We start from the raw sequence: 56,272 nt of genomic DNA, 5'->3' as shown, positions 1-56,272 counted from the left end.
ATGCTGCCGAGCAGCGGGCCGCCGCCGAAGGAGACGACCTTCGCGGGGATGCCGCGGCGCTCCAGCTCCTCGGCCGCGAGGATCGCGAGCTCGGGGCGCTTCTGGACGACGAGGCGGCAGGGCAGCACGATCTGCAGGCCCGCCGCAGTGCCGGGGGTGCGCGAGACCTGGCGGGAGCGGTCGACCTTGGCGGTCGCCGGGTTCGGCACGACGGTGCAGCGCTCGCCCGAGACGCCGAAGCCGGCGACGAGCTCGCCCGCGACGGGGTGCGAGATCGCGATGACGTGGTCGGCGCGGCGGTAGAGCGTCTTGGCGAGCCCGAGCTGCACCTTCTGGGTCCTCGAGAAGCCCGGGATGCCGAGCGAGACGAGGTTGCGCTCGCTCACGATGGTCTTCGGGCGGTCCGCCTTCGCGGTCATCTCGGCCGAGGCCAGGAGCACGATGTTCGGGTAGCCCTGCAGGGCGACCGCGACGTCGGGGGTGCGGCGGCGGAACAGCTCCTTGAGCATCCGCGCCTTGCCGACGTGGCCCTTGCCCTCGCCGATACGGTGCAGCACCGCGCCCTCGGGGAGGTACTCGTCGGTGCCCTTCACCGAGGTGGTGACGACGTCGACGTGGTGGCCCTGCTCGAGGAGCCAGCCCATCCAGGTGCGGGCGACGAACTCGGCCCCGCCGCCGTGCAGCGACGTGACGACGAACATGATCCGCATGCGCGGTCCCTTCTCCTGCGCCGCGCTCATCGCACGACCTCCGCGCCGAGGCCGCGGGTGTTGAGCGCCGAGAGGCGGCGCACCTCGGGCATGGCCGCGTCGATGGTGGCGCGCACGCCGCCGTCGCCCGGCTCCGCGAGGATGCGGTCGATCACCGGGAGGACGCGGTCGGCGAAGCCGGGGACCGGCTCGACGCACAGCTGCGGCAGGCCGATGAGGCGCATGATGCCCTCGACCTTGCCCTGGGTGGCGAGGGTGATCGCGGGGACGCCGAGCGAGAGCGACATGATCGCGAGGTGCATGCGGCCGGTGACGGTCAGCAGGGCGTCCTCGGCGAGGCCGCGGATCTCGGCGGGCATGAGCACGCGGTCGACGACGGTGACGCCCTCGGATCCCACGCGCTCGGCGACCGCGCGGACGGCCACCTTGTCGTCGCCGATGGGGCGGGAGACGTGCGGGAGGAGCACGACGTGCACGCCGGCGGCGCGGAGGCGGTCGACGATGCGCTCGTACTCCGGCACCTGGTCGACCATGCCGGCGACGAGGGCGCTCGCGTTCACGAGCGCGAAGGGGACGCCCTCGGGCAGTCCCAGCCCCTCGCGGAAGCTGCGGTCGCGGGTGCGCGCCGAGAAGACGATGTCCGTGACCTCCTCGACGCGCTGCACGCCGATGCTCCGGGCGCGCTCCGCCGAGAGCGGATCGCGGAGCATCGGGACGACGCCGGCGCGGGAGGCGGCGATCAGGGAGCGGCGGGCGGCGAGGCGGGCCGCCGCGTTCCAGGAGAAGCCGAGGATGCGCGTGGGCACCCCTGCCTCGGCGGCCGCCTGCGCGAGCAGGGAGCGGCGGACCGAGCCGCGGAGGCTGTACTTGCCGTCCATCATGTCGGCGCCGACGACCGAGACCGAGCGGGCGCGGCGGATCAGCGCGGCGTAGGCGCGGAGGTCGGCGGCGTGCGCGTCGCCCACTCCGTAGACCAGGTGCGGGAGCTCGACGACCTCGACCCGGTCGGCCTGCTCCTCGGGGATCACGACGTCGCCGGCGTAGCGCTGGACGACCACGACAGGACCGGTGGTGTTCTCGAGGAACGCCTCCAGCATCGCCTGGTCGCCGATGTTGCCGCTGCCGGGAGCGGCGATCACGAGGTGCGACTCGGGCTCGGGTCGGAGGTCCGCGAGGGCGGCGCGGAGCACCGCCGCGTCGCGGCGGGCGGGCAGGCGGGTCGTCGTGACGAAGTCCTTCTTCCAGGACTTGACGACGCCGAGCTTGAGTTTCATCGATCTCTTTCGGTGGGGGGAACGGCGGCGGGAGGCCGCTCGGAGTCGGGGGTGCCGGCCGTGACGGCTCCGTCGACCAGCGCGCTGTCACCGGTGGGGCTGGTGGCGTCGACCGTGGCCGGGGCGGGAGCGGCGGCCGGGCGGCTGCGGCGGAAGTGGCGGCGCAGGTCGGCGAGGCCGAGGATCTGGCGGCGGAACGCGGGGAGGATCAGCATCCAGAGCCCGACCCCGACCAGGACGGCGGCACCGCCCACGAGGAGGCGGAGGACGGGCTGGTCGGCGGCGATCCAGACGGTGGAGAAGAAGGAGCCGACCGTGATCGAGCCGAACGCGATGCCGCTGCGGAGGCCGTTGGTGAACATCTCGCGGGCGGGGGCGTCGGAGGTGCGGCCGATCCAGATCAGCGCGATCGGCCAGGTGAGGGCGAGCGAGCCGGCGTACGCGACCGCGACGCCCGTCACTCCCCAGTTGGAGCCGAGCAGGATCAGGACGACCATCAGCGGGCGGGTCGCCAGGCTGTACCAGACGCTCTGGCGCACGAGGCCCTTGGAGAGGAACACCCACCAGGAGCAGTAGGCCGTGGCCTGGAAGAACCCGGCCACGAGCAGGATCTGGAAGATCGGTACCGAGGCGAGCCAGCGCTCCCCCAGCAGGATCCGGATGACCGAGTCGGACTGGGAGCCGAGGACGGCGAGCACGAGGCCCATCACCGTCAGCATCGCCGACTGGCCGAAGAGGATGAACGTGCGGAACCGCTCGCGCTCGTCCTGCAGCTTGGAGAGCACGGGCAGGGCGACGCGCTGCGCCGGGGCGTTGAGCTGCTGCAGCGGCAGCATCATCAGCTGGAACGCGCGGTTGTAGAGGCCCAGGTCGACCGGACCGAAGCGCGCGCCGATGATGACGGAGTCGACGTTCTTGCTCGCGTAGGTCAGCGCCTGGGTCGCGAAGACGCCGCCTCCGTAGCGGAGGAAGTGGCCCATCGCCTCGCCGCGGCGGTAGCGGCCGGGGCGCCAGCCCGTGATGAAGACCAGCATCAGCACGCCGATGAGCGGCTGCACGACCTGGCTCGCGGCCAGCGCCCAGTAGCCGGCGCCGCCGAGCGCCATCAGCACCCCGACCACGAGGCCCAGCACCTGGCCGACGATGTCGACCAGGGTGAGCTTCACGAAGCGGAGGTGCCGGGCGAGGTCGGCGCGGAACTGCGTCGAGATCCCGTTGAGGAGGAACGTCGAGGAGAGCACGACGGTCAGCAGCTGGAGCCGGTCGTCGCCGTAGAGGGCGGCGATCGGCCACGAGGCCGCGATGACCAGCAGGGTGAGGGTGAGGCCGATGCCCGCGTTCATCCAGAACAGGTTGCTCTTCTGGCCCGGCGTGATCTCCTTCGCCTGGATGGCGGCGGAGGAGAGGCCGAAGTCGCGGAAGATCTCGCCGATGCCGATGATCGCCGTGACCATCGCGAGCAGGCCGTAGTCGGCCGGCGCGAGCAGGCGCGCGAGGACGACGATGCTGCCCAGCTGGACGGCGATGCGGATCGCCTGCCCGCCGATCGTGACGGCGGCGCCGCGGCTCGCGGAGCGGCCGAGGCTCGGAGACGGCTTCTGCGTGGTCCCGGTCATCGGGTCGAGCCCTTCTTGGTGGCGATCGCGCCCTCGTAGGCCTTCTTGAGCTGGAGTCCGAGCACGTCCCAGTCGCGACCGGAGAGGGCGGGGAGCCCCTCCGGCGGACGGGTGCGCGTGCGCTCGAGCGCGGAGGTGATCAGCTCGGGCGTGAGATCGCCGTCGTACTCGATCACCCAGTCGCTGCCGACCTCCTCGGCCAGGGCCGTGTTGGTGGGCGTGCGCGGCACCAGGATCGGCCGGCCGAGCGAGAGGGCGACCAGGATCGAGCCGGAGTTGTGCATCTCGCGGTAGGGCAGGACGATCAGCTCGGCCCGGCCGATCTCGTCGACCATCTCGGCGTCGTCGACCCGGCGGAGCGTGGTGCGCACCCGTGTGTCGCGGGCGGCCCGCTCCTCGACCAGCTCGCGCTGGCCCGTGCTGGGGCTGCCGACCACGTGCAGGGAGAGGGAGTCGTCCTCCACGCCGCGGAACACGTCGATCAGCTCGACGACGCCCTTGTACGGGCGGATGATGCCGAAGTAGAGGACGCGGCCGTGCTCGCGCTCGGGCAGCGGGTGCTGGGCGAACTGGTCGCGGTAGTGCCCGTGCAGCACGGTGACGGCGGGCGCCCGGCCGGGAGTGACGGTCGTGGGGTTCAGGCGGACGAACAGGTCGGTCGCGCGGTCGATCCGGGCCAGCGAGCGGCGCTCGGCGGCGGGACCGAGCTCGTGCGGGTGCAGGTTGTGCACCGTGCGCACGAGCGGGATGCGCTGGAGTGCGAGGCGCACGAGCAGCACGTCGAGGGCGCGGCGGCGGAGGAAGCGGTGCAGCGGGCTGCGGCCGCGGATCATCAGCTCGGGCCAGTGCACGTGCAGCACGTCGTAGTCGGCGAGCAGGGCGCTGCGCCAGGAGAAGAACAGCAGCTCGACGCCGGGCGCGAGGCCGTCGACGATCGAGTCGACGTACTGCGTGGTCGAGTCCGGCGGCGCGAGCGACTGCTGGACGACGAGCTCGGCCGGCGACGAGTCGTTCCTGCGGGAGCGGCGGCTCACCGGTCGCCCCGCATCCCGACGGCCATCGGCGCGTCGAAGATCCGCGCCCCGAGGGGCTGGCGCATCCGGATGCCCTTCGAGAAGTCGGGGACGTGCACCGGGTTCAGGCAGATGATGACGAGGAAGCCCAGGAGCAGGTGGCTGGGGCGGACCGCGTCGATGGCGTTGTAGCCGGCGAGGCAGACCATGAAGCCGAGCAGGCCGGCCGCGGGGCCGACGTCGCGACGGCTGAGCGTGGCGCCGAACATCGCGGCCACCATGATCACGAAGAACAGCAGGCCGGGGATGCCGACGCTGATCAGCAGCTGCAGGAACGAGTTCTCGATGACCACGTCCGAGAACCGCCTGCCGCTGATGCCGGACGTCGCCGCTCCGGAGCCGAGCCAGTGCGTGAGCTCGGCCGCCTTCAGCGACACGGTCACCGCGAGGTCGCGGGCGCCGGCCGAGATGGAGGCGTCGAGGTTGTTGTTGCGGGCGGTGACGGGCTCGAAGTTCAGGACTCCGACGCCCGCGATGAGGCCGGCGATCAGGATCGAGCCGGGCCGGAGCAGCGAGCGGTCCGGGTTGAGGAAGCCGACGGCGACGAGCGCGACGACGACCGCGACGGCGATGGCCGCCATCGGTCCGCGCGAGACGGTCGCGACGACACCGCCCGAGGCCAGGATGCCCAGCAGCAGGTCCGACTTGCGGGAGCCCTGGAGCCAGGAGCCGAAGGCGAGCCCGGCGCCCACGGTGAGGAAGGTGCCGGCGAGCAGCGGGTGGCCGAAGGTGATCTCGGCGCGGTAGAGCGACCAGTGCTGGTCCTGCTCGTAGCCGAGGGCGCCGTAGACGGCGCCGAGGATCGGGGAGCTCTGCGCGACCAGCTCGAGGGCGGCGTAGAGGGCGAGCAGCCCGGAGAGGATCACCCACGTCTTGCGCAGCAGCACGGCCTCGCGCTGGGCGTCGAAGACGAGCATCGGCACGCCCACGCAGATCGCGAAGCTGAACAGCCACGAGACGCCCTCGCTCGCGAAGGAGCTGCGCACCGTCGCCACGGCGGACCAGAGCATGAGGGCGATGAACGCGAGGATCACCACGGCCCGCCACGGGGAGAGCACGAGCTCGCGGGTCCACGCCTTGACGGGGGCGCGCCACAGCTCGGGAGCGAGCCCGCGCCGGATCGCCCAGATCACGAGGATGACGGCCCAGAGCGTCATGCGGAACGTCAGGGTCGAGGGGGTGAGCGGCGTCGGGACGAGCGCGAAGAACGCGAGCGCCATCGCCGGCAACCAGTGCGCGGGGACCCGCATCAGCACGTAGGCGCCGACGATGCCGCCGACTCCGGCGGCGATCACCAGGAGGCCGGTGGCCGGCTCCCGGGTCGAGAAGATGTACCCCATCCCGAGGACGATCACCAGGGCGACCGAGAAGAGCGCGCCGACGAGGAGTCGTCGCGGGAGGATGTCGATCACGTCAGGGAGTCCTTCTGGCGTCGGAGCGGAGTGGTGGAGGAGGGGGCGGGCGGTGCGGCGCTCACGGGAGTGGTCCCGTCGGCCTCGATGAGGATCGCGATGCCCTCGCGAGCCGCCTCTCGGCGGCTGGGACGCCTGCGATGCCGTGCCCTCCTCCTCCACTGCTCGACCCTGGCGCCGACCCCCGGGGAGGAGGGGTCGCGTCGGTCCTGCCGCGGATCAGGCGGGGCCCTCCTGGAGCCAGCGGCGGAAGGTCTGAACCATGTCGTTGTTCGTGAAGGGGGGCACGACGTGACCGAACTGGCCCCCGTCACCGGAGTGATACGCGATGGTCGTCTCTCGCGCGACGGGCTGAGCGAGGCGGCGCAGCCGTCCGCCGTGGAGCTCGGCCGGCACGAGAGTGTCGGCCGAACCGGCGGTGATCCGCAGGCGCGTGCCCGTCCAGAGGGACTGCGGCAGGCGCGACGGGTTGCCCGCGCGCAGTGCGTTCACGTTGCCGCCGTACGCAGCGAGGACGCGGCCGGGGTCGCGCGCTTCGGTGTCCTCGATGTTGTAGACGCCGCTGGCGTGGTAGGCGCCGTAGATGTTCGGGACCAGACGGTTCGCATAGGCCCAGCAGAGCAGAGCGCCGCCGCCGGAATTCGAACGGAGGAAGCTCGCGCGGATCGACCACTGGCTCGTCACCCACTCGACGGCAGCCTTCTGAGCGGCGAGTGCGGGGGCGCTCGTGTAAGCGCTGCTGCCGCTGTACTGCGGGCAGATGCTGACGAATCCCTGGTCCACGAGCTTTTCGGCAGAGTTCTTGTAGGCGCCGGAGAGCGCCTTCCAGTCGCTCCCGCTCGCGTGGTAGTACCAGACGACCGGCACCGAGAGGTTCTTGCCCGGCACAGCGCTGTGCGGCACGAAGAGGCGCGCGGGATCGTTGCCGATCTTCACGTCGATGACCTCGTACGGCTTGCCGCCGGACTCTGAGCGGACGGTGTCGAGGCGCGAGACCTCGCCCGGGAGCCTCGGGATCACGCTGTAGTTCGGCGCGGCGAGCGCCGGGGTCGCCACCAGCGCGGAGGCGGTCGCGGCGGCTCCGACAGCGGAGGCGGCGAGCAGGAGGCGGCGCGAGAGGCCGCGCGGGGTGTCAGTCATATCGAGAATCCTTCGGAGCTTTCGCCATCAGTGTCGAGTCGGCCGACCATTCCGAATTCGACGCACATGAAGTGACGTCCGGCCCCCCAACCCATTCGAGAGTGTACGGGCCGCGGATGACGCGTGGATGTCGTTCTCATCACGTCTGGTCGCTCGGGCGGGGATCAGCGGGAGGAGGGGAAGAGTCGGCGGGAGAGGCCCGAGGACTTCTCGGCCGTCTCGTGCACCACGAAGGGCACGGCGGAATCGGAGGAGACGACCCGCCTCGCCGCGGCGAGTTCGAGCGTCTCGCGGGAGAGGCCCTCGATGTCGACGGTGACCGCGAGGCCGGAGTCGGCCAGGCGCGTGGCGATCTGCACCTGGTGGTCGTCGACGTGCTCGCCGAACGAGGCGCGGCGCGGGACCAGGATCGGCACCCGGCCCTGCTCGATGGCGCTGAGCGCGGTGCCCACTCCCCCGTGGGCGATGACGACGTCGGCCGCCTTCATCGCGGCGTTGAGCTCGTCGTGCGGCACGGAGTGGCGGCCGTCGATCCCGAGCCCGGAGACGTCGTTCGCTCCGGTCTGCCAGAGCACCTCCACGCCCTCGAGCAGCGGCGCGAGCGCGGCGAAGAAGCGGGGGAACGGGTAGCCGTCCTGCGTGCCGACCGAGACCACGGCACGGCGGATCGGCTGCGGGACGACGTCCTCGACGCGGTAGGTGTCGAAGATCGAGCCGCCGAAGCTCCAGCGGTCGTCGGCCCAGGAGCGGTACTGCGTGTAGGTCGAGACGGCGGGGACCCGGGCGAGGATCCGACCGGTCATCGACGGGCCGAGCACGCGGGCGGCGCTCTCGATGTAGTGCGCGGGGATGCCGCGCGAGGCCGCGAGCGGCAGGAAGGAGAGGGCGGGGCTGGCGCCGGTGCTGAAGACGGCGTCGAAGGACCCGCGGGCCAGCAGGGAGCGGCCGATCATCGCGTTGCGGAGCACCGGCACCACGGCGCGGGGCGGCGGATCGGCGAGGTGGGTCACGCGCCGGTCGGCGAGGAGGGTGCGGCTGAGGGCGCTGTCGACGGTCGCCCAGTGCTGCTCCTCCGGGTCGACTCCGAGGAGCCCCGAGAGGGCGAACATCTCCTTGAGATGTCCGCCGCCGGAGCAGACGAAGAGATACGAAGCCATACGCGCCTTCACTGGTGATGATCGAGATAACAGGCGTGTGGATGATCGATCGTCCGCCGAGAACGACCCCCCGGTCCCTGGTGCAGAAGTCGCCCGATCATAGCAGGGAGGGTCTCCGAGGGGTACTTCTCTGAGAGAACTGTTCACCTCGCCGGAAAGCGATAGGGGCTCATTCGACAGGCGATATCCGCTCACTTCTCCGGAGGGTGGAGAGCGATATCCGCTCGATTCGGGGATGATCGGGAACGCCCATCGAGCGCTCGATACCGGACTGGCCGATTCCCGTCGATCACCTGCACCGCACGGTCGGCGCGCGTAGCGTCGGACCACCGGCGCAGAGGCCGGTCGACCCAGGAGGAGCGCCATGAGCGACAACGAGCAGAACAGCCCCGTGATGGACGGAGCCGAGGACGCCAGCAACGACGAGAAGCTCGGCGGCCTGATCGACCAGGTCGAGCACGACCACGGAGCCGAGGGCGCCGGCGCGATGGCCGACGCGCTCCGCGACCGCGCCGACGAGACCGACACCGAGATCACCGAGGAGTCGGACGCGTCCGGCCCGGTCGAGGACAGCGGCACCGCCCAGGTCTGAGCGACGGGGCCCGGAGGACGACTCCGGGCCCCGCTCCCTGATCGCTGGGGAGAGCGGTGGGCCCTCCGGATCGCTCGTCAGAGCGGCCCGGCGAGCGCCGCCTTATGTGCACCGGATCGGCCCGGCGAGCGCCGCTCCACCCCCAAAGCTGTGTTTGACGGTGCGGGAGCCGCCGGACACCATGGCCGCATGTCCTCTCTCGACGAGCTGCGCGCCACCGCGCATCCGATCCGCCTCCGCCTGCTGTCCCTGGTGACGGGAGCGGCGATGAGCGCCGCGGAGGCCGCCCGCGAGCTGCAGCTGTCGCAGGCGACGGCGAGCTACCACTTCCGCGTGCTGGAGCGCGCCGGGCTCGTGGCCGTCGTCGAGACCGTGCGCCTGCGGGGCGGCGAGGCGAAGAGGTACCGGCACGAGGCCTCCGGAAGGCCCTTCAACGTGACCGCGTCAGTGGACGCCGGGCCGGAGGAGGAGCGGGACCTGCACCTCGAGGCCCTGATCGAGGAGCTCCGGCGGCGCTCGTCGAGCCGGGCGGACGGTCCTCAGCTCTCGACGGACGCGGAGCTCTGGGTCGACCCCGAGGTCTGGCGGCGGGTGGTGCGGCACGTCGGGGAGGCGTCCGCGCTGCTGCACGCGGCGGCCCGGCCGCCGAGGACCCCCGGGACCGCGCCGGTGTCGATGACGACCGCCATGTTCCCGCTCCGCCGGCCGTGACCCGCGACGGGCGCGGGCCGCTCGCGCACGGTCCTCTCGCGCACGGCCCCTTCCGCTGGCTCCTCGCCGCCCGCACGACCGGGGTCCTCGGCAACGCCGTCGCTCCGATCGCCCTGGCCTTCGCCGTGCTGGACCTGACGGGCTCGCCGACGGACCTCGGACTCGTCGTCGCCGCGCGCTCCCTCGCCAACGTCGCCGTCCTGCTGCTCGGCGGCGTCCTCGCCGACCGGCTCCCCCGCTCCGTGATCCTCGTCGGCACCTCGCTCGCGGCGGCGGCCACTCAGGCCGCGGTCGCCGTGACGGTGATCAAAGGGACAGCGACCGTCGCGGCCCTGGTCGTGCTCAGCGTGCTCAACGGCGCCGTCGCGGCGATGAGCCTGCCCGCCGCGGCCGCCCTCGGCCCCGAGACGGTGCCGGTCGGCGAGCTCCGCCCGGCCAACGCCCTGCTCCGCCTGGGCCTGAACGCCGGGAGCATCGTCGGCGCCTCGGGCGGGGCCGCGCTCGTCGCACTGGTGGGTCCCGGGTGGGGGCTGGCGGTCGACGCCGCGGGCTTCGCCCTGGCCGCGGTCCTCTACTCCCATATGCGGCTGCCGCGGACGGTCCGCTCGGGCCCGGGCGCCTCCGTCCTCGCCGACCTCCGCGAGGGGTGGCGGGAGTTCACGAGCCGGCGCTGGGTGTGGATCGTCGTGGCGCAGTTCACCGCCGTCAACGCCGCGTTCGTCGGCGCGACCACGGTCCTCGGCCCGGTCGTCGCCGACCGGTCCTTCGGCCGAGCGGCATGGGACTCGTGATCGCCGCGCAGACCGTCGGCCTGGTGATCGGGGCCGTGATCGCGCTGCGCTGGCGGCCCCGCCGGGCGCTCGGGGCGGGCGTCGCCCTCATGGCGGTGACGGCCGTCCCGGTCGCCGCCCTCGGGATCCTCCCGGCGCTCCCCGCCCTCCTCCTCGCCTTCGCCCTCGGCGGAGTCGCGCTCGAGATCTTCGCCATCGCCTGGGACCAGTCGCTGCAGACCCACGTCCCCCGCGAGGCGCTCGCCCGGGTCTACTCCTACGACATGGTCGGCTCCTTCCTCGCCGTGCCGCTCGGGGAGGCGCTCGTGGGCCCGCTCGCCGACCTCGTCGGGCTCGACCGCACCCTGCTCGGCTGCGCCGCGCTCGTCCTCGTCGCCTCGCTCCTCGCGGCCTCCAGCAGGAGCGTCCGCGGGGTGGGCACGGACCGTCCGCGGCCGGAGACGCTCTAACACGTCCCGGGAGGTGCGGGTGAGGGGGCGAGCGGTCGGAGGTGCCGGAGGATCGCGGCCGCGACCGCCCCGGGGGCCTCGCGCTGCACGAAGTGGCCGACGCCGTCGAGCTCGATCAGCTCCCGGCCTGCGGAGAAGTACCGGCCGTTCGCCCGTGCGAGGGCGGGCGTCTCGCAGCCGTCGGCCGTCCCGAGGAGGAAGGTCGTCGGCGCGTCGAGGCGCGGCCAGGCGTCGAGGGCCTCCTGCGCGGCGCGGTACACGGCCCGGCCGGGCGCCTCCCCGGCGCCGTGCCGGTAGTAGTCGACGACCGTGTCGGCGAAGCCGCTGGTCGCCGTCGCCGCGAGGACCTCCTTCAGGGCCTCCGGCGGGAGGGAGCCCGGAGGCGACCACTCCCGCCAGGCCCAGCGGACGAGCTGCGCCGGGTCGCCCCGGAACGCCTCCGCTCCCGCGGCCGTGCAGAGCCAGTAGCGGGACCAGGCCGCGGCGGCGTCGTCGAGGACCTCGCCGCCGCTCAGCTCGCTCGACGGTCCGTACGCGGTGGCGAGGGTGACCAGTGCGCCGACCCGCTCGGGCGCGAGCGCCGCGACGGCGTGAGCGCTCCGTGCTCCCCAGTCGTGGCCGACGAGCACGACAGGCCCGAGGTCGAGCGCCTCGAGGAGATCGAGCAGGTCGGTGGCCAGCGCGGCCACCTGCCCGGACCGCGCCCCGGGGTCGACGACCCGGGTCCGCCCGACCCCGCGCAGGAAGGGGCGCACCACCCGGAGCCCGGGGGGAAGCAGCTCCAGGACGCCGTCCCAGGTGGCGGGGACGTCGGGGAAGCCGTGCACGAGCACGAGCGGAGTGCCGTCCTCCGGTCCCTCGTCGAGGTAGTGGACGTCGGTGAAGCGCGTGGACAGGACGCGCGCACCCGTCCCCTCCTGCTCCGGCCCGTCCGAACGGGAGTGCCGCGGCCCGCTCACGGGCGGTAGAGGGCGTCGACGGGGACCTCGCGGCTCGAGCCGTCCCGGGTGGTGATCGTGACCTAGTCCCTTCCCGGAGGTGTGCGGACGGAGTGCGCTCCCGCGTCAGTCGGCGAAGATGGCGCCGACCGGCTCGCGCTTCTCGGCCTGGAAGCGGTCCTCGGCGCGGCCGAGAGCCCAGTAGGCCGAGAGCGAGAGCGCCCGGCGCTCCACGCCCCACTCGTCCTGCAGGAGGGCGCGCAGCTGCTTCATCGCCGTGCGCTCGCCGTGCGCGAAGACCTCGAGCACGCCCTCGGGCCTCGGCTCGGCCCGGACGGCCGCGACCAGCGCCCGGCCGGCCTCGAGACCGCCGCGGTGCAGCCAGCGCACCTCCACTCCGGCCGGAGCGGGAAGATCGAGCTCGTCGGCGGCCGAGTCGACCTCGATCAGGACCAGGCCGCGCGCGCGCGCGGACATCCCCTCGAGGGCGGAGGCGATCGCCGGCAGAGCGGAGTCGTCGCCGAGCAGCAGGTGCACGGCCTCGAGGTCGGCGCTCGGCGACCAGGCGCCGCCGGGCGCGGAGAGCGCGATCCGGTCGCCGGGAGCCGCGGCGAGCGCCCACGGTCCCGCCACCCCTTCGTCGCCGTGCACGACGAAGTCGACGGCGATCGAGCGCCGCTCGAGGTCGACCGAGCGGACGGTGTAGGTGCGGCGCACGGGCAGCTGCTCGGGGGCGACGCTCGCCCGGAGCGCGTCGAGGTCGAAGGGCGGCTGGAGGTCGGAGCCGCGCGGCGAGAGCAGGAGCTTCACGTAGCGGTCGGTCGCGGCGAGGCGCTCGGGGTCGGACTCGGCGAGGAACGCGTCGAGCCCGTCGCCGCCGAGGTGCACGCGGACCAGGTGACCGGTGAGGCGCTCGGTCCGCAGCACGGTGAGCACGTGCTGGCTGCGGGCGCGGCGCGGGCGGTCGGGGGACGGGGCGGCGTCGGTCATCCGTCCAGCATGCCCGGTCGTGCTCGGTGCGGGCCGAGTGCGGGCCGCTCGCGGGCGGGCGCGCGTCGAGGGGTCAGGAACGGTCGCTTCGGGAGGGAGGAAGGAGCCGTTCGTGACGCATCGGAGCAGGCCGCGGCGAGGCCGGGACGTCGCGGCGGCGCCGAGCGCGAGGCGGCGGCGCGGGCGCGCGTACGGACGAACGGGCGCCGAGGGGTCACGAACGGTTGCTTCCGACGGGTCGAGGGGACCGTTCTCGACGCATCGGAGCGGGCCGGGGGCACGGCCGGGACATCCGGCGCCGAGCGCGAGGCGGCGGCACGGGCGGGCGTGCGGACGAGCGGGCACCGAGGGGTCACGAACGGTCGCTTCGGGAGGGCGGAAGGAGCCGTTCGTGACGCATCGGAGCAGGCCGAGGCGAGGCCGGGACGTCGCGGCGGGGATCCGCGCGAGGCGGCGGCGCGGGCGGGCGCTGATCCGTCGCTCACGGCCCGCGGAGGAGCGCAGGACGGGCCGTCCGCGACGGATCGGAGCGGGCCGGGCGCGCCTGGGCGCCGCATGCGGAGCGAGCGCGGGCCTGCCGGACGGCGCCGGGCGTCGATCCGTCACGAACGGCCCGTGCGGGAGGACGGAACGGGCCGTCAGCGACCGATCGGAGCGGGCGGCCGGAGGCCGGGCCGACGGAGCGGAGCGGACAGCAGCGCCCGTCGGCGGAGCGGGCGGCGCCGCGGCCGGTCAGCGACGGGTGGGAGCGGGCCGCCGGAGGCCCGGACCGACGGAGCGGAGCGGACAGCAGCGCACGCGGGCGGGGCGGGCGGCGCCGCGGCCGGTCAGCGACGGCTGGGAGCGGGCGGCCGGAGGCCCCGGCCGACGGAGGGGAGCGGACAGCAGCGCACGTCGGCGGAGCGGGTGGCGCCCCGGCCGACGGCCCGGCGGACGGCCCGGCGGGCGGCCGGTGGCGCGAGGTGCGCTCGCGCCGGGCGCGGCGGCGGAGGCGCGCCTACTCTCGCGGGATGACTGCGACGGCTCCGCGACTCCGGCACGACCGACTGGTCGCCCCCGACGTGCTGCGCGGAGTGGCGGTGGCTGCCATGCTCGTCGCGCACGCGATGCCGCTCGTGCCGAGGGCGCGCACGGGAGTGGTCGGGTTCCTGGCGTGGAACGTCAACGATCTCGCGTCGCCGCTGTTCGCGCTGGTGATGGGGATGTCGGCGGCCCTGGTGCTCGCGCGGCCCGGTGCCTCGCCCGGGCGGGTGCTGCTGCGGAACGCGATCCGCGGCGCGGTGCTCGTGGCGCTCGGCGTCTGGCTCGAGACCTGGGGCAGCTGGATCGCGATCGTGCTGCAGTACCTCGGCGTCGTGCTCGTGCTCGGCACGCCGCTGCTGCTCCTCCGCTCCCGGATCATCGCCGCGCTGGCCGCTGTGCTCGCGCTCGCCGCCGGGCCCGCGAACGCCGCGGTCGCCGCCGCCGCATCTGGCTCTCCGCTCGCCCTCTGGCTCTTCACCGGGCCGAGCTACCGCGCGACCAACCTGCTCCCCTTCTTCCTCCTCGGAGCCCTGCTGCTGCGGCACGGCGCGCAGCGGGACCGGCTGCTGCCGGTGCTCGCGGCGGTCGCGGTCGTCGCGTATCCGGTGCGGCCGCTGGTCGCGCTCCTGCTCGGCGTGAAGTCCCCCTCCGGCAGCCTCCCGGACACCCTGCACGACCTCGGGCTCGTGCTCCTGGCCTACGTCGCGGTGGTGCTGCTGACCACCTCGCGCTCCACCGCTGTCCAGCGGCTGCTGGTGCCGCTCCGGGCGATCGGCACGCTCGCGCTCTCGGTCTACGTGCTGCAGGTGGCGCTCGTCGCAGCGCTCGCGCGGGCGGGCCTCGGCTACTCCGCCGACACTCCGCTCGCCGCTCTCGCCCTCGTGCTCGGTTTGTGCACGGCCGCCGTGCTGTGGTGGCGGTTCCTCGGTGCCGGCCCCGTCGAGCGGCTGACGGCGCGGCTCACCGGGCTCGTGCCGCGCTGCGCCGCCCGGCCGCCCGGCTGGGTCCGCGGCGAGGACCTGAGCCCGCTGCGGTCCCCGGCGAGCTCGCCTGAGCTCGCGTCGGGCCGCGGCGACCTCGGCTGAGCCCCCGACGCCCGACGGCCCGCAGACGGGCGCAGGCCGCCGGGCGTCCCCTCCCTCAGCGCGCGAGCGCCGACGCCTCCTTCGCGAGGGCCGGGCCGTGCGCCGCGAGCACCAGGTCGCGCACCGCGGTGGCCGGGAGCGACGCGGCTCCGGCCGGCAGCAGGTCCGCGTCCGAGGCCAGCACGAGCGGAGTGTCCGCCGACGAGGACGGCAGCCTCCCGTGCGTGCCGCGCACGAGCGACGCGTCCAGCGGCACCAGGTTCATCGCGTAGCGCAGCCCCAGCGCCTTCTTGGCGAGGTTGCCCGCCGCCTTCGCCTTCACCAGCGGGTCGGCCGGGTCGAAGAAGAGCTCGGCCGGGTCGTAGCCGGGCTTGCGGTGGATGTCGACGCCGCGGGCGAAGTCGGGCGCGCGGTCGTCGTCGAGCCAGTAGTAGTAGGTGAACCACGCCCCCGGCCGGGCGACCACGACGAACTCGCCCGAGCGCTCGTGGTCGAGGCCGTAGCGGGCCTGCGCCTCCCGGTCGAGCACCTCGTCGACGCCGTCGAGCCCCTCGAGGATCGAGCGCACCCGCGGCAGGTCCGCCTTGTCCTGCACGTAGACGTGGGCGACCTGGTGGTCGGCGACGGCGAACGCGCGCGACGTCCACGGGTCCAGCTGCTCCCGGCCGTCCTGCACGTAGACCTCGAGCAGGCCCTCGCGGCGGAGCGCCCGGTTCACGTCGACCGGGGTGTCGGCGTCGGCGATCCCGTACTCGGCGACCACGATCACCGACGCGCCCAGCGCCTCCGCGTCGTCGAGCAGCGGAGCGAGCACCACGTCGAGCTCCGACGCGGCCCGGCGCGCCTCGGGCGAGTCCGGTCCGAAGCGCTGGAGGTCGTAGTCGAGGTGCGGCAGGTACGCCGTGGTCAGCTCGGGCGGGCCGGAGCCGTCGCCCGCCAGCACATGCCGGGTCGCGTCGACCATCCACTGGGTCGAGCGGAGCGACGCGGTCGGCCCCCAGTACTGGAACAGCGGGAAGGCGCCGAAGCGCGAGACCAGCTCGTCGTGCAGCGCCGGCGGGCGCACGTACGCGTCCGGCGACTTGCGGCCGTCGGCGTGGTAGATCGGGCGCGGAGTGACGGTGACGTCGGTCGTCGCCCCCATCGCGTACCACCAGCCGATGTTGGCCGCGCGGTACGGCTCCCCGCTCAGCCGGCGCGCGGTCTCCCAGACCTTCTCCCCCGTGACCAGGCGGTTGTGCTGGCGCCACAGGTGCACCTCGCCGAGGTCGCGGAAGTACCAGCCGTTGCCGACGATCCCGTGCTGCGCGGGCATCGAGCCGGTGAGCATGGTCGACTGCACGCTGCAGGTGACCGCGGGCAGGACCGTGTCCAGCGGCAGGCGCCCGCCCCCGCGGGCCAGCCGCGAGAGGCGGGGCATGTCGGCGAGCGCCGACGAGGTCAGCCCGACCACGTCGAGCAGCAGCACGGGCCTCACAGCGCCGCCGCCTGCGGGAGGAGGGGCGCCAGCAGCGCCTCTCGGGAGGCGGGCGTGAGCAGGTGCGCGGCCGCCCAGGCGAGCTCGGCGCCGATGCCCGTCGAGAGGTCGCTCGGGGCGTCGGCGAGCACCGACCAGGTGTAGGTCTCGACGTCGAGGTGGATCTCGTCGTACGGCCAGGCGGCGTCGACCGCCGAGACCGCCTCCGCCAGGACGGCCGTGGTCGCCGAGAGCGGCGCCTCCGGCCGGTGGTGCAGCGGCACGTGGAAGTGCACGCGCCACGGGCCGGTGCCGGGGAGCGTGTCCAGCGCCTCGGGCAGGTCGTCGACGCGGAGCACTCCGTCGATCCCGTTCTCGCGGGTCTGGTGCAGGTAGCGCTTCTCGACGAACGGGGTGAGCGCGGCGCGGCCCGAGGGGTCCTCCAGGTGGAGCGCGGCCGAGGCCTGCACCTTGACCACGCGCAGGCCCGCGTCGCGGATGCGGCGAACGGCCGAGACCGGGTCGGCGAAGGAGACGGCGAGGTGGCAGGTGTCGAGGCACACGCCCACGTACGCCGGGTCGACCACTCCGATGCGCGGGTGCAGCCAGTCGACGACGTCGTCCACGGTGTCGAGGATGCAGCCGGGCTCGGGCTCGATCGCCAGGCGGATCGCGTGGCCGGTGGAGCGGCGCAGGTCGCGCAGCTCCTCGACGAGCCGGGCGAGGTTCCGGCAGGCGGCCTCGTCCTGCTCCCGTCCCCAGCCCTCGCGCCAGCCCAGAGGCAGCGTCGAGATGCTGCCGTCGGCGCCGGCGGGCAGCAGGTCGGCCAGGATCCGCGCGCAGTCGATCGTGTACTGCAGGCGCTCCGGCGTGGTCCAGTCGGGGCGGTAGACGTCGAGCTTCACGACCTCGGCGTGGAACGCGGCGTACGGGAAGGCGTTGAGCGTGCGCACCTCCAGGCCGTTGCGCTGCAGGGCCGCGCGGAGGACGGCGCGGTCCTCGGCGCTGGCGACCAGGCGGGCCGCGAGGTCGCGCGGGATCCACAGGCCGACTCCGACCAGGGCGAGCCCGGCGGCCACGCGCGCGGGTCCGGCGTAGACGTCGAGCTGGCGGACGACTCCGGCCAGGTCCTCGGCGGGATGGACGTTGGTGCAGTAGGAGAGGTGCATCACACGACCTCCGCCACGCGCGGCGCGCCCCGGAGCACGGAGTTGCCCTCGAAGGTGCGGCCGGCCGACTCCTGCACGTCGAAGCCCGCGACGGGCGAGAGGTCCAGGCGTCCGCTCTGCCCGTAGAACTCGACCGGGTTCTGCCAGAGCAGCCGGTCCACGTCGCCCGCGCTGAAGCCGGCGACGAGGAGGAGGCGGCCGGTCTTCGCGGTCGTGAGCGGGTCGGAGCGGCCCCAGTCGGCGGCGGAGTTGACCAGCACGCGGTCCAGCCCGATCCGCTCGACCAGCGTCACCAGGCGCGTCTCGTCCATCTTCGTGTCGGGGTAGATGGAGAAGCCCATCCAGCAGCCGGAGTCGCGGACCGCGTCGACGGTGACCTCGTTGAGGTGGTCGACGAGGACCCGCCCGGGCTCGAGCCCCGAGTCGGCGACGACCTCGAGGGTCCGGCGGGTGCCCGACTCCTTGTCGCGGTGCGGGGTGTGCACCATCGCGGGGAGGCCGTGCTCGCCGGCGAGCTCGAGCTGCTGGCGGAAGACCTGGTCCTCCTCGGGGGTGAGCGAATCGTAGCCGGTCTCGCCGACCGCGACGACGCCGTCCTTGGCGAGGTAGCGGTCGAGCTCGGGCAGGACGGCCCGGCAGCGCGGGTCGTTCGCCTCCTTCGGGTTGAGCCCGATGGTGCAGTGGTGGCGGATGCCGAACTGCGCGGCGCGGAAGCGCTCCCAGCCGATCAGGGCGTCGAAGTAGTCCGTGAACGAGCCGACGTTCGTGCGCGGCTGGCCGAGCCAGAAGGAGGGTTCGACGACCGCGCGGACGCCGGCGTCGAACATCGCCTGGTAGTCGTCGGTGGTGCGGGAGGTCATGTGGATGTGCGGGTCGAAGATGCGCATCGTCGCGCCTTTCTCATCGGTGGTGGTGCCCCGCGGTCGGGGCGGCGTTCGGGGGCGGTCAGCTCGGCAGGAGCACCGCCAGATCGTCCGGGAGCGGGCGCCCGGCCGCGCGGCGCTCGTCCGCGAAGCGGCCGGCCATCGCGCGCAGCTCGGCGTCGCTGCGCTCCTCCAGCCCGGCGACCGCCGCGAGCGGGACGCCGAGGAAGACGAGCTTGAGCACCCCGTGCCGCCAGGCGTGCGCGTCGAGGTGGCGGCGGGCGAAGGAGCCCATCGCCGCGGCGACGAGCCGGGTGTCGTTGGCGCGCAGGGCGTCGGCGGTCAGCTCGAGGCCGGCGAGGCTCGTCGCCGGTCCCGGGTCGCCGAGGGCGTTCAGCCCGGCCAGCACTCCGCGGCGCTCGGCCCCGTCCCCGCCGCGGTAGAGGCGGAGGAGGAGAGCGGCCAGGTCGTCGTCGCCGAGCGCCTGCGCCGCGGCCTGCACCAGGGCGGCGCGGGCCGCGTCGTCGTGCGTGCCGTGGACGAGGCCGTGCGGGTCCTCGGCGGGCCGGAGCGGCTCGCGTCCGGCCTCGCGGCCCGCGGCGGGGAAGAAGCGCTCGATCCGCGTCGGGCGCTCGAGGACGGCGGCGCGGGCGGCCGCGGTCCACGGGTGCTCGGCGTGCGAGGAGGCGCCGCCGAGCGCCTCCTCCATCGCCGCGAGGCTCGCCACGGCCAGGCGGGGCGCGTCGTGCGAGTGCCGGGGCAGCTCGACGGCGGCGATCCCGCGGTAGCCGATCTCGGCGAGGGTCGCGAAGGCGGCCGCGAGGTCGAGCGATCCGGTGCCGAGCTCGAGGTGCTCGTGCCGCTCCGGGAGCATGTCGTCGACCTGCACGTTCAGGAGCAGGTCCCCAGCGCTGCGGAGGGCTCCGACCACGCCGTCCGGCTCCACCACGACGCAGTGGCCGAGGTCGACCGTCAGCCCGACCGACTCCGGGTCGCCGAGCTCGCGGCGCAGCAGCAGCGCGTCGGCCACCGTCTCCACCAGCATCCCCGGCTCGGGCTCGACGGCCAGCCGCACGCCGTGGCGCTCGGCCGTCGCGACGACGCCGCGCATCCGCTCGACGAGCAGCCGCCAGGCCGCGGCCGCATCCGCGCCCGCCGGCACGATCCCCGACCAGAGGGAGACGGCGTCGGCGTCCAGCAGCGCGGCGATCTCGATCGCGCGCTCGAGGAAGCGGACGCGGGGGCCGGCCTCTTCGTCGACCAGCGTGGGGCGGTGCTTCGCGAACGGGTCGAGCAGGTACCGCGCGCCCGTCTCGACGACCACGCGCAGGCCCAGCTCGTCGAGCCGCGTCCGGAGCGCCAGCATCCGCTCGCGCCAGTCGGCCGCGAAGGGATCGAGGTGCGGGTGCCCGAGGGTGAGCGCGACGGCGCGGTACCCCGCGGCGTGGATCACCGTGAGCGCGTCGTCGAGGGTGTGGTCGGCGAAGCCGTTGGTGCCGTAGCCGAGGACGGGTCCGGTGGCGCTCATGTGATGTCCGCCGTCCGCGGGCGGCGGAGCAGGAGGGAGCCGAGCGCGTCGAGCGCGAGCAGCGCCGCCCCCAGCTCGGGACGCTTCAGACCGGCGAGCGCGGCCTGCAGCGGGATCATCCCGGTGATGCCCGCGCGGGTCGCCGTCCGCGCGGCCGCGGCCGTCGGCGTCCGCACGGACTGCAGCTGCGCGGTGAGCACGAGCAGGAGCCAGCGGCCGAGGCCCGCGGCGACGACCGCGGCGGGGGCGGCCCGGCGCTCGGCCAGAGCACCGGCCGCGGTGGACAGCGCGATCGCCGCGGTGCCGGCCGAGACCGCTCCCGCCGCGACCGGAGTGGTGCCGTGCACCTCGCCGCGCGAGAGCACGGTGACGCCGAGCGTGTGCGCGGCCACAGCGGCGGAGGCGGGGGCCGCCGCGCGCACGCCGTCGACGCCCGCGCCGAGCAGCACGTCGAGACCGCGGCAGGCCGCCATCACGACCGGGCCCAGCGGAGTCGGCTTCGCGAGCAGGTCGTACGACCAGATCCCGGCCGCGAGCGGCAGCGAGAGCGCGAGCGAGCGCCGCCCGTCCACGACGGCCGCCACGACGATCCCCGCCGCGGTCAGCGCGGCCGCCGTGCCCAGTGCCGCCGAACGCCGGATGCGCCCCGAGGGGATCGGCCGCTCCGGCCGCTCCCGGGCGTCGAGCTCGGCGTCCGCGTAGTCGTTGAGCGCCATGCCCGCCGAGTAGAGCAGCGCCGAGGACAGCGGGAGCGCGACCGTGCGCGCTCCCACTCCGCGGCCCGCCCACGCTCCGCCCGCGACGGTGTCGCCGATCACGGTCAGCGCGGCCTTCACGCGGACGAGCTCGAGGTAGTCGCGCAGCTCAGCCATCGCTCCGCGTCCCGCTCGTCACCGGGGTGCGGCGCTCGGCGACGAGCGCGCCGGTGCGGGCGGACCAGGCCACCAGCTCCGCGGTCTGCTCGGCGAAGCCGTGCACGTCGCTGCCCCACGGGTCCTTGAAGAAGAAGCCGAGCTCGCCGACCGGGCCCGAGACGCCGGCCTCGTCCGCGAGCGCCAGCAGGCGGGCGAGGTCGAGGATCAGCGGCGCCGCGAGGGCCGAGTCGTACGCCGACCAGATCGTCTGCACCGTGATCCGCGAGCCGAGGAAGCCCTCGGCGTGCACGTGGTCCCAGGCGGTCTTGACGTCGCCGAGGTCCGGGACGTTGTCGATGTGGAGCGGAGTGACGACGTCGTCGCCGAGGAGGCTGCGGAGTCCGCGGTTCTTCGAGACGAGCTTCGAGCGCACCGCCTCCGGGTCGGCGAGGGTCTGCCCGTCGCCGCCGCCGAGGAGGTTCGCCCCCGCCCACGAGAGCACGCGCATCCCGCGCGCCGTGAACATCGGCGCGAGCACGCTGCGGAGCAGGGTCTCCCCCGTCTTGCCGTCCTGGCCGGCGATCGGGATCCCGGCCTCGGCGGCCCACTGCTCCAGAGCCGGCAGAGCCAGCGCGGTCGAGGGAGTGAAGCAGGCGTAGGCCGCGCCCGCGACGACGGCCGAGAGGGCGGCGATCGAGCTCGGCGGCAGGAGGCGCTCGCCCGGACGCGCCAGGGCGGCGCGCAGAGCAGTGAGGTCGTGGAACTCGGGACGGTCGGCCGGCAGCACCTCGGTCGAGGCGACGTCGATCACGACGACCCGGGCGAGGCCGTGGCGCTCGCGGAAGGCGACGATGTCGGCGGCCCGGCGGTCGATCTCCTCCTGCTGCGACGCGGCGTCGGCGGGGGCGAGGCGGATCTCGGCGTCGGTCGCGTCGATCCGGTCGGCCACCTCGGCGACGACCGAGGTCGGGAACATGCCGCCGGCCGCGAGGCCCGTGGCCTTCTCGAGCAGCGGGGTCGGCGAGACGTCGTGGCCGCCGATCACGATGTCGGCGAACCCGGCGAGCGGGACGTCCTCGAAGGCGGGGGTCGCGGTGGCGCACCCCGAGCTGGGCGCGGCTCCGGCGGCGATGGCGTGCAGGCCCACGGCGGCCGTGGTGGCGACGCTGCCCCGGGCCCCGATCAGCCAGAGGCCGATGCGCCCGCTCGATCGGGGGGCGCCTGTGGTGGTGGTGTCGGACGAGGTCATCGTTCTCTCCTGTCTGGAAGGGCTGGCTGAGCGGCGATCGTCGGGGCGCACCCGGGCGATCGGAGTGGGGAGGGGCCTCGGCCGGGCGCGCGTCGCGCCTCCGGCCGGCCGTGTTGCGCAGGACCCGCACGCAGGGCCCGCCGAGATTGCGCGACCGTGCGTCGACTGGTTTCCTCAGGTGTGCTGTCCCCCGAACCCGTCCTCCGGGCCGAGAGAAGGAGCTGAGCGTGGCCGAGCGCGCCGGTACCGCGACCGGCGACATGCTGAGGCTGTTCGCCGACGGTCGACCGCGCACCCGCGCCGAGCTGGTCGAGGAGACGGGCCTCGCGCGGACCGCGGTGATGACGCGCCTGGAGCAGTTCTTCGAGCTCGGACTGATCGCGCACCTCGACCGCGCTCCGTCGACCGGCGGCCGCCCGTCCGCGCGCCTCGTCTTCGATCCGGCCGTCCGCTCGCTCCTGGCCATCGACCTGGGCGCGGCGCACTCGACCATCGCGCTGACCGACTTCGACGGCCGCATCATCGCCGAGCGCCGCGAGGAGCTCGACATCGCGCAGGGCCCCGTGGCGGTGCTCGGGCACGCGCTCGACGTCAGCGACGGGATCCTCGCCGCGGCCGGCGTCGACCGCTCCGCCCTCGCGGGAATCGGGGTCGGCGTGCCCGGCCCGGTGGAGCACGCGAGCGGCCGCCCGGTGCGCCCGCCGATCATGCCCGGCTGGGACGGCTTCGACATCCCCGCCTTCGTGCGCCGGCGATACGACACCACGGTGCTCGTCGACAACGACGTGAACCTGCTGGCGCTCGGCGAGCGGGCCTCGCGGTTCCCGCACGCCCTCGATCTGATGTTCGTGAAGGTCGGCACCGGCATCGGCGCGGGCATCGTCTCGTCCGGGCTGCTCCAGCGCGGAGCCCTCGGCTCCGCCGGTGATCTCGGCCACGTCCAGGTGCCGCGCACGGCCCCGGCCGCGGCGGGCGGTCAGGAGGGGGACCTCGAGGCGGTCGCGGGCGGCTCCGCTCTGGCCGCCGGGCTCGCCCGGGCGGGCCGCGACGTGCAGTCGGTGCGCGAGCTGATCGACCTGCTGAAGGCGCGCGATCCCGAGGCCGTCGAGGCGGCGCGGATCGCGGGACTCCAGCTCGGCGAGGTGCTGGCCACCTGCGTGAGCCTGCTGAACCCCTCCGTCATCGTGCTGGGCGGCGCGGTCGCCCTCGCCAGCCCGGAGATCCTGACGGCCGTGCGCTCGGTGATCGACGAGCGCTCCCTCCCCCTCGCGACGCAGCGGCTCGACGTGGTGACCGCCGAGCTGGGCGGCAGCGGGGGCGTGCGCGGTGCCGCGCTGATGCTGCGCGGGCACCTGCTCAGCCCCGCCGTGGTGGACGGCTTCCTCGAGCAGCTGCGCGCCGAGGGGCGGGCGGTCCGCTAGAGCGGCGGCCGCGCGGCCGGAGGCGGCGGGCCGCGCCGGCGCGATCCCCCGCGGACCGCGTCGGCCGCACCCGGTCAGGAGCGGACCTCCGCGCGGTCGGCGTCCTCCGGCTGGGCGCCGAGAGCGGCGGCGACGGCGGCGTCGATGCGCGCCTGCTCCCCCGCGGCCCGGCGGCGGCGGCGGACGACGGTCAGCACGATGAGCCCGATGAGCAGGGCGAGGAGAAGCACGGCGCTCCACGGCACGGCCGCGGCCGAGGTCTCGGCGGTGGCGACCGGCACGTCGGGGACGACGACGGCGGAGTCGGCCTGCGCGGCCTGGTCGGCGGTGACGACGGTGCCCGAGAGCGCGGCGCGGGCGGTCGCGACGAAGAGCGGCCAGACTCCGGCGACGGTCACGGTGCGCGAGACCGAGGTGCCGGGCAGGAGCTCGGGCAGCGGCTCCGGGTCGGTCGCGGACACCGGCGCGAGGCCGAAGAGGCCGGCGACGCTGATCTCGGCGCCCGGCGCGATACGGGTGTTGCCCGCGTTGGTCACGGTGTAGTCGACGGTCGCGGAGCCGGGGGCGAAGGGGTTCCAGCCGCCCTGGTACGAGACGGCGAGGCCGTCGATCGACAGGCGCGGGGCGAGCTCGCCGCCGACGCGGAGGTACATCCGCGAGCCCAGGCGCCGGTCGACCGAGACTCCGGTCTCGCCCTGCACCAGGATCGAGGAGACGACGCCCGCGGCGTAGTCGCCCGGGGTCACGTCGTCGGGGACGACGACCTCGAACGGGACCTGCACGCTCTCGCCGGCGGGCACGGTGACCTCGGGCTCGGGGAACGCGATCCAGCTGCCCAGCTGCGTCGAGGGCTCCGCGGCGGGGAGCAGGTCGAGCTGGCCGGCCTCAGTGATGAAGCCGTCGGAGCCGTAGACGCGGAACGTCTGCTCCTCGTCGTCGTAGTTGGAGACGATCAGGGCGTCGCTGAGGCGTCCGCCGGGATCGAGGGCGTACGCGTAGTTCGGCCGCTCGCTGCCCTGCTCGGTGTCGGCGGGGCGCACCCCCCAGGTGACCGGCGTGGAGGCGGGGTCCGCCTCCTGGGCACCCGCCTGAGCCGAGAGGCCGCCGGCTGCGAGGAGCGTCATCAGCAGCAGGGCGGCGGTGGTGCGGGAGGTGCGTGGCATGAGCGACATCGATCAGGCTTCCGTTGCAAGGGGGGATGCCTCCCCGCGGGACGCCGCTCCGGTGCGCGGCACGCCGAGCGGGGCGGACCGGAGTGGCGTCTCGCGGGGAGACGGGGGGAGGGTGGGGCGGCCCGGAGGCCGCCCCACCGGTGCTAGCCGAGCGCGGTGAGCGTCAGCGTCGCGGTGTAGGTGCCGGTTCCGACCGAGAGCGGGAGCTTCAGGTCGAGGTCGGCGCCCAGGACCGAGGATCCGGTCGGGTGCTGCGCCGCGGCGGAGCCGAGGACGCGGGGCGTGGCGAGGCCGTTGCCCGAGTCGAACCCGGAGGGGACGGCTGCGCCGGCGACGGCACCGCCCGTGTTCTCCAGGACCTCGGGGGTCCAGCCGAGGTGCTTGCCCGAGAACGTCTTCTCGCCGGAGCGGAAGTCGCTCAGCTGGCCGGTGACCGACCAGGCCGGGCCGTTGAGGCGGGTGTCGGTCACGCGGACCGGCACGAGCTCACCGGAGGCGGCGAAGTGGTCGCCCTGCTCCTCGGCGACGCCGAGGTTCACCAGGTTGCTGGTGCCCTCGAGCGTCCAGGTCAGCTCGCCCTTGTTGGCCTCGGGGACGATGACGGCCACGGCCTGGTCGCCGGCCGCCGCAGCGCCCGCCGCCGTTCCCGTGAAGGTGCCGTCGACTCCGGCGGCGGTGTTGCCCGCGCCGAAGTTGACCGCCGGCGCGTTGTCGGCGAGCGCGATGCGCCCGCCGACCGTCGAGCCCGCGAGCTGGACGTTGCCGGAGTTGCCCGAGAGCGTGAGGTTCCCGCCCACCGTGTTGCCGAGGGCCGAGGCCGAGCCGTCCTCGTTCGCGCCCAGGAGGACGCCGCGCGAGGAGCCGGTGACGGCGAGCGAGCCGCCGACGATGGCGCCCTGCACGTTCACGCCGAAGTCGCTGCCGGCGAAGGTGGCGTCGCCGCCGACGCTGGTGCGGTCGACGTCGACGTAGTTCGCCGCGTCGGTGCTGACCGAGCCGTCGACCGAGAGGTCGCTGAACTCGACGTCGATCCCGCCGGCCTCGACCATGCCGCCGACCGTGAGGTCGCGTAGGTAGAGGAAGCCGTTGCGGCTGCCGTCCGAGAACGACACGACGTCTCCGCCGACGCTGGTGCCGTCGATCGAGATGCCGTACGCGTCGGTGCCGATCACGTCGCCGCCGATGGTCGCCGAGGTGGCGTCCAGCCAGGCGTCGTCGCCGACGATGACGTTGCCGGTGACGGTCACGTTGCCGAGCACGCAGGTCTGGCCCGCGCCGACGTTGAGGTCTCCGGTGATCGTCTGGTTCCCGAGCTCGGTGGTGCAGTCCGTCGTCGCCGCGAAGGCGGACGGTGCGGCGACCATCGCGAGGGAGGCGGCCGCGAGGACCGCCGTGGGCGTCTTCCACTTCATGGGGGTTCTCCTCGGTGCGCTCGTGCGCGTCGTACTGGTGGTGGTGCTGTCGGTGCGGCGCGCGCGGCGCGGGGTGCGCTCAGCCACGGAGCGCAGCGATCGCGGAGTAGCTGCGGGAAGCGGCCTCGAGGGAGTTCCCCGTGCTCGGCGGCGTCGCCAGCGTGGGAGCGGTGTCCTGCTCCCAGACGCCGAAGCGCTGGCCGCGGTCGCGCAGCTCCGAGAGGAACGCCTGGTAGGGCAGGTTGCCCGCGCCGAACTCGACGATGTCGTAGCCGTTGGTGTTGGCGTTGTTCGTCTTGCCGTCCTTGAGGTGCAGGATCGGGTAGCGGCGCGGGTTGCGCTTGATGTAGTCGAGCGGCTCGAAGCCCGGGTAGAGCTTCTTGCCGACGTACGCCCAGTAGACGTCCATCTCGAGGTACACGTGACGCGGGTCGGTGTTGTCGTAGAAGAGGTCGTACAGGCGGGTCTTGGGGTCGTCCGTGGCGAACCCGAACTCACCGGCGTGGTTGTGCTGGTAGAGCTTCATGCCCGCGGCCGAGACCTGCTGGCCCCACTTGTTCCACTCCTCCGCCGCGGCGAGGTAGCCCGCCTTGGTGTTGACGTTGGTGGGCGCGTTGCCGGTGCCGAGGTGCGGCGTGCCGAGGATCTGCGCGATCTCGATCTGCTTGCCCAGCTCCGAGCGGAGGAGGTTGGTGCCGACGTGCGAGCCGACGGCGCGGAGGCCGTTGTCGTCGAGCAGCTGGCGGATCTGCTGCGGGGTGATCGCTCCGACGTTGCCCTGGGTGTACCCGGCGAACTCGATCTCGCTGTAGCCGATGCGGCCGAGCTCCTCGAAGACGGCCCGGAAGCCGAGCGACGAGACCTTGTCGCGGACGCTGAAGAGCTGGATGCCGATGCGGTTGATCGGGACCAGGCGCGTGGATCCGGACGAGGGCGCGGGGGCGGCCGTGGCGGGCGCCGCGAGAGCTCCCGCTCCGACGCCGACCGCGACGGTCGATGCGGCCAGGGCCGTCATCAGCGAGCGCCGGCTCATCGGCTTGGCCGTGATGGATGCGTGGTGGTGGTGCATCATTTCTCCTTCGAAATGGCAGATGGTGCAGGGGGTGGGGGGCCGGCCGGCCCGGTCGAGCCGGCCGGCCCCTGCGCGGGGGCTACTGCTGGACGGTGAGGTTCAGCAGCGCCGACGCGGCGTTGGTGTCCGCCGTGGCGGTGTGGGTGACGGTCAGCTTGTAGCTGCCCGCCGCGAGCTTCGGGAGCGTCACCACGACGTGCCCGTTCTCGTCGAGGGTCCCGGTGAGCATCGCGACGGTGGAGAGGTTCCTCTTCACCATCACGCTCACCTGACCGGTGCCGGCGACACCCGTCGAGGACTTCGCGTCGACCGTGACCTGCGCGCTGGCGCCCGGCTTTACCGGGTTGGGCGAGACGGTCGCGGTGAGCTCCGAGGCGGCCTTCGAGACGATCAGGCGGGCGGTGCCCTCCGAGGCCTTGAAGGTGGCGTCCGAGCCGTACGCCGCACGGAGGGTGTGGGTGCCGGCGCCGAGGGTCTTCGGCAGGGCGAAGGTCGCCTTGCCGTCCTTCAGCGTCGCGCGGCCCAGCTCGGTGGCGCCCTCGTACAGGACGACCTCTCCGCCGGGGTTCCCACCCTGACCGGTGACCGTGACGGTCGCCTCGCCCGGTGCCCCGAAGGTCACGCGGGGAGCCGAGAGCGCCACGGTGGTGGTCGACGCGGCGGTCGGGGCGTTCGCCGCGGCCAGGTCGATCGTGAACTTCACCGTGCCGACCGCCGAGACGTTGCCGCCGGTGTCGGTGGCGCGGTACTGGATCGTCCGGGCGCCGTTCGTGGTGAACGGGACCGTGTACGCGCCGTTGACGGCGCGGACCGTGGTCCACGTCGTGCCGTTGTCGGCGGAGTACTGGACGGTGGAGAGCGCTCCGTTGTCCGTGGCGGTGAGGCCGAGGGTCACGGGCTTGTTGTAGACGCCGCCGACGCCCGCAGGCGCTGCCGGGTCGAGGGTCGCCGCGACGGTCGGAGCCGTCTTGTCACCGGCGCCGACACCCTGGAAGGTGAGGGAGTCGAGCGACAGGCCGCTGGGCGAGGTCACGTAGAGCGAGCCGGTGCCGCGGGGGACGTTGGTGCCGAAGGGGACGAGGACGTCCTTCCAGCCGGCTCCCGCGGGGATGGTCGCTGTTCCGAAGGGCGCTGCGTCGGCAGCGTTCCAGCGGAGGTCGACGGTGCCCTCACCGGTGGCGCGGACCACGACGCCGGTCAGGTTGGCGAAGTTCACCGGGTCCCAGCGCAGGAAGGATCCCGCACCGAGTCCGCTGACGGCGTTGCCGCCGCTGGCGGTGGTGTCCGCGTAGGGCAGGACGCCCTCACGGGCGGCGTGCTCCGCCTCCTGCGTCTTCGGGTTCAGCCGCAGCGTCGCCTCGGCCGCAGCCGGGGGCAGGCCGTTGAAGCCGCCGTCCGTGTAGGTCACGACGACGGTGCCGTACAGCAGCGCGCCGGGGCCGTGCTCGGGCGAGTCCTTGGACGTCGGGAACGCTCCCTTGGCACCGGTGCCGGTGACCTCGGGGTGGGCATGCTCGTCGTGGCCGAGGCCGTAGGTCCAGCCCACGCGGCTGCTGACGATCTGGTCGCCGTCCTCAGCGTCCTTGCCGGTCACCTGGTAGGGGATCGCGTCGCCCCAGCTGAAGAACGAGCCGTTGCCGGGCGTCTGGATCTGGATCTGCGGCGCCTGGTTGCCGACCGAGATGACCCGCGAGGTCAGGCTGAACTTGCCCTTGGCGTCGGTGACGCGCAGACGGGCCGTGAACTGTCCGAGCTCGGTGTAGGTCTTCTTGACGGTCACTCCGGTGGCGTCGAAGGTGCCGTCGCCGTCGAAGTCCCAGTCGTAGGTGAGCGCGTCGCCCTCGGGGTCGGTCGATCCCTTGGCGTCGAACGTGACCTCGAGCGGGGTCTGCGAGGCGGACAGGGGGGTCGCGGTGAAGCGGGCCTGCGGCGCCTTGTTGCCCTCGGCGTAGTCGATCCGGTACAGGCCCGCGTCGGGGTTGGCGCGGAAGAATCCGTCGCCGTACTCGATCACGTACATCGACCCGTCGGGGCCGAACTCCATGTCCATCGGGTTGTCGTGGATCGGCTGCGCGGCCTGGCTGAGCGCCGCGTTGGGGAGGAAGTCCTCGATGTGCGTGACCGCGCGGTCCTCATCGAGCGTGAACGCCGCGATGTAGTCCTGCGAGAACTCGCCGAAGAAGGTCTTCTTGTCCCAGTACTCCGGGAACTTCGACGTCGAGGTGTTGTCCGCGTCGAAGTGGTACACCGGTCCGCCCATGGGGCCCTGGCCGGTGCTGGTCCCGAAGTTGACGAGCTCGTCGAACGGCTGGTCGCCGGGGTTGTCGCCGTAGTAGACGGTCGCCGCCTTGGCGTCCGGGATGTCGACCAGGCCGGTGTTCCAGCGCGAGTTGTTCTTCAGGTTCTCCGGGTCGAAGAAGCCGCGGGGCGTCGACGTCTCGAAGTTCCACTCGTTGTACGGCGCGTTGGGTCCGTGGACGTAGGGCCAGCCGGAGTTGTGCGGCTCGTCCAGTCCGGTCGCGTTCCACTCGACGAGGCCCATCGGGCCGCGGACGCCGTCGGCCGCAGCGGCCTTCGTGGCGTCGGGGCCGTAGTCGCCCCAGGAGAGGGTGTTCGTCTCGGCGTCGACGTCGATCTTGAACGGGTTGCGGACGCCCATCACGAAGATCTCGGGGCGGGTCTTCTCGGTTCCCACCGGGAAGAGGTTGCCGTCGGGGATCGTGTACGAGCCGTCCTCCTGCACGGTGATCCGGAGGATCTTGCCGCGGAGGTCGTTCGTGTTGCCGGCGCCGCGACGCGAGTCGAAGCCCGGGTTCATGCGGGGCGCGTCGTTGTTCGGCGCGAAGCCCGCGGCACCCGGAGCGCTCGCCGGCGTGTTGTCGCCGGTGGAGAGGTACAGGTTGCCGTCGGCGTCCCAGTCGAAGTCGGCACCCACGTGGCAGCACTGCCCGCGCTGGGTCTCGATGTCGATGATCTTCTGCTCGCTCGCGAGGTCGAGGCCCGAGCCGGTCCACTTGAACCGGGAGAGGCGGTTGATGCCCTTCCACTGGTCCCAGTAGCTGTCGGTCGCGCCCTCGGGCAGCATGTTCGGGGCCGCGCCGGTCGGGGTGTTCCCGGGGGGCGCGTAGACGAGGTAGACCCACTTGTTCTCGGCGAAGTCGGGGTCGATGCCGACGGACTGCAGTCCGTCCTCCGAGTTCTGGTACACGGGGATCGTGTTGACGACACGGGTGGTGCCGGTCTTGGGGTCGGTGTGGCGGATCTCGCCGTTCCGAGCGGTGTGGAGGACCGACTTGTCCGGGAGGACGGCCAGGTCGAGGGGCTCGCCGACGTTCTTCGTCAGCAGGACCTTCTCGTAGTTGCTCCAGTCGAGAGCGGATGCTCCGCCCTCGGAACCGTGGTCCACTCCGTCGTGGGCCGAGGCGGGCAGGCCGAGGGCGGTGAGTCCGGAGACCGTCACCATCCCGGCGATGCCGAGTGCGAGAAGACGCCTGATGCTTCTTCTCGAGGATCGCTTACCATTCATGCGTGATGTGATTCCTTCAATGAGGTGTTCATCGCAGAGGCCGGGTCCGTCGCTGTCCGCACGACTGAGCGGATCCGGTCTCCTCCTGTCCGGCCCTGGGGCCGGTGTCTTGCACTCCTCCTCCTCTCGCGGATGCCGGTGGCGCTGCGCTGCGGGTCGTCAGTGATCCCGGGGCGGCGCCGAGGTGGGGGTCGGCGCGGGATGGTTCCCGCGCCGACCCGGGCTGGTGGGGCCGATCAGGACTCGAAGGCCGAGGGCAGGTACTCGGAGACGTTGTCCTTGGTGACGACCGGCGCGAAGAGCTGGATCTGGCGCGGGACGCCGAGCGAGCTGGTGTCGGCCATCGACTTGTTCTGCTCGACGAGGCGGGCGAGCTTGATGCCGTCCGCGGCCTGGGTCGAGGGGTAGACGACCGTGGCCTTGACGACGGAGTCGTCGGCCTCGATCGCGCGCATCACGTTGGCCGAGCCGGCGCCGCCGACGAAGAGGAACTCGTCGCGTCCGGCGGTGTCGATCGCCGCGAGGACGCCGACGCCCTGGTCGTCGTCGTGGTTCCAGATGGCGTCGATCTTCGGCGCGGCCTGGAGGAGGTTGGCCGCGGCCTGCTCTCCGCCCTGGACGGTGAAGTCGGCGGCGACGCGGTTGTCCACGTCGAGTCCGCAGCCCTCGAGCGCGTCCGAGAAGCCCTGGCTGCGCTCCTGGGTCAGCGGGAGGGAGTCGATGCCGGCGATCTCGGCGACGACGGCGTCGGGGTTGTCGCCGAGCTCCTCGCAGATGTAGGTGCCGGCGCTGACGCCCATGCCGTAGTTGTCGCCGAGGATGGTCGACCGGGCGGCGAAGGGGCTGGAGAACTCGCGGTCCACGTTGATGACGGTGATGCCCGCCTCCATCGCCTGGGTGGCGACCTGCGTGAGCGCCGCTCCGTCGATCGGCAGGAGCACGATCGCGTCGACGCCGTCGTTGATGAAGGTCTCGACCTGGCTGATCTGGAGGTTGACGTCGTTGGTGCCCTCCGCGGTACGGAGCTCCACGTCGTCGTACTTCTCGGCCTCGGCGATGGCGGCGCGGCTGACCGCGCCCATCCAGCCGTGGTCGGCGGCGGGAGCGGTGAAGCCGATGACGACGTTGTCGCCGGAGGCGTCGTTGTCCGAGGCGGCCACGGCGGCGGCGGTCCCGCCGGAGGCGGCGTTGCCGGTCTCGACCGGGGCGTTCGAGATGCAGCCGGTGAGCATCAGCGCGACGGCGCCGAAGGCGACGCCGGCCGAGCCGAGTCGGGCGGTGCGGGAGAGGCGGCTGCGGGTGAAGGGGCGTGCGGGCATGGAAGTGATCTCCTTCGATCGATCCGAGGGGTCCGAGGGCACACGTGTCCTGCGGAGAGGTGACCTGAGTGGTCGGGTGGGTTGCTGTGTGTGGAGGAGCGGGGCCGGAGCCCCGGGGTCAGGACTTCCTGCCGCGGGCGGCGAACCGCTGCTGCAGCAGGACGGCGGCGACGATGATCGCGCCCTTCGCGACGGCCTGAGTCGAGGTCGACATGTTGTTCTGCGTGAACACGTTGGTCAGGGTCGTGAAGATGAGGACGCCGAACACGGTGCCGACGATGGTGCCGCGGCCGCCGGCCAGCAGCGTGCCTCCGACGACGACCGCCGCGATGGCGTCGAGCTCGTAGAGGAGGCCGTTGGTCGAGCTGCCGGCGGTGGTGCGGGCGAGCATCATGACGGCGGCGATGCCGGCGGTGAGCCCGGCGAGGCCGTAGACGTACATGGTGTGGCGGCGGACCTTGATGCCGGCGAGGCGGGCCGCCTCGGGGTTGCCGCCGACCGCGATGGTGCGGCGGCCGAAGGTGGTGCGGTTGAGCAGGATCCAGCCGGCGACGGCGACGACCACGAAGATCAGCACGAGCACCGGGATGCCGAGCACGTCGGCGCGGAAGAAGTCGAGGAACGGCGTGACCGTGACGACCTGCGTCTGGCGGTTCGAGATCAGCTCGGCGAAGCCGCGGGCGGCGACGAGCATCGCCAGGGTCGCCATGAAGGCGACGACCCGGCCGTAGGCGATCAGCGCGCCGTTGATCAGGCCGCAGACGAGGCCGACGACGACCGCGGTGAGCACGATCACCAGCCAGGAGGAGTTGGCCGCGTAGTACTGGGTCGAGACCGTGCTCGCCCAGACCGTCGCGAGCCCCATCACGGAGCCGACCGAGAGGTCGATGCCGCCGGAGGTGATGACGAAGGTCATGCCGATGCTCAGCACGCCGATGACGGCGGCGAGGCGGAGGATCGTGAGCACGTTGTCGACGCTGGCGAAGCGCTCCCCCGCGGTGGCGAATCCGACGATGCAGAGGATCACCAGCGCGAGCAGCAGCCCGACGTTGCGGCCGAGGGAGCCCTGCATGAGGCGGGCCATCCCGGAGCGGGAGTCCTTCGAGGGCACGCCCCCGGAGGAGCCTCCCGTCGCGGCCGACGCGTGACGGGCGGCGTCCTCCTGCGGACCGCCGATCGACGGCGACGCGGTGTCGAGCTGTCCGCTCACGCTGCACTTCCTTCCATGACGAGATCGAGCACGCGGTGCTCGTCGATCGAATCGGCCGGGCCCTCGTGGACCACGGCGCCGTCGGAGATCACGAGCACTCGGTCGGAGAGTCCGAGGACCTCGCCGATCTCGCTGGAGACCACGAGCACGGCGGCGCCGTTGGTCGCGAGGTCCCTGATCAGGGTGTAGATCTCGGCCCGTGCGCCGACGTCGACCCCGCGGGTCGGCTCGTCGAGCAGCAGGACGCGGCAGCCGCGCACGAGCCAGCGGGCGAGGAGCGCCTTCTGCTGGTTGCCTCCGGAGAGGGTGCGGGCGTCGCGGTCGACCCCGGAGGGCCGCAGGTCGAGGGAGACCGCCTGCTCGGCCGCCGCCGCGCGCTCGGAGCGCTCGTCGAGGAAGCCGCGCTTGGCGAAGCGGTCGAAGGTCGAGAGGGTGATGTTGCGGTAGACCGGCTCGTCCAGGAGCAGGCCCTGGCTCTTGCGCTCCTCCGGGCAGAGGCCGATGCCGGCGTCGACCGCCGAGGTGACGGATCCGGCGCGCAGGCGCTTGCCCGCCACGCTGACCGTCCCGGTGCTGGCGCGGCGCGCCCCGTAGATGGTCTCGAGGATCTCGGAGCGGCCGGAGCCGACCAGCCCCGCGAGGCCGACGACCTCGCCGGCGCGGATCTCGAGGGAGACGTCCGAGAAGGAGCCCTGCAGGCCCAGCTTCTCGACCTTCAGCAGCGTCTCGGCCTCGACGTCGAGCTCCTGGCGGTCCGGGAAGACGTACTCGACGGCGCGGCCGGTCATCAGGGTGATGAGCTTCGAGGTGGGGGTGTCGGCGACCGCGAGGTTCTGCGCGACGGTGGCGCCGTCCTTGATCACGGTGATCCGGTCGCCGATGGCGCGGATCTCGTCGAGGCGGTGCGAGATGTAGACGATCGCGACGCCGGAGGCGGTGAGCTGGCGCACCACGTGGAAGAGGTTCTCCACCTCCTCGGAGTCGAGCACCGCGGAGGGCTCGTCCATGATGATGACCCGCGCGTCGTGCGAGAGGGCGCGGGCCATCTGCACGATCTGCTTGCCGGCGGCGGAGAGCGTGCCGACCTCGCGGTTCGGCGAGATCTCGGAGTGGCCGAGGCGCTCCATCAGCTCGCGGGTGATCCTCGTGGCCTTCGCCCGGGCGGTGAAGCCACCGCGGGAGAGCTCGTGGCCGAGGAAGATGTTCTCGGCGACGGAGAGGCCGTCGACGACGTCGAGCTCCTGGTACATCGTCGCGATGCCCAGGGCGAGGGCCGCCGTCGGGGACGGGATCGTGACGACGTTCCCGTCGACGAGGATCTCGCCCTCGGTGGGCTGGTGGGCCCCGGCGAGGGTCTTGATGAGGGTGGACTTGCCGGCGCCGTTCTGGCCGAGGAGGCAGTGCACCTCACCGGGTCGGACATCGAGGTCGACGCCGTCGAGAGCACGGGCGCCGGGGAAGACCTTCACGATGCCGCGCATCTGCAGAAGCAGCTGCTGAGACTCGTCGGAGGTGCGGGGAAGAGGCTGTGCAGCAGTGCTGCGGGGGTCTGCGGTGACCATGCGGATGAAGCTACTTCCACTTACGTCGCGGGTCAAGCAAAAGTTCTGAACCGATTCGAAGGCGGTTCGGGTGATCGCCCAGTCGCCCCGAGGGCTTCCTGCTACCGCGTCAGGGCTGGGATCCGCGGGATTACGCGACATCTGACGGCGGCGGTTGAGACATTCCGTCCGGGATAGAGCGCTCTCCGAACCCTATGAACGCGCTAATGTCGGTGCAGCCCGGGCGCGTCGCCCCGGGGGCGGCCTCGCCGAGCGCGGTAGCGCCCGCGCCCCGACCCGTGGCAGGGTCGTACGGCCGACGAAAGGACGACGATGTCGAACGACCGAGCCCTGCGCGTCGCGATGGTGGGGACCGCCTTCATGGGCCGCACCCACTCGCACGCCTGGCGCACCGCCTCCCGCTTCTTCCCCCTCCCCCTCCGCCCCGAGCTCGCCGTGCTCGTGGGGAGCAACCCCGACTCGACCGCCGAGCGCGCCGAGCGGCTGGGCTGGAGCGAGGCCTCCACCGACTGGCGGGCCGTCATCGCCCGCGACGACATCGACCTCGTCGACATCTGCACCCCGGGCGACACCCACGCCGAGATCGCCATCGCGGCCCTCGAGGCCGGCAAGCACGTGCTGTGCGAGAAGCCCCTCGCCAACTCCGTCGAGGAGGCGGAGCGGATGGTCGCCGCGGCCGCCGCTTCCGGGAAGGTGGCGATGTGCGGCTTCAGCTACCGCCGCACCCCGGCCCTCGCCCTCGCGAAGCGCTTCATCGAGGAGGGCCGCCTCGGCGACATCCGGCACGTGCGCGCCCAGTACCTGCAGGACTGGCTGTCCGACTCCGAGGCGCCGCTGACCTGGCGCCTGCAGAAGGAGCGCGCCGGCTCGGGCGCCCTCGGCGACATCGGCGCGCACAGCATCGACACCGCCCAGTGGCTGACCGGCCGCGGCATCACTTCGGTCTCGGCGACGCTGCGCACCTTCACCACCGAGCGCCCCGTGCTCAGCGAGCAGGTCGGCCTCGGCGGCCGTGCCGGTGCCGACGCCCCGCGCGGCGCCGTGACCGTCGACGACGCCGCGGCCTTCACCGCCTCCTTCGAGGGCGGCGCCCTGGGCGTCTTCGAGGCGACCCGCGTCGCGACCGGCCGCCGCAACGCCAACCGGATCGAGGTGAACGGCGAGCTCGGCTCGATCGCGTTCGACTTCGAGCGGATGAACGAGCTCGAGTACTACGACGCCCGCGACCCCGAGGAGGCGCAGGGCTTCCGGCGCATCCAGGTCACCGAGCCGGCGCACCCGTACATGTCCGCCTGGTGGCCGACCGGGCACGGCATCGGCTACGAGCACCTCTTCACGCACCAGGTCGTCGACCTCGTCGAGGCGATCGCCGGCGGCACGGCGGTCACGCCCACCTTCGCCGACGCCCTCGACGTGCAGCGAGTCCTCGACGCGGTGGCCACCAGCGCCGGCGCGTCGTCCGTCTCCACGCCGGTCGCCCGCTGACCCGCCCGTCCCCTCCCCGCGAGATGCCGCCCCGGTACGCCTCCCCTGTGTGTCGCGTACCCGAGCGGCCTCTCGCGGAGGGGGACGGAGGGCTGGTGCGGGACGCGTTCGGCGCCGTGCGCCGATCCTGCGCCATAATGCGCCTATGAGCAAGAAGATTGACGCCGCGCATCGCGCGCTGGTAGACGCCCTCGACAAGCACGCCCGACTCGTCTCGGACAAGGAGTCGAAGCCGCGGAAGGTCGAACGGGCCGGAGCCGAGCTCCGCGCCGCGACGAAGGCGTACGCCGCGCTCGTGTCCGCGCGCACCGGCGCCGCGAGCCCCTTCGCCGACCTGGCCGACCCCCGCCTGGACAAGCCGACCATCGCGTCGCTCCGGGCCGAGCGCGACGCGATCGCGAAGCGGATCGCCAAGCACGAGGCGTCGGCGGGCGAGGACGGCGCGCTCGCGAGCTGAGCGGCCGCCACGGCGCGCTCAGGCGGTGAGCGCGCGCCTCCGCTGCCTCCGAGTCGCCGTGTTACGCGCGGGTTCCGCGCGGGTCCGAACGCCTTCGTAAGGTGATCCCCGGGATCCGCGCAGTCGCGGCGCCGAGCGACCGGAGGCCGGTCGCAGCGCCGGCGGTGACCAGCACCGCTCGGTCGGCGCCGAGTGCCCGGATCCTCTCCACGGAAGGATCCCCACAGCCATGACCCTGCGCACCCGACTCCTCGCGACCTCCGCGATCGCCGCCTCCGCCGCCCTCCTCCTCGCCGGCTGCTCCGGCGCGGGCGGCGGCGACGACACCGTCCGCATCGGCGTGGTCGGCGCGAGCGACCCCTACTGGGCCACCTACGAGAAGGCCGCCGCCGACGCCGGGATCGACGTCGAGATCGTCGACTTCAGCGACTACAACCAGCCCAACCCCGCCCTCACCGAGGGCGAGATCGACCTCAACCAGTTCCAGCACATCGCCTACCTGGCGCAGTACAACACCTCGGCCGACGCCGACCTCGTGCCGATCGGCGCGACCGCGATCTACCCGCTCGGCCTCTACTCCTCGCAGTACGACGACGTCGCGGACATCCCCGCCGGCTCCACCGTCGCGATCCCCAACGACGAGACGAATCAGGCGCGCGCGCTGCTGGTGCTGCAGTCGGCCGGGCTCGTCGAGCTGAAGGACGGCGGCGGAGTGCTCTCGAACGTCGACGACGTCGAGTCCTCCTCGAAGGTGGAGGTCACCGCGCTCGAGGCCTCCCTCACCCCGACGTCGCTCCCGGACGTGGCCGCCGCGATCATCAACAACGACTTCATCGAGAACGCGGGCCTCAAGGCCTCGGACGCGATCGCCCAGGACGACCCGAGCGACCCCGCCTCCCTGCTCTACACGAACATCTTCGCCGCCCGAGCCGACGACGCCGAGAACGAGACCTACACGAAGCTCGTCTCGATCTACCAGGACAGCCAGGACGTGCTCGACGGCGTCTCGGAGCAGTCCGGCGGCACCGCGGTCTTCCTGAAGACCCCGGCCTCCGAGCTGGAGACCTCGCTCGAGTCCGCCGAGACCGACATCTCCGCCGCCTCCTGACTCCGGCACCTGCGGCACCGCGCCGGTCGGGTCCTCCGCTCGCGGAGCTCCCCACCGGCGCGGTCCCGCGCCTCCCCCGCAACAGAAAGGGCGCCCCGTGCCGCTCATCCGCATGACTGACGTGCGCAAGGTGTACCCCGGCGCAGGGCGCGGCGCCGCCCCGACCGCGGCCGTCGACGGCGTGAGCCTCGAGATCGAGGCGGGCGACGTCTACGGCGTGATCGGCTACTCCGGCGCCGGCAAGAGCACGCTCGCGCGCCTCGTCAACGCCCTCGAGCCCGCGACCAGCGGCAGCATCGAGATCGACGGCCGCGAGACCGTGGGCCTGCCCGAGCGCGAGCTGCGCCGGCTGCGCCTGGGGATCGGGATGATCTTCCAGCAGTTCAACCTGTTCGGCTCGAAGACCGTGGGGCAGAACGTCGCCTACCCGCTGCAGGTCGCGGGCGTCCCGCGCACGGAGCAGCGCGCCCGCGTCGACGAGATGCTCCGCTTCGTCGGTCTGAGCGACAAGGCGCGCAGCCACCCGGAGCAGCTCTCGGGCGGGCAGAAGCAGCGCGTCGGCATCGCCCGCGCCCTCGCCGCCTCCCCGCGCATCCTGCTGGCCGACGAGGCCACCAGCGCGCTCGACCCGGACACCACCGGCGAGGTGCTCGCCCTCCTCCGCCGCATCAATGAGGAGCTGGGCGTCACCATCGTCGTGATCACCCACGAGATGGACGTGGTCCAGCAGCTCGCGACGAAGGTCGCGGTGATGGAGTCGGGCCGCATCGTGGAGCGCGGGCCCGTCTTCGACGTGTTCTCGGCCCCGCGCGAGCCGGTCACCCGCCGCTTCGTCTCCACGGTCGTCCGCTCGGTGCCCTCGCCCGCGGAGGCGGCCGTGCTGCGTACGCGCCACCGCGGCCGGCTGGTCACGCTCTCGTTCTCGGACGACTCCGCCTCCCAGGGCGACGTCTTCGCCGAGGTCGCGGCGGCCGGCGTGCCGCTCGAGCTCGTCTACGGCGGCATCACCGACGTCCGCGGACGGGCCTTCGGCCACCTCACGGTCGCCCTCGACGCGCCGGACGGCGTCGTCGACCCCCTCCTCGCCCGCCTCGGCGGACGCGTCGCCCTCACGGAGGTGCCCCGATGAACGAGCTGATCCCGCTCCTGCCCAAGCTCGTCCAGGCGACCGGCGAGACGCTCTACATCGTCGCGCTGAGCCTCCTCTTCGGCGGGCTCGGCGGACTGCTGATCGGACTGGGCCTCGCGCTCACCCGCGGCGGCGCCCTCTACGCGAACCGGGTGGTCCACGGACTGCTCAACGTGATCGTGAACGTGTTCCGGCCGATCCCGTTCATCATCTTCATCGCCGCGGCCCAGCCGCTGGCCCGGCTGGTGGTCGGCTCCGGCATCGGCACGGACGCGATCGTCTTCACCCTCTCGCTCGGCGCCGCCTTCGGCATCGGGCGGATCGTGGAGCAGAACCTGCTGACCGTGCAGCCCGGCGTGATCGAGGCGGCGCGGTCGGTCGGAGCGAGCCGGTTCCGGATCGTCCGCACGGTGCTGCTGCCGGAGGCGCTCGGTCCGCTGATCCTCGGCTACACGTTCGTGTTCGTCGCCGTGATCGACATGTCGGCGGTCGCCGGATACATCGGCGCCGGCGGGCTCGGCAACTTCGCGATCCAGTACGGCTACCGGCAGTTCGAGCCGGTCGTCACCTGGGCCGCGGTGCTCGTGATCATCGTGATCGTGCAGCTGGTGCAGCTGCTCGGCAACGTGCTGGCCCGGCGCGTCCTGCGCCGCTGAGGCCGCCCCCCGCACCAACGCGAGACGCCACTCCGGTTCGCGACACGCAAGGGTCGCTGTACCGGAGTGGCGTCTCGTGGAAGCCCGTCCGCAGAGGCGGGAGCCGTCAGTAGCGCGGCTTGCGCTCCGGGCGGTCGCTCGAGCGGCTCGGGCCGCTGGGGCGTGCGCCGCGGTCGGCGCCGGCGCGGCTCGGACGGCGGTCCGGCTTCAGCTCGATCAGCTGCCCGCTGATGCGGGTGTCGGCGAGGCGGTCGAGCACGTCCTGGGGCAGGTCGGCCGGCAGCTCCACGATCGAGAAGTCCGGGCGGATGTCGATGTGCCCGAAGTCGCCGCGGTTGAGGCCGCCCTCGTTCGCGAGCGCGCCCACGATCTGGCGGGGCTCGACGCGCTGGCGGCGGCCGACCTCGATCCGGTACGAGGCGAGGTTGCTGTTCGCCGGGCGCTGACGGCGCTCGGGACGCTCGCCCCGGTCGCCGCCGCGGTCGAAGCGGTCGCCGCGCTCGGGACGGTCGCCGCGGTCGGGCCGGGAGTCGCGGTCCTCGCGCTCGCGACGGGCGAAGCGGGGGTCGTCGGGCGAGAGCAGCAGCGGCTCCTCGCCCTGTGCGACGATGGCCAGCGCGGCGGCGACGTCCGACTCGACCACGTCGTGGTGCTCGACGTAGTGGCCGATGATGTCGCGGAAGCGCTGCAGGCGCTCGGTGTCGGCGAGCGCCGCGGTGATCGCGTCGTCGAAGCGCGAGAGGCGGGTGACGTTGACGTCCTCGACGCTCGGCATCCGCATCTCGGTCAGCGGCTGGCGGGTGGCCTTCTCGATGGCGGCGAGGAGGCGGCGCTCGCGCGGCGTGACGAAGCTGATCGCCGCTCCGCTGCGCCCCGCGCGACCGGTGCGGCCGATGCGGTGGACGTACGACTCGGTGTCGATCGGGATGTCGTAGTTGACGACGTGGCTGATGCGCTCGACGTCGAGGCCGCGGGCGGCGACGTCGGTCGCGACGAGGATGTCGAGCTTGCCCGACTTCAGCTGCTCGACGGTGCGCTCGCGCTGGGCCTGGGCCACGTCTCCGCTGATCGCCGCCGCGGTGTAGCCGCGGGCGCGCAGCTTCTCGGCCAGCGTCTCCGTCTCGCTCTTCGTGCGGACGAACACGATCATGCCCTCGAAGTTCTCGACCTCGAGGATGCGGGTGAGGGCGTCGACCTTCTGCGGGTACGACACCATCAGGTAGCGCTGGGTGGTGTTGACGGAGGTCGTGGTCTTGTTCTTGACCGTGATCTCCTCCGGCTCCTTCAGGTACTTGCCGGAGATGCGGCGGATCTGCGCGGGCATCGTCGCCGAGAACAGCGCGATCTGCTTCTCGACGGGGGTGTCGGCGAGGATCGTCTCGACGTCCTCCGCGAAGCCCATCTTGAGCATCTCGTCGGCCTCGTCGAGAACCAGGAACTTCAGCTGCGAGAGGTCGAGGGTGCCCTTCTCGAGGTGGTCCATGATGCGGCCGGGCGTGCCGACGACGACGTGGACGCCGCGGCGGAGCGCGGAGAGCTGGGTGCCGTATCCCTGGCCGCCGTAGACGGGGAGGACGTGGACGCCGCGGAGGCCGGACGCGTAGCGCTCGAACGCCTCGCAGACCTGCAGCGCGAGCTCGCGGGTCGGGGCCAGCACGAGGGCCTGCGGCGTCTTCTGCGAGACGTCGAGGCGCGAGAGGATCGGCAGCGCGAACGCCGCGGTCTTGCCGGTGCCGGTCTGGGCGACGCCGAGGACGTCGCGGCCGGAGAGGAGGGACGGGATCGTCGCGGCCTGGATGGCCGAAGGCGTCTCGTAGCCGACCTCCTTGAGGGCCTTGAGGACCGGTTCGGAGAGACCGAGGTCGGAGAAGGTGAGCGTGGGGGCGCTCTCGGAAGCGGTGTCGGCTTCGGGGGCGGAATCGGGGGTATCGGTGGACGCCATGGTGCAACGGTAGTGCTCCGGCGGCACCGCCGTCCGAGGGAACCCCGAACGCTCGGGCGATCCCGACCCTCCGAAGGCGCCTCGAGCGCCCGTCACGGGGTGAAGTCGAGCAGCACCTTGCTCGAGCGCGAGGCGTCGCGGGCGAGCTCGAAGGCCTCGAGCGCGCGCTCCAGCGGCACCACCTGCGTGACCACCGGCGCCACCGCGAGGCTCCCGTCGGTGAGCGCCGCCAGCACCTCGTCGATCTCGTCGACGAAGCGGAAGGAGCCGATCAGGCGCAGCTCCCGGGTGATCGCGAGCGAGATCAGGGCCGGCTGCTCGCCCGAGGGGAGGAGTCCCACCATCACGACGGTGCCGCCGCGGGCGGCGCCCCGGACGGCCGAGGCGAGGCCGCGCGGGCTGCCCGAGGACTCGAAGACGACGTCGGCCGCGACCTCGGCGATCGCGTCGGCGTCGGTCGCGCGGATCGTCCGGGTCGCGCCGACCGCGCGGGCGATCGCGAGCGGCTCCTCGGCCAGGTCGACCGCGACGATCTCGGCCGCCCCCGCCCGCTTCAGCACGGCGACGATCAGCGCCCCGATCGGGCCGCTGCCGATCACCAGCGCGCGCCGTCCCGACACCTCCCCCGCGCGGGACACCGCGTGCCAGGCGACGCTCGCCGGCTCCGCGAGCGCCGCCTCCCGGAGCCCGAGACCGGCGGGCAGCTCGCGGAGCATGCGCGCCGGCAGCACCACGTGGCGGGCGAACGCGCCCTGGGTGTGGGGCATCCGCGCGGCGCTGCCCAGATAGGTGCCCTCGGTCGCGAGGTTGGGGCGCCCGTCGGGCCACTCGCCGCGCGCGGTCGCGGGGTGCACGGCGACGGCCGCGCCGACCGGGGGTCCTGAGCTGTCCGCCGCTGCCTCGACGACCGTGCCGACCACCTCGTGGCCGAGCGTCAGCGGCTCGCGGAGGATCGACTCGCCCGCGGCGCCGTGCGTCCAGTAGTGCAGATCGGAGCCGCAGATCCCGCCGTACGCGACGGCGACGAGGGCCTCGCCGGGGCCGCGCGGCGCGAGCGGCGCCTCCTCGACGCGGAGGTCGCCGGCGGCGTGGACGACGACGCGGGTGGTGGAGGCGGGGACGAGCGCGGTCATACGGGTTCCGTTCGGTGGGTCGAGGGGTGACTCAGACGACGACGGTCATGCCGCCGTCGATGAAGACGACCTGCCCGTTGACGTAGTCCGAGCCATCGGAGGCGAGCCAGACGGCGGGGCCGATCAGGTCCTCGACGCGGCCCCAGCGCGCGGCGGGCGTGCGCCCGAGGATCCAGCTGTTGAACGCCACGTCGTCGACGAGGCCCTGCGTCATCTCGGTGTGGATGTACCCCGGAGCGATCGCATTGACCTGGATGCCGTGCTGCGCCCACTCCGCCGTCATCGCGCGGGTGAGGTTGCGGATCCCGCCCTTCGAGGCGGTGTAGGGCGCGATCGTCGGCCGCGCGAGATCGGCCTGCACCGAGGCGACGTTGACGATCTTCCCGGCGCCGCGCGGGATCATCCGCTTCGCCGCCGCCCGGCCGACCACGAAGGCGCTGGTGAGGTTCGTGCGCAGCACCCGCTCCCAGTCGGCGACCTCGAGCTCGAGCAGGGGCACGCGGTGCTGGACGCCGGCGTTGTTGACCAGGATGCGCAGCGGGCCCACCGCCTCCTCGATCCAGGCGACGCCCGCCTCGGCGGCCGCGTCGTCGGTGACGTCGAAGGCGCGGGCGTGGATCCGCGGGCGGTCGTCGGTGCCGGGGAACCGCTCCGCGAGCTCGGCGCGGGCGGCCTCGAGGCGCTCGGGGTCGAGGCCGTTCAGGACGACGGTGGCGCCCGCCTCGGCGAGGCCGGTGGCGACGGCGCGGCCGATGCCGCGGCTGGATCCGGTGACGAGCGCCACGCGGTCGGTCAGGTCGAAGAGCACGGTTCCTCCAGAGGGTCGGAGCGGATGTCAGGGCTGCGGAGGCGCCGCGCGCGGAGGGCCCGCGACAGTGCGGCTCGCGAGCGCGCCGATCCCGTCGAGGGCGATCAGGACCTCCTGGCCGGGCCCGACCTCGACGGCCGTGCCGGGCGAGCCGGTGAGGACGACGTCACCCGGGTGGAGCGTGAGGTGGGAGGTGAGGTGCACCAGGATCTCGGCGGCGCGCCAGCCGAGGCGGTCGGTCGAGGAGACGGCCCGCACCTCCCCGTCGACGCTCACCGTGATGCCGACCGCGTCGACGTCGACTCCGGTCTCGATCCACGGTCCGAGCGGCGTCCAGCCGTCGCCGTTCTTGCCCTGGAGGAAGAGGCCGTCGGCGGCGATCATCCCCGGAGCGGTGACGTCGTTCGCGACCGTCGCTCCGAGCACGTGCGCGAGCGCGTCCTCGGGCGTGAGGTGCCTTGCGGTGCGGCCGATGACCAGGGCGAGCTCGCCCTCGACGACCACCGGCCCGATGCCCTCGTCGAGGACGATCGGGTCGCCGGGCCCGGCCAGCGTGTGCGCGGTCTTGTGGAAGGCCTGCGGGGGCAGCAGCCGGTCGGCCGCGGAGCCGTTGTGCGCCATGCCGAGGATGACGCGGGGCTCCACCGGGGCCAGCAGCTGCGCGCCCTCGACGGGCCAGCGGCGGCCCGTCTCGATCGGCTCCGCGGCGAAGGCGTCCTCGATCTCGCGCCACTCCCCCGCGACCTGGAGGACGACGGCCGGTCCGTCCTCGGCCCGGATCCGCGCGAGGCGCATCAGCGGACGCCCCTCGGCTCGACGCCGGTGCGGCTGCCCGTGCTGCTCGTTCTGCTGGTCGCCACGGTGCCTCGCTCACTCCGGCCCGCAGAGGCGGGATGGGCCGAGCGTAACAGCCCAGTGAACAGGATTCAACGGAATGGACGGCGAGGCGTCAGGCGGGCGCTCCGGCGACGAGGGGCGGGCGGCCGAGCGCCGCGGCGGCCTCGCGGAGGGCCGCGACGACCTCCTCCTGATCGTCGGCGATCGGCCGGACCAGCGAGACGCCGACCGCGACCGAGAGATCGGAGCGGGTGGCGGCCGGGACCGCGACGGCGACGCCCAGGACGCTGGGGTGCAGTTCGCCGTCGTCGATCGCGTAGCCGCGCACGCGCGCCGCGGCGACCTTGCGGACCAGATCGCGGGTCGAGGACGTGGACCGGTCGGTGAAGACGACGATGTCGCGGTCGTCGGCGAAGCGCTCGGCGATCTCGCTGTCGTCGAGCTCGGCCAGGAGCGCCGTTCCGACGGCCGTGGCGGAGGCGGGGTACCGGTCGCCGACGCTCGCGGACAGCGCGAACCGCTCCCGCCCCTCGTGCACCGCCAGGTAGAGGACCCGCGTGCCGTCGAGCAGCGCGATCTGCACCAGCTGACGCGAGAGCACCGGCGACTCCTCGCAGAGCCGGTAGAACTCGCGCACCGGGTCGAAGCCGGCGAGGTAGTGGCTGCCGAGCTCGACGGTGCGCCGGCCGAGGAGGAAGCCGGAGCCGACACGGCGGATCAGCCGGCCCTCCTCGAGCGCGGCGCAGAGGTTCGATGTCGACGACTTGGCGATCCCGAGCTCGCGGGCGATGTCCGTCAGCGTGCGCGGGCCGCCCGCGTCGGCGAGGAGATCGAGGATCCGCATGGCGCGCGACACGGCCGGGGCGCCCGAGCCCCTGTCGGAGTCGACCGTCGTCGGGGGCGCATCGGGGCGGGCCATGGCGTCCTCTTCCGGGGGCGGGATCAGTAGAACTCCACCGTATCGACTCGGTTGATCAGGGGCTCCCCGTCGAGGAAGCGGGTGGCGTTGCGCGCGAAGAGCTCGGCGATCAGGCGGTCCTCCGCGACGTTCAGCGCCGCGGTGTGGGGGCTGATCAGGACGCTCGGGTGGCTCCAGAGCGGGCTGCTCTGCTCGAGCGGCTCCTCCGCCACCACGTCGAGCGCGGCGAAGCCGACGCGGCCGTCGTCGAGGGCGGCGAGCAGCGCCTCCTCGTCGACGACCGTCCCGCGGCCGACGCTGACGAACGAGGCGCCGGGGCGCAGTGCGGCGAAGAACTCGGAGCCGACCAGCTTCTCGGTGGCGGCGGTGCCGGGGAGCGTGACGACGACCCCGTCGATCCGGCCCGCCACCTCCGCGATCGCGTCGGGGGCGACGATCTCGTCGACGTGCTCCACCTCGGTCTCGTGGCGGCTCGTGCCGATCACGCGGGCGCCGAGCTGCTGGAGCTTGCGGGCCGTCGCGCGCCCGATCGTGCCGAGCCCCACGATCAGGACCGTCTGCTCCGAGATCAGCCCCATCGTCCACCGGCCGCCCCAGACGCGCTCGCGCTGGAGGGACTGGAGGCGCGGGAGGGACTTGGCGCCGGCCAGGAGTCCGAAGACCCCGAACTCGGCGAGCGGCTCGGAATGGACTCCCGCCGAGGTGGAGAACGCGATGCGCTCGAGCTGCGCGTCGTCGAGCCCCACGGCCCGCACCTGCGCGCCTCCGCCCGCGGGCATCGTCTGCACCCAGCGGAGGCGCGGATTCGCGGCCGCCGTGCGCGCGAGGGCGGCGGGGGTCTCGTCCGGCACGCCGTAGAGCACGTCGGCGGAGTCGACCAGCTCGTCGAAGGCGCGCTGCTGCTCCGGAGTGCGCTGGAACGAGGGGTCTCCGCCGTGGTCGCCCGGGTGGCGCATCGGAGGGAGGAGGCTCTGGTCGGCGACGACGTCGAGGCGCGGCTCGAGCTCGACGATGCGGGCGATCAGCTCGGGGCTGAGCGGCGAGGCGATGACGACGCGGAGGCGATCGGTCACGGGTGTCCCTTCGCGGGACGGTGCGGGAGGCTCTCCCCCGGATCGGCCCGCGCCCACCCTACTTCACTCCTGTGAACCGTGTTCGATATGCTGGGCGCATGCCGGACACCACGACCGCCGCCCTCCCGCCCGCGCGCACCGGCTTCATCGGGCTCGGGAGCATGGGCGCCCCGATGGCCCGGCGCCTCGTCGCCGCCGGCGTCCCGCTCGGGATCACCGCGCGCCCCGCGTCCGCCGACCGCGCCCGCCGCGCCGTCCCCGGGGCGCAGTGGCACGACTCCGCCCGCTCGCTCGCCGCCGCCTCGGACGTGCTGATCGTGATGGTGCCGGACCTGCCGCAGCTCGAGGAGGTGCTCGAGGGAGAAGAGGGAGTGCTCGCCGCGGGGTCGGACCTCGTGCTCGTCGTCTGCTCCAGCGTGTCCGCCACCGGCCTGCGCGAGCTGGCGGGACGCCACCCGCGGCTCCGCCTCGTCGACGCCCCCGTCAGCGGCGGCACCGAAGGCGCCGAGGCGGGGACCCTCTCGATCATGGTCGGCGGGGCGGAGGAGGACGTCGCCCGGGTGCTGCCCGTGCTGTCCGCCTGCGGAACCGCCGTCCGCCTCGGGCCGCTCGGCGCCGGCGAGGTGGCGAAGGCCTGCAACCAGCTCGTCGTCGCCGCGACCATGACCGCGATCGCGGAGGCCGCCGTCATCGCCGAGCGCTCCGGCCTCGACCTCGACACGCTGCTCGCCCTGCTGCAGGGCGGCTACGCGGGCAGCCGCGTGCTCGAGACCAAGCGCGCCGCCCTGGTCGCCCGCGACTACACGCCGACCGGCGTCGCCTCCTTCATGGACAAGGACCTGCGGGCCGCGGCCGACGAGGCGGAGGCGACGGGCACCTCCGCTCCGCTGCTCGGCACGCTCCGCACCGTGTTCCGCGACCTGGTCGACGCCGGCCTCGGCGACGAGGACCTCGCGGTGGTGCACCGCTTCGTCGCCGAGCGCTGAGGCGGGGGGCGCACGCGCGCGGAGGCCGGGCGGAGACGTCCCGCTGCGCGCCGAGACGCCGGCGGGGGGCGGTGTCTCGGCGGAGAGGCGCCCGCGCGAGAGCAGCCTCCGCGCGTCGGCGCAAGGGCCCCCGCTCCGGGCGTCCCCGACCTAGCGTCGGAGGAACGGCATCATCGAGCGAAGGAGCACGACATGGCATCAGGAGTCGCAACGGTCTGGGTCCCCGTCACGGACATGGAGCGGGCGGTCGCGTTCTACCGCGACACGCTCGGCCTCGAGGTCAAGGACACCTCGGACGACTGGTCGGAGCTGGACGCCGGCGGGCTGATGATCGGCCTGAACGCCCGCGAGTCGGCGACGGTCGCGGAGCAGGGCGGGGCGGTCATCTCGTTCCAGCCCGAGGGCTCGATCGAGGACGAGCTGGAGCGCCTCACGGCGCGGGGCGCGTCGATCGAGGGCGAGATCAGCGACCACGAGTGGGGCCGCATCCTCCCCTTCAAGGACTCGGAGGGCAACGACCTCCAGTTCTACTCGCCGCCGCAGGGCTGAGCGGAGGGCCGCCGTCGAGGCGGCCGCGACGAGCGGCGGGCGGGCCGGAGCCGGAGGGCTGCGGTCCGCCCGCCGCTGTGCGTCGCGCGGGCGGTCGTTCCCCGCGCAGGTGCGTCGCCCGGCCGGTGCGGTCCTCGGATCGTCTCTCCGCCGCACGTGAGGCCCTCCTCCCAGCTCGCCTCCGCACCTGAGGTCCTAGGATCAGCTGTCCGCCGCATCTGCGGACTCCAGATCCGGAGGTCCCCGTGCATCGTCGCCTGCTCTCCCTCGTCCCGGCCGCTGCCGCGCTCCTCCTGCTCGCGGGCTGCTCCGCTCCGTCGACCCCCGCCGGCGATGCGGCCACCGGCGGCGCGACGTCCTCTGTCGGCGGCTCCCTCACGGTCTTCGCCGCCGCCTCGCTGAAGGGCGCGTTCACCGAGCTCGCCACGGGGTTCGAGGCCGCCGAGCCCGGCGCGCAGGTCGAGCTCTCCTTCGCCGGCTCCTCCGACCTCGCGACGCAGATCGTCAACGGCGCCCCGGCCGACGTCTTCGCCTCCGCCGACGAGCGCACGATGTCCACCGTCGCCGAGGCCGGGCTCGTCGACGGGGACCCGGTCGACATCGCCACGAACACGCTCGAGATCGCCGTGCCCCCCGGCAACCCGGCGCAGGTCGCCTCGCTCGCCGACCTCGCCCGGCCCGGGACCGCCACCGTCGTCTGCGCGCCGCAGGTGCCGTGCGGAGCAGCTGCCGCCGTGGTCGAGCAGGCCGCCGGGGTCGACATCTCCCCCGTGAGCGAGGAGTCGTCGGTCACCGACGTGCTCGGCAAGGTGTCCTCGGGCGAAGCGGACGCCGGGCTCGTCTACGCGACCGACGTCCGCGGGGCCGCGGGCTCGGTCACCGGCATCCCCTTCGCCGAGGCCTCGGAGGCGGTGAACACGTACCCGATCGCGGCGCTGACCGGAGCGGGCGACCCGGCCACGGCGGCGGCCTTCGTCGCGTACGTCGCCTCCGACGCCGGACGCGCGGCGCTCGCGGCGGCCGGGTTCGGAGCGCCGTGAGAGGCGTCGCGGCGTCGGAGGAGGCCTGCAAGGCGGTCGGCAGGGCGGTCGGCAGGTCGGTCATAGGAGGGTCGTAGGACGGTCATCGGAGGCGCAGAGCCCCGGCCGCCAGGGTTGCCCGCGACGGACACCACGACCGACGAGGAGCACGACCATGACCCGCATCCCGGAGCCCCGCAGCACGCCCGACGGACCGGCCTACGAGGGCCGCCGGCTCGACCGCCCCGAGGAGGAGGTGGTCGACCAGGGCCTCCCGTTCGACGTGGGGACCCTCTTCTCGCGGCGCGGCGTGCTGACTCTGGTCGGCGCGGGGGCGGCGACCCTCGGGCTCGCGGCGTGCGCCACCGGAGGATCGGGATCCGCCTCCTCCGCCGCCGCGACCGCCACCGCGACTCCCACCGCGACCGCCACGGCCGGGGCCGGCACCGCGGTCGCCGGCGAGATCCCCGACGAGACGGCCGGCCCCTACCCGGGCGACGGCTCGAACGGGGTCGACGTCCTCGAGCGCTCCGGGATCGTCCGCAGCGACCTGCGCACCAGCATCGGCGGCGGCGCGACGGCCGACGGGGTCCCCCTGGCGCTCACTCTGACGATCCTCGACGCGGCGAGCGGGGGCGTGCCGTTCGCCGGAGCCGCCGTGTACGTCTGGCACTGCGACGCGCACGGGGACTACTCGATGTACTCCAGCGGCGTCGAGGACGAGACGTACCTCCGCGGCGTGCAGGTCGCCGACGCGTCGGGCGTCGTCTCCTTCGCCTCGATCGTCCCGGCCTGCTACTCCGGCCGCTGGCCGCACATCCACTTCGAGGTGTACCCGGGAGTGGACTCGATCACCGACGCGTCGAACGCGATCGCGACCTCGCAGGTCGCCCTGCAGGAGGAGGCGTGCACCGCTGTTTACGCCCTCGACGCGTACGCGGGCTCGGCCGCGAACCTCGCCCGGGTCGGCCTGGACACCGACTCCGTCTTCGGCGACGACGGCGGAGCCCCGCAGCTCGCGACGATGTCCGGCAGCCCGGCGTCCGGCTACTCCGCGGCACTCACGGCGAGCGTCGACACCCGCACCGCGCCGACCGCGGGCGCCGCACCCCGCAGCCGCTGAACCCCCTTCCTCCTCCGCGAGACGCCGCTCCGGTCCGCGACACGCCGACGGAGGCGTACCGGAGCGGCCTCTCGCGAGAGGGGAACGGGCGTCAGCGCAGGAGGCGGCGGGCGACGGCCACGGCGCCGAGGGCCGCGAGGACCCAGGGACCGCCGACGAGCAGCGGGTCGAGGATCTGGTGGCGCACGTCGGACCGGCCACGGCGCGAGGCGATCGGGTGCGCGTGCGCCTCGGCCAGCACACCGGTCTCGGTGATCGGATCGTCCGGCCGTGTCGTGAGCAGCGAGCGGAGGTGCGCCCCGGTCGACTCCACCCGATCGCCCAGCACGAGCAGCAGCCAGTGCGCGTGGCGCCCCTCGCTGAACCGGTCGTAGGCGTAGCGGCGGATCGCGCCCGAGATCCCGTGGAGGGGCTGCGCCGTGCCGAAGACGGCGGGCAGCTCGAGGTGCTCGATGCTCTTCTCGCGACGGCCGTGCGTCCGCATCCTCTCCGGGCGCTCCCAGTGCGCGCCCGAGACGAGGTCGCTGCGCTCGCGGGGGAACGCGGGCCGGTCGGCGGGATCGAGGTCGGCGCCCCAGCCGGGGATGCGGGCGCGCAGCTCCTCGGCGGTCGGCACGCGGACGGGGCGGTCGGCGGTGTACGGCACGGGATCCTCCTACGGGACGACGACGGTCTTGATGCAGCCGTCGAGCTTGGACGAGAACAGGTGGTACCCCTCGGCGATGTGCTCGAGCGGGATGCGGTGCGTGATCAGGTCGCTGGGCGTGATGTGCCCGGCACGGATGTGCTCGAACAGGCGCGGCCACTGCCGGGTGACGGGGGCCTGGTTCATCCGCAGCGCGAGGCCCTTGTTGACGGCGTCGCCGAACTTGACGGCGCTCGCGAGCGGCCCGTAGGCGCCCATCACCGAGACGGTCCCGCCCTTGCGGACGCCGTCGATCGCCCAGTTGAGCGCGATCGGCGAGCCGCCCTGCAGCTTGAGCTTGGCGCCGGTGACGTGCTGGAGGAGGTTCCCGTCGGCCTCCGCCCCGACCGCGTCGATCACGACGTCGGCGCCGAGCCCGCCGGTGGTCTTCTTGAGGGTGACGATGAGGTCGTCCTCCTCGGTGTAGTCGATGGTCTCCGCGAAGGCGAACTCGCGGGCCTTGGCGAGGCGGTAGTCGATCTGGTCGACGACGATGACGCGGCCGGCGCCCATCAGCCAGGCGGACCGCGCGGCGGCCAGGCCGACCGGTCCGGCTCCGAGCACCACGACCGTGTCGCCCTCGACGATGTCGCCGAGCTGCGCGCCGAAGTAGCCGGTCGAGAAGGCGTCAGTGAGCATCAGGGCGTCCTCGTGCGGCAGCCACTCGGGGATCTTCGTCGGGCCCACGTCGGCGAACGGGACGCGCACGTACTCCGCCTGCCCGCCGTCGTAGCCGCCCGCCGAGTGCGAGTAGCCGTAGATGCCGCCGATCGCGGTGGCGTTCGGATTCACGTTGTGGCAGTTGGAGTAGAGGCCGCGGGAGCAGAACCAGCAGGAGCCGCAGTAGATGGTGAAGGGGACCATCACCGTGTCGCCGACGCTGAGGTACTCCACCGACGAGCCGACCTCGTCGACCACGCCGATGAACTCGTGGCCGAAGGTGTGGCCGATCCGGGTGTCCGGGAGCAGCCCGTGGTAGAGGTGCAGATCGGATCCGCAGATCGCCGCCATCGTCACCCGGACGATCGCGTCGTTCGGGTGCTCGATCCTCGGCCGGTCCTTCTCCTCCACGCGGACCTTGTAGGGGCCCCGGTAGACCATCGCGCGCATGCCGCCTCCTGTGTCGTCGTCCCTTCAGCGTGCGTCGCGCTCCTGCCGGTCCTCCAGGGGGTTGCGCGCGCGGCCCGGGATCCCCAGCGTCCGTCCCTCCGCGTTCCGCTCCTCCCTCTCCGCGAGATGCCACCCGGATGCGCGGCACGCCGCAGGAAGCGCACCGGAGCGGTATCTCGTGGAGAGGAGACGGGCACGGCACAGGCTCAGCCGCGGACGTAGGATCGACTCCATGCCGCAGATACGGATCAGGGACGCCGCCGCCGCGCTCGGCGTGAGCGACGACACGCTGCGGCGCTGGATCGAGAACGGGACGCTCGAGAGCGCGAAGGACGCGTCCGGGAGACGCGTCGTCGACGGCCTCGAGGTCGCCCGGCTCGCCCGCGCGAACGCCGTGCTGCCGGAGGATCCGTCCCCGGTCGCGCGCTCGGCCCGCAACCGCTTCGTCGGGATCGTCACCGGCATCGTGATGGACACCGTGATGGCGCAGGTCGAGCTGCAGTGCGGTCCGCACCGCGTGGTCTCGCTGATGAGCAGCGAGGCGGTCCGCGAGCTCGGGCTCGAGCCCGGGTCTCCCGCGGTGGCGGTGGTCAAGGCGACCACGGTCATCGTCGAGACGCCGCTCGCCCGCGGCTGATGCGCACCGGGTCCGGCCTGCCGCGCTGGGTCGTGGCCGTCGCCGCGCTCGGCGCCCTGCTGGTGCTGCTCCCGCTCGCCGCGATCCTCGCCCGCGTCGACTGGCCGCAGTTCCTGCCGCTGATCACCTCCGACTCCTCCGTCGCCGCGCTCCTGCTGAGCCTGCGCACCTCCGCCGTCGCGACTCTGCTGTGCCTGCTGCTCGGCACCCCGATGGCCCTCGTGCTCGCCCGCACGGCCTTCCCCGGCCAGCGCCTGCTCCGCTCGCTGGTGCTGCTGCCGCTGGTGCTCCCGCCGGTGGTCGGCGGGCTGGCGCTGCTCTTCACCTTCGGGCGGATGGGCCTGCTCGGCGGCGGGCTGGAGGCCCTCGGCGTCCGCATCGCGTTCTCGACCACCGCCGTCGTGATCGCGCAGACCTTCGTGGCCCTGCCGTTCCTGGTGCTGACGCTCGAGGGCGCGCTGCGCAGCGCCGGCGCGCGGTACGAGTCTGTCGCCGCGACGCTGGGCGCCTCGCCCGGGACGGTGCTCCGGCGGATCACGCTGCCGCTGATCCTGCCGGGCCTCGCCTCGGGCGCGATCCTCTCGTTCGCGCGGGCGCTCGGCGAGTTCGGAGCGACGCTGACCTTCGCCGGCAGCCTCGAGGGCACGACGCGCACCCTCCCGCTCGAGATCTACCTGCAGCGCGAGAGCGATCCGGACGCGGCGGTCGCCCTCGCGCTGGTGCTCGTGGTGGTCGCGGTGCTCGTGATCGGTCTCGCGCACGGGCGCTCCGCCCGGGGGGTGCCGCGGTGAGCCTGCTGCTGGAGGCGCGGCTCGCGGCGCGCGGGGTCGACGTGCGGATCGACGTGGCCGAGGGCGAGACGATCGCGCTGCTCGGGCCCAACGGCGCGGGGAAGTCGACCGTGCTCGAGCTGATCGCCGGCCTCGTCCGCGCCGACTCCGGGCGGGCGACCGCCGGCGGCGCGCTGCTCTTCGACGACCGCCGGTGGACTCCTCCGCACCGCCGCTCCGTCGCCCTGCTGGCGCAGGACCCGCTGCTGTTCCCGCACCTCAGCGTGCGCGAGAACGCGGCGTTCGGTCCGCGCAGCGCCGGCGCCGGACGGGCGCGGTCCCTCGAGCGGGCCGAGCGCGAGCTGGCCGCAGCGGGCGTGGCCGACCTGGCCGACCGGCGCCCGGGGAGCCTCTCCGGCGGCCAGGCTCAGCGGGTCGCCCTCGCCCGGGCCCTCGCGACCGACCCGCGCCTCCTGCTGCTCGACGAGCCGCTGGCCGCGGTCGACGCCCGGACCGCCCCGGTCCTCCGCCGGATGCTCCGCGAGGTGCTCGCCGACCGCTCGGCGATCGTGGTCACCCACGACGTGCTCGACGCCTGGACCCTCGCCGACCGGGTTCTGGTGCTGCACGGCGGCCGGGTGGTCGAGGAGGGGCAGACCGCCCGGGTCCTCACGCGCCCGCGCACCGCGTTCACCGCCGAGCTCGCCGGGCTCGAGCTGCTCGACGGCGTGCGCACCGCGACGGGTCTGCGCACCGCCGACGGTCACGAGCTGTCCGGAGTGGCGGCCGAGCCGGTCGCGGTCGGCGCCGCGGTGCTCGCCGCGGTCCGCCCCTCCGCCGTCTCCGTCGGAGAGGGAGGCCTCCGCGCCGTGATCACCGATGTGGAGCAGCGGGGAGACGCGGTGCGGGTGCGCAGCGCGCTCCTGACCGCCGACGTCCCGGCGGCCGACGCGGCGTGCCTCGACCTCGCGCCCGGCCGCGAGGCAGGCTTCACCGTCGCTCCGGAGGATCTGCTGGTCTACCCGGCGTGAGGGGCGGGCACGAGGAGGCGGCTCGTCATCCGGCGTGAATCCATCCCTCGGACCGCCCTGTGCTCGACGCGAGGGACGGCGGGAGCGCCGGTGCCGCTACTCCGCCCGTCCACCGTCCCCGCCGGGCGCCGCGCCGGACAGCGGGAGCCGCGCCCGCAGCCGCGCCCCCGCGAGCACGGGCGAGTCCGAGAGCTCCAGCGAGCCCCCGTAGACCGCGAGCTGCCGCTCCAGCCGCGCCAGGCCCGAGCGCGTCGACCCCTCGACGAGTCCGCGGCCGTCGTCGTCGAGGGTGAGCACCACGACGCCCGCCTCCTCGTCGCCGCGCACCCGCAGCGAGGAGGCGCCGCCGTGCTTCAGCGCGTTGGTGACCGCCTCCTCCAGGAACCGGACCAGGAGCATCCGCTGGTCGAGCGGCGGCTCGGCACCCTCGGCGGCGAGCGCCGGGATGCGGCCGAGGTCGAGGTCGACCGCGATCTCGGGAGGGAGGCGCGCGACGAGGTCGCGGACGGCGGGGACCAGGCCGTGGTCGATCTCGACCGGGTAGAGGGCGTGGCCGACCGCGCGCACCTCGTTCTCGCGGAGCCGGTCGAGCCGGGCGGCGATGGCGAGCAGCCGCTCCGAGGCCGCCTCGTCGGATGCGCTCGCGACCGCGTGCAGCTCGGCGGTCAGCACCACGAGTCCGTTCTGGAGGCCGCCGTGCAGGCTCTGCGCGACGTCGCGCCGCACCCGCAGCTCCTCCCGCTGCAGGGCCTGCACCGCCTCGAGCGCCTGCACGGAGGCGCGGGCGTGCTCCCGCTCCTTCTCGCGCACGCGCCGTGCCGCGCGCACGAGCAGGTAGCCGTAGGCGGTGATCAGCGCGATCACCGTGGATCCGACGACCAGCTCGACCGCGAGAGCGGGGAGTGCCGAGAGCGGGTAGACGCCGGTCAGCACCTGGAGGCAGCAGCGGACGAGTCCCATCCCCATGGCGATGACCGCCGTTCGAGCCACGCGGGCGCCGCCGGTCGAGCGCTCGGGACGCAGCACCGCGACCAGGGCGATCGCGAGCCCGATCGTCGCCACGTTGACCAGGACGCGCGTCGTCACGTCGAGCAGCGGCCCCGGATCGACGCCCCGCAGCGTCCGCGACAGCATCCCGAGCGCGAAGACGGCCTGGAGCGCGGCCAGCAGCGAGAGCACGCCGCCCAGGAGGGCCATCGCTCCGAGGACGATGCGGTTGTCCTCGCGCGCGTCGCGCGGGCCGGCGCTCATCCGGTGTGCTCGAGGAAGAGGAGCGTCGCGTCGACCCTCGGGTTGCGCTCGCCGTCCGAGCGGACGCCGAGGGCCGCGTAGACGGCGTTGACGTGGTTGTCGACCGAGCGGACCGCGATGCCGAGGCGCTCGCCGATCGCGGCGTTGGTCAGCCCCGATGCGAGGCCGGAGAGCACCTCGTACTGGCGCGGGCTCAGTGCGGCGACCGGGGCGTCGCGGCGGGCCGCGCGGGCGGCGACCAGCGCCGGGTCGAGCACGGTGCGGCCGTCCGCCGTCGCGCGGACGGAGGCGAGCAGCGCGGGGGCGGAGAGAGAGGAGGTCTTCGAGAGGTAGCTCCAGCCGCGGGCCTCGGCGCGGTCGAGGCGGAGGAAGCGGTGCATCGCGTCGACGGCCGAGAGCAGGACGATGCCCAGCCCGGGCGCGGTGGACCGCAGCCGGCGCCCGAGCTCGATGCCGTCCCCGTCGCCGAGCTCGATGTCGAGGATCGCCACGTCGAGCTCCGCGGGCCGCAGCACCGACCGCGCCTCCGTGGCGGATCCGGCCTCCACGACGCTCCGCACGCCCGGCGCCGCGCGCAGCAGCGACGACAGCATGTGCCGGTAGAGGGGCTGGTCGTCGACGACGGCCAGCCTGAGCTCCGGAACGCCCCCCGCGGATGTCATCCGCCCATCTTCACCCATGCTCCGGAGGTCCAGGCGTCCCTCGACCGGGGGTCGTCGCGCGGAGATCCGCGTCAGCGCGACGACCCCCGGTCGTGGGACGACTGGTCCGCCGGAGACTGAGTCACGCG

50 protein-coding genes (1 of these 50 cut by a window edge) are annotated in these 56,272 nt (G+C 73.6%); 18 read left to right on the top strand and 32 right to left on the bottom strand.

The annotated features are described in order from the left end of the window. The 7 genes from C5C63_RS12365 to C5C63_RS12335 all read right to left on the bottom strand — a co-directional run. Positions 1–740 carry the 5' portion of a glycosyltransferase gene (locus C5C63_RS12365; protein WP_104222481.1) on the bottom strand. Its footprint begins 379 nt before the window's first position, so the window shows 740 of its 1,119 coding nt (coding positions 1–740); its start codon is at positions 738–740; its stop codon lies beyond the left edge, outside the window. After that, positions 737–1,984, bottom strand: coding sequence for a polysaccharide pyruvyl transferase family protein (locus C5C63_RS12360; RefSeq protein ID WP_104233543.1), 1,248 nt, complete (start codon positions 1,982–1,984; stop codon positions 737–739). Before C5C63_RS12360 ends, C5C63_RS12365 begins: the two co-directional genes overlap by 4 nt. After that, a complete protein-coding gene (locus tag C5C63_RS17525; RefSeq protein ID WP_104233542.1) occupies positions 1,981–3,600 on the bottom strand; it encodes a lipopolysaccharide biosynthesis protein in 1,620 nt (539 codons plus the stop codon). The genes C5C63_RS12360 and C5C63_RS17525 overlap by 4 nt, the downstream gene beginning before the upstream one ends. Continuing rightward, a complete protein-coding gene (locus C5C63_RS12350; protein ID WP_104326147.1) occupies positions 3,597–4,634 on the bottom strand; it encodes a glycosyltransferase in 1,038 nt (345 codons plus the stop codon). Before C5C63_RS12350 ends, C5C63_RS17525 begins: the two co-directional genes overlap by 4 nt. Continuing rightward, complete coding sequence (locus C5C63_RS12345; RefSeq protein ID WP_104326146.1) at positions 4,631–6,085, bottom strand: O-antigen ligase; 1,455 nt, start codon at positions 6,083–6,085, stop codon at positions 4,631–4,633. The genes C5C63_RS12350 and C5C63_RS12345 overlap by 4 nt, the downstream gene beginning before the upstream one ends. A 219-nt stretch (positions 6,086–6,304) precedes the next feature. Next, positions 6,305–7,225, bottom strand: coding sequence for a hypothetical protein (locus C5C63_RS12340; protein WP_104249975.1), 921 nt, complete (start codon positions 7,223–7,225; stop codon positions 6,305–6,307). A 164-nt stretch (positions 7,226–7,389) separates the two neighbouring features. Next, positions 7,390–8,382: a glycosyltransferase gene (locus C5C63_RS12335; protein WP_181110615.1), complete on the bottom strand. Its 993-nt coding sequence runs from the start codon at positions 8,380–8,382 to the stop codon at positions 7,390–7,392. Between the two features lie 364 nt (positions 8,383–8,746). On the opposite strand from C5C63_RS12335, the gene C5C63_RS12330 reads away from it, so the two are divergent. The 4 genes from C5C63_RS12330 (at position 8,747) to C5C63_RS17435 (ending at position 10,925) form a co-directional block, all read left to right on the top strand. Then, positions 8,747–8,974 carry a hypothetical protein gene (locus C5C63_RS12330; RefSeq protein ID WP_104222474.1) on the top strand — a complete coding sequence of 76 codons (228 nt, stop codon included), beginning with the start codon at positions 8,747–8,749 and terminating at the stop codon, positions 8,972–8,974. A 189-nt stretch (positions 8,975–9,163) separates the two neighbouring features. Then, positions 9,164–9,685 carry a helix-turn-helix domain-containing protein gene (locus C5C63_RS12325; protein ID WP_104326144.1) on the top strand — a complete coding sequence of 174 codons (522 nt, stop codon included), beginning with the start codon at positions 9,164–9,166 and terminating at the stop codon, positions 9,683–9,685. Beyond that, positions 9,682–10,476 (top strand): MFS transporter, encoded by a 795-nt coding sequence (locus C5C63_RS17440; protein ID WP_258065456.1) that lies wholly within the window; start codon positions 9,682–9,684, stop codon positions 10,474–10,476. The genes C5C63_RS12325 and C5C63_RS17440 overlap by 4 nt, the downstream gene beginning before the upstream one ends. Further along, positions 10,464–10,925: an MFS transporter gene (locus tag C5C63_RS17435; protein WP_258065455.1), complete on the top strand. Its 462-nt coding sequence runs from the start codon at positions 10,464–10,466 to the stop codon at positions 10,923–10,925. The genes C5C63_RS17440 and C5C63_RS17435 overlap by 13 nt, the downstream gene beginning before the upstream one ends. Here the strand turns inward: C5C63_RS17435 and C5C63_RS12315 are convergent. Both C5C63_RS12315 and C5C63_RS12310 read right to left on the bottom strand, forming a co-directional pair. Further along, entirely contained in the window at positions 10,922–11,884 is a 963-nt protein-coding gene (locus tag C5C63_RS12315; protein ID WP_104326143.1) for an alpha/beta fold hydrolase, read from the bottom strand. The two genes, C5C63_RS17435 and C5C63_RS12315, sit on opposite strands and share 4 nt — an antisense overlap. A 105-nt stretch (positions 11,885–11,989) precedes the next feature. After that, positions 11,990–12,853: a siderophore-interacting protein gene (locus C5C63_RS12310; RefSeq protein ID WP_104326142.1), complete on the bottom strand. Its 864-nt coding sequence runs from the start codon at positions 12,851–12,853 to the stop codon at positions 11,990–11,992. A 1,010-nt stretch (positions 12,854–13,863) separates the two neighbouring features. On the opposite strand from C5C63_RS12310, the gene C5C63_RS12305 reads away from it, so the two are divergent. Beyond that, a complete protein-coding gene (locus C5C63_RS12305) occupies positions 13,864–14,961 on the top strand; it encodes a DUF418 domain-containing protein (RefSeq protein ID WP_104326141.1) in 1,098 nt (365 codons plus the stop codon). Between the two features lie 55 nt (positions 14,962–15,016). On the opposite strand, the gene C5C63_RS12300 is transcribed toward C5C63_RS12305, so the two are convergent. Genes C5C63_RS12300 through C5C63_RS12275 form a run of 6 tightly spaced genes read right to left on the bottom strand, consistent with a single transcriptional unit; the run spans position 15,017 to position 22,080 of the window. Beyond that, a complete protein-coding gene (locus C5C63_RS12300; protein WP_104326140.1) occupies positions 15,017–16,438 on the bottom strand; it encodes an alkaline phosphatase family protein in 1,422 nt (473 codons plus the stop codon). Continuing rightward, complete coding sequence (gene eboE, locus C5C63_RS12295; protein ID WP_104222467.1) at positions 16,435–17,586, bottom strand: metabolite traffic protein EboE; 1,152 nt, start codon at positions 17,584–17,586, stop codon at positions 16,435–16,437. Before eboE ends, C5C63_RS12300 begins: the two co-directional genes overlap by 4 nt. Then, on the bottom strand, positions 17,586–18,473 hold the full coding sequence (locus C5C63_RS12290) for a TatD family hydrolase (protein ID WP_104222466.1): 888 nt from the start codon (positions 18,471–18,473) through the stop codon (positions 17,586–17,588). Before C5C63_RS12290 ends, eboE begins: the two co-directional genes overlap by 1 nt. A gap of 58 nt (positions 18,474–18,531) precedes the next feature. Beyond that, the gene (locus tag C5C63_RS17430; RefSeq protein WP_104326139.1) at positions 18,532–19,977 is read right to left on the bottom strand and encodes an EboA domain-containing protein; all 1,446 of its coding nucleotides are present in this window, start codon (positions 19,975–19,977) and stop codon (positions 18,532–18,534) included. Next, positions 19,974–20,849, bottom strand: a complete 876-nt coding sequence (locus C5C63_RS12280; protein ID WP_219815295.1) for an SCO3242 family prenyltransferase — start codon at positions 20,847–20,849, stop codon at positions 19,974–19,976. The genes C5C63_RS17430 and C5C63_RS12280 overlap by 4 nt, the downstream gene beginning before the upstream one ends. After that, positions 20,842–22,080 (bottom strand): inositol-3-phosphate synthase, encoded by a 1,239-nt coding sequence (locus tag C5C63_RS12275; RefSeq protein ID WP_104326138.1) that lies wholly within the window; start codon positions 22,078–22,080, stop codon positions 20,842–20,844. Before C5C63_RS12275 ends, C5C63_RS12280 begins: the two co-directional genes overlap by 8 nt. Before the next feature lie 227 nt (positions 22,081–22,307). Here C5C63_RS12275 and C5C63_RS12270 point away from each other — a divergent pair, with 227 nt between their 5' ends. Continuing rightward, positions 22,308–23,501 (top strand): ROK family protein, encoded by a 1,194-nt coding sequence (locus C5C63_RS12270; protein WP_258065454.1) that lies wholly within the window; start codon positions 22,308–22,310, stop codon positions 23,499–23,501. Positions 23,502–23,575: 74 nt separating this feature from the next. Here the strand turns inward: C5C63_RS12270 and C5C63_RS12265 are convergent, their stop codons facing one another. The 7 genes from C5C63_RS12265 to C5C63_RS12235 form a co-directional block, all read right to left on the bottom strand. Beyond that, positions 23,576–24,664 (bottom strand): hypothetical protein, encoded by a 1,089-nt coding sequence (locus C5C63_RS12265; protein ID WP_146078976.1) that lies wholly within the window; start codon positions 24,662–24,664, stop codon positions 23,576–23,578. A 152-nt stretch (positions 24,665–24,816) separates the two neighbouring features. Continuing rightward, positions 24,817–26,085, bottom strand: a complete 1,269-nt coding sequence (locus tag C5C63_RS12260) for a hypothetical protein (protein WP_104226600.1) — start codon at positions 26,083–26,085, stop codon at positions 24,817–24,819. Between the two features lie 79 nt (positions 26,086–26,164). Beyond that, entirely contained in the window at positions 26,165–27,154 is a 990-nt protein-coding gene (locus tag C5C63_RS12255) for a sugar phosphate isomerase/epimerase (RefSeq protein ID WP_219813837.1), read from the bottom strand. An 82-nt stretch (positions 27,155–27,236) separates the two neighbouring features. Continuing rightward, on the bottom strand, positions 27,237–30,683 hold the full coding sequence (locus tag C5C63_RS12250; protein ID WP_146078811.1) for a PQQ-dependent sugar dehydrogenase: 3,447 nt from the start codon (positions 30,681–30,683) through the stop codon (positions 27,237–27,239). Between the two features lie 236 nt (positions 30,684–30,919). Continuing rightward, the gene (locus tag C5C63_RS12245; protein WP_104222461.1) at positions 30,920–32,002 is read right to left on the bottom strand and encodes a substrate-binding domain-containing protein; all 1,083 of its coding nucleotides are present in this window, start codon (positions 32,000–32,002) and stop codon (positions 30,920–30,922) included. 118 nt (positions 32,003–32,120) lie between these two features. Beyond that, complete coding sequence (locus C5C63_RS12240) at positions 32,121–33,086, bottom strand: ABC transporter permease (protein WP_104326151.1); 966 nt, start codon at positions 33,084–33,086, stop codon at positions 32,121–32,123. 122 nt (positions 33,087–33,208) lie between these two features. Further along, complete coding sequence (locus C5C63_RS12235; protein ID WP_208543410.1) at positions 33,209–34,693, bottom strand: sugar ABC transporter ATP-binding protein; 1,485 nt, start codon at positions 34,691–34,693, stop codon at positions 33,209–33,211. Positions 34,694–35,086: 393 nt separating this feature from the next. Between C5C63_RS12235 and C5C63_RS12230 the strand changes: the two genes are divergently transcribed. From C5C63_RS12230 to C5C63_RS12210, 5 genes are all read left to right on the top strand, one after another. Next, complete coding sequence (locus tag C5C63_RS12230) at positions 35,087–36,259, top strand: Gfo/Idh/MocA family protein (protein WP_104233530.1); 1,173 nt, start codon at positions 35,087–35,089, stop codon at positions 36,257–36,259. A gap of 145 nt (positions 36,260–36,404) precedes the next feature. Beyond that, positions 36,405–36,716 carry a hypothetical protein gene (locus C5C63_RS12225; protein ID WP_104233529.1) on the top strand — a complete coding sequence of 104 codons (312 nt, stop codon included), beginning with the start codon at positions 36,405–36,407 and terminating at the stop codon, positions 36,714–36,716. A gap of 229 nt (positions 36,717–36,945) precedes the next feature. Beyond that, on the top strand, positions 36,946–37,824 hold the full coding sequence (locus C5C63_RS12220; protein ID WP_104237943.1) for a MetQ/NlpA family ABC transporter substrate-binding protein: 879 nt from the start codon (positions 36,946–36,948) through the stop codon (positions 37,822–37,824). 112 nt (positions 37,825–37,936) lie between these two features. Then, positions 37,937–38,953, top strand: a complete 1,017-nt coding sequence (locus C5C63_RS12215; RefSeq protein ID WP_104226635.1) for a methionine ABC transporter ATP-binding protein — start codon at positions 37,937–37,939, stop codon at positions 38,951–38,953. Further along, positions 38,950–39,609, top strand: coding sequence for a methionine ABC transporter permease (locus C5C63_RS12210; RefSeq protein ID WP_104233527.1), 660 nt, complete (start codon positions 38,950–38,952; stop codon positions 39,607–39,609). Before C5C63_RS12215 ends, C5C63_RS12210 begins: the two co-directional genes overlap by 4 nt. A gap of 106 nt (positions 39,610–39,715) precedes the next feature. On the opposite strand, the gene C5C63_RS12205 is transcribed toward C5C63_RS12210, so the two are convergent. From C5C63_RS12205 to C5C63_RS12180, 6 genes are all read right to left on the bottom strand, one after another. Continuing rightward, on the bottom strand, positions 39,716–41,551 hold the full coding sequence (locus C5C63_RS12205; protein WP_104326137.1) for a DEAD/DEAH box helicase: 1,836 nt from the start codon (positions 41,549–41,551) through the stop codon (positions 39,716–39,718). A gap of 92 nt (positions 41,552–41,643) precedes the next feature. Continuing rightward, positions 41,644–42,684 (bottom strand): L-idonate 5-dehydrogenase, encoded by a 1,041-nt coding sequence (locus C5C63_RS12200; RefSeq protein ID WP_104326136.1) that lies wholly within the window; start codon positions 42,682–42,684, stop codon positions 41,644–41,646. A gap of 31 nt (positions 42,685–42,715) precedes the next feature. Then, complete coding sequence (locus C5C63_RS12195; RefSeq protein WP_104257860.1) at positions 42,716–43,492, bottom strand: SDR family oxidoreductase; 777 nt, start codon at positions 43,490–43,492, stop codon at positions 42,716–42,718. A 27-nt stretch (positions 43,493–43,519) separates the two neighbouring features. Continuing rightward, complete coding sequence (locus C5C63_RS12190; RefSeq protein ID WP_104326135.1) at positions 43,520–44,287, bottom strand: fumarylacetoacetate hydrolase family protein; 768 nt, start codon at positions 44,285–44,287, stop codon at positions 43,520–43,522. A 154-nt stretch (positions 44,288–44,441) separates the two neighbouring features. Beyond that, a complete protein-coding gene (locus tag C5C63_RS12185; protein ID WP_104326134.1) occupies positions 44,442–45,248 on the bottom strand; it encodes an IclR family transcriptional regulator in 807 nt (268 codons plus the stop codon). Between the two features lie 23 nt (positions 45,249–45,271). Next, positions 45,272–46,321 (bottom strand): D-2-hydroxyacid dehydrogenase, encoded by a 1,050-nt coding sequence (locus C5C63_RS12180; RefSeq protein WP_258065453.1) that lies wholly within the window; start codon positions 46,319–46,321, stop codon positions 45,272–45,274. 98 nt (positions 46,322–46,419) lie between these two features. Between C5C63_RS12180 and C5C63_RS12175 the strand changes: the two genes are divergently transcribed. From C5C63_RS12175 to C5C63_RS12160, 4 genes are all read left to right on the top strand, one after another. Next, positions 46,420–47,307, top strand: a complete 888-nt coding sequence (locus C5C63_RS12175) for an NAD(P)-dependent oxidoreductase (protein ID WP_104233521.1) — start codon at positions 46,420–46,422, stop codon at positions 47,305–47,307. 192 nt (positions 47,308–47,499) lie between these two features. After that, entirely contained in the window at positions 47,500–47,856 is a 357-nt protein-coding gene (locus tag C5C63_RS12170) for a VOC family protein (protein WP_104233520.1), read from the top strand. Positions 47,857–48,101: 245 nt separating this feature from the next. Next, positions 48,102–48,896 (top strand): molybdate ABC transporter substrate-binding protein, encoded by a 795-nt coding sequence (gene modA / locus C5C63_RS12165; protein WP_258065452.1) that lies wholly within the window; start codon positions 48,102–48,104, stop codon positions 48,894–48,896. Positions 48,897–49,050: 154 nt separating this feature from the next. Beyond that, a complete protein-coding gene (locus tag C5C63_RS12160) occupies positions 49,051–49,998 on the top strand; it encodes an intradiol ring-cleavage dioxygenase (RefSeq protein WP_104326132.1) in 948 nt (315 codons plus the stop codon). Positions 49,999–50,089: 91 nt separating this feature from the next. On the opposite strand, the gene C5C63_RS12155 is transcribed toward C5C63_RS12160, so the two are convergent. Both C5C63_RS12155 and C5C63_RS12150 read right to left on the bottom strand, forming a co-directional pair. Then, a complete protein-coding gene (locus tag C5C63_RS12155) occupies positions 50,090–50,644 on the bottom strand; it encodes a hypothetical protein (protein WP_104260653.1) in 555 nt (184 codons plus the stop codon). A gap of 9 nt (positions 50,645–50,653) precedes the next feature. Next, positions 50,654–51,793 carry a zinc-dependent alcohol dehydrogenase gene (locus tag C5C63_RS12150; RefSeq protein ID WP_104326131.1) on the bottom strand — a complete coding sequence of 380 codons (1,140 nt, stop codon included), beginning with the start codon at positions 51,791–51,793 and terminating at the stop codon, positions 50,654–50,656. A 232-nt stretch (positions 51,794–52,025) separates the two neighbouring features. Between C5C63_RS12150 and C5C63_RS12145 the strand changes: the two genes are divergently transcribed. From C5C63_RS12145 to C5C63_RS12135, 3 genes are read left to right on the top strand one after another with little or no spacing between them, the layout of a single operon-like run. Next, positions 52,026–52,430 carry a molybdopterin-binding protein gene (locus C5C63_RS12145; protein WP_104222447.1) on the top strand — a complete coding sequence of 135 codons (405 nt, stop codon included), beginning with the start codon at positions 52,026–52,028 and terminating at the stop codon, positions 52,428–52,430. Then, positions 52,430–53,221 (top strand): ABC transporter permease, encoded by a 792-nt coding sequence (locus tag C5C63_RS12140; RefSeq protein ID WP_104326130.1) that lies wholly within the window; start codon positions 52,430–52,432, stop codon positions 53,219–53,221. Before C5C63_RS12145 ends, C5C63_RS12140 begins: the two co-directional genes overlap by 1 nt. Next, entirely contained in the window at positions 53,218–54,231 is a 1,014-nt protein-coding gene (locus C5C63_RS12135; protein WP_104326129.1) for a sulfate/molybdate ABC transporter ATP-binding protein, read from the top strand. The genes C5C63_RS12140 and C5C63_RS12135 overlap by 4 nt, the downstream gene beginning before the upstream one ends. A gap of 96 nt (positions 54,232–54,327) precedes the next feature. Here C5C63_RS12135 and C5C63_RS12130 read toward each other — a convergent pair whose 3' ends face one another. Then, positions 54,328–55,482 carry a sensor histidine kinase gene (locus tag C5C63_RS12130; protein ID WP_104292639.1) on the bottom strand — a complete coding sequence of 385 codons (1,155 nt, stop codon included), beginning with the start codon at positions 55,480–55,482 and terminating at the stop codon, positions 54,328–54,330. Next, positions 55,479–56,144 (bottom strand): response regulator transcription factor, encoded by a 666-nt coding sequence (locus tag C5C63_RS12125; protein ID WP_104292643.1) that lies wholly within the window; start codon positions 56,142–56,144, stop codon positions 55,479–55,481. Before C5C63_RS12125 ends, C5C63_RS12130 begins: the two co-directional genes overlap by 4 nt. Between the last annotated feature and the right edge of the window lie 128 nt (positions 56,145–56,272).

This window comes from Rathayibacter sp. AY1B8, from assembly GCF_002932775.1.
Taxonomy (GTDB): domain Bacteria; phylum Actinomycetota; class Actinomycetes; order Actinomycetales; family Microbacteriaceae; genus Rathayibacter.
Note: the sequence above shows the minus strand (reverse complement) of the source record. Positions and strands in the feature narration are given on the sequence as shown.

Excerpts from the sequence above, each read along its gene's own strand:
- C5C63_RS12265 (WP_146078976.1), bottom strand. The coding sequence starts at position 24,664 with ATGCCACGCACCTCCCGCACCACCGCCGCCCTGCTGCTGATGACGCTC.
- C5C63_RS12290 (WP_104222466.1), bottom strand. The coding sequence starts at position 18,473 with ATGCGCATCTTCGACCCGCACATCCACATGACCTCCCGCACCACCGAC.
- C5C63_RS12215 (WP_104226635.1), top strand. The coding sequence starts at position 37,937 with ATGACTGACGTGCGCAAGGTGTACCCCGGCGCAGGGCGCGGCGCCGCC.
- C5C63_RS12130 (WP_104292639.1), bottom strand. The coding sequence starts at position 55,482 with ATGAGCGCCGGCCCGCGCGACGCGCGCGAGGACAACCGCATCGTCCTC.
- C5C63_RS12360 (WP_104233543.1), bottom strand. The coding sequence starts at position 1,984 with ATGAAACTCAAGCTCGGCGTCGTCAAGTCCTGGAAGAAGGACTTCGTC.
- C5C63_RS12245 (WP_104222461.1), bottom strand. The coding sequence starts at position 32,002 with ATGCCCGCACGCCCCTTCACCCGCAGCCGCCTCTCCCGCACCGCCCGA.
- C5C63_RS12205 (WP_104326137.1), bottom strand. The coding sequence starts at position 41,551 with ATGGCGTCCACCGATACCCCCGATTCCGCCCCCGAAGCCGACACCGCT.
- C5C63_RS12125 (WP_104292643.1), bottom strand. The coding sequence starts at position 56,144 with ATGACATCCGCGGGGGGCGTTCCGGAGCTCAGGCTGGCCGTCGTCGAC.
- C5C63_RS12225 (WP_104233529.1), top strand. The coding sequence starts at position 36,405 with ATGAGCAAGAAGATTGACGCCGCGCATCGCGCGCTGGTAGACGCCCTC.
- C5C63_RS12275 (WP_104326138.1), bottom strand. The coding sequence starts at position 22,080 with ATGACCTCGTCCGACACCACCACCACAGGCGCCCCCCGATCGAGCGGG.
- C5C63_RS12200 (WP_104326136.1), bottom strand. The coding sequence starts at position 42,684 with ATGACCGCGCTCGTCCCCGCCTCCACCACCCGCGTCGTCGTCCACGCC.
- C5C63_RS17525 (WP_104233542.1), bottom strand. The coding sequence starts at position 3,600 with ATGACCGGGACCACGCAGAAGCCGTCTCCGAGCCTCGGCCGCTCCGCG.
- C5C63_RS12185 (WP_104326134.1), bottom strand. The coding sequence starts at position 45,248 with ATGGCCCGCCCCGATGCGCCCCCGACGACGGTCGACTCCGACAGGGGC.
- C5C63_RS12240 (WP_104326151.1), bottom strand. The coding sequence starts at position 33,086 with ATGGCCCGCCTCATGCAGGGCTCCCTCGGCCGCAACGTCGGGCTGCTG.
- C5C63_RS17430 (WP_104326139.1), bottom strand. The coding sequence starts at position 19,977 with ATGAGCGCCACCGGACCCGTCCTCGGCTACGGCACCAACGGCTTCGCC.
- C5C63_RS12330 (WP_104222474.1), top strand. The coding sequence starts at position 8,747 with ATGAGCGACAACGAGCAGAACAGCCCCGTGATGGACGGAGCCGAGGAC.
- C5C63_RS12255 (WP_219813837.1), bottom strand. The coding sequence starts at position 27,154 with ATGCACCACCACCACGCATCCATCACGGCCAAGCCGATGAGCCGGCGC.
- C5C63_RS12250 (WP_146078811.1), bottom strand. The coding sequence starts at position 30,683 with ATGAATGGTAAGCGATCCTCGAGAAGAAGCATCAGGCGTCTTCTCGCA.
- C5C63_RS12310 (WP_104326142.1), bottom strand. The coding sequence starts at position 12,853 with ATGACCGACGCCGCCCCGTCCCCCGACCGCCCGCGCCGCGCCCGCAGC.
- C5C63_RS12325 (WP_104326144.1), top strand. The coding sequence starts at position 9,164 with ATGTCCTCTCTCGACGAGCTGCGCGCCACCGCGCATCCGATCCGCCTC.
- C5C63_RS12335 (WP_181110615.1), bottom strand. The coding sequence starts at position 8,382 with ATGGCTTCGTATCTCTTCGTCTGCTCCGGCGGCGGACATCTCAAGGAG.
- C5C63_RS12210 (WP_104233527.1), top strand. The coding sequence starts at position 38,950 with ATGAACGAGCTGATCCCGCTCCTGCCCAAGCTCGTCCAGGCGACCGGC.
- C5C63_RS12160 (WP_104326132.1), top strand. The coding sequence starts at position 49,051 with ATGACCCGCATCCCGGAGCCCCGCAGCACGCCCGACGGACCGGCCTAC.
- C5C63_RS12260 (WP_104226600.1), bottom strand. The coding sequence starts at position 26,085 with ATGAAGTGGAAGACGCCCACGGCGGTCCTCGCGGCCGCCTCCCTCGCG.
- C5C63_RS12145 (WP_104222447.1), top strand. The coding sequence starts at position 52,026 with ATGCCGCAGATACGGATCAGGGACGCCGCCGCCGCGCTCGGCGTGAGC.
- C5C63_RS12170 (WP_104233520.1), top strand. The coding sequence starts at position 47,500 with ATGGCATCAGGAGTCGCAACGGTCTGGGTCCCCGTCACGGACATGGAG.
- C5C63_RS12190 (WP_104326135.1), bottom strand. The coding sequence starts at position 44,287 with ATGCGCCTCGCGCGGATCCGGGCCGAGGACGGACCGGCCGTCGTCCTC.
- C5C63_RS12230 (WP_104233530.1), top strand. The coding sequence starts at position 35,087 with ATGTCGAACGACCGAGCCCTGCGCGTCGCGATGGTGGGGACCGCCTTC.
- C5C63_RS12340 (WP_104249975.1), bottom strand. The coding sequence starts at position 7,225 with ATGACTGACACCCCGCGCGGCCTCTCGCGCCGCCTCCTGCTCGCCGCC.
- C5C63_RS12175 (WP_104233521.1), top strand. The coding sequence starts at position 46,420 with ATGCCGGACACCACGACCGCCGCCCTCCCGCCCGCGCGCACCGGCTTC.
- C5C63_RS12220 (WP_104237943.1), top strand. The coding sequence starts at position 36,946 with ATGACCCTGCGCACCCGACTCCTCGCGACCTCCGCGATCGCCGCCTCC.
- C5C63_RS12140 (WP_104326130.1), top strand. The coding sequence starts at position 52,430 with ATGCGCACCGGGTCCGGCCTGCCGCGCTGGGTCGTGGCCGTCGCCGCG.
- eboE (WP_104222467.1), bottom strand. The coding sequence starts at position 17,586 with ATGCACCTCTCCTACTGCACCAACGTCCATCCCGCCGAGGACCTGGCC.
- C5C63_RS12280 (WP_219815295.1), bottom strand. The coding sequence starts at position 20,849 with ATGGCTGAGCTGCGCGACTACCTCGAGCTCGTCCGCGTGAAGGCCGCG.
- C5C63_RS12305 (WP_104326141.1), top strand. The coding sequence starts at position 13,864 with ATGACTGCGACGGCTCCGCGACTCCGGCACGACCGACTGGTCGCCCCC.
- C5C63_RS12150 (WP_104326131.1), bottom strand. The coding sequence starts at position 51,793 with ATGCGCGCGATGGTCTACCGGGGCCCCTACAAGGTCCGCGTGGAGGAG.
- C5C63_RS12235 (WP_208543410.1), bottom strand. The coding sequence starts at position 34,693 with ATGCGCGGCATCGTGAAGGTCTTCCCCGGCGCCCGTGCTCTCGACGGC.
- C5C63_RS17435 (WP_258065455.1), top strand. The coding sequence starts at position 10,464 with ATGGGACTCGTGATCGCCGCGCAGACCGTCGGCCTGGTGATCGGGGCC.